At 57.1% G+C, this 57,671-nt stretch carries 49 protein-coding genes, 1 tRNA gene and 1 pseudogene (1 of these 51 running past the window's edge); 34 read left to right on the top strand and 17 right to left on the bottom strand.

Going from position 1 to position 57,671, the window contains the following annotated elements:
• From WMO20_RS09650 to WMO20_RS09635, 4 genes are all read left to right on the top strand, one after another.
• Positions 1-238, top strand: partial view of a TrkH family potassium uptake protein gene (locus tag WMO20_RS09650; RefSeq protein ID WP_349186698.1) — the 3' end only. Its footprint begins 1,100 nt before the window's first position; the window shows 238 of its 1,338 coding nt (coding positions 1,101-1,338); its start codon lies beyond the left edge, outside the window; it ends in the stop codon at positions 236-238.
• Positions 239-249: 11 nt separating this feature from the next.
• Positions 250-897: a potassium channel family protein gene (locus WMO20_RS09645; protein ID WP_055184871.1), complete on the top strand. Its 648-nt coding sequence runs from the start codon at positions 250-252 to the stop codon at positions 895-897.
• Positions 898-1,086: 189 nt separating this feature from the next.
• Positions 1,087-3,060, top strand: a complete 1,974-nt coding sequence (locus WMO20_RS09640; protein ID WP_349186696.1) for an ATP-binding protein — start codon at positions 1,087-1,089, stop codon at positions 3,058-3,060.
• A complete protein-coding gene (locus WMO20_RS09635; RefSeq protein ID WP_097779998.1) occupies positions 3,053-3,763 on the top strand; it encodes a response regulator in 711 nt (236 codons plus the stop codon). Before WMO20_RS09640 ends, WMO20_RS09635 begins: the two co-directional genes overlap by 8 nt.
• A gap of 130 nt (positions 3,764-3,893) precedes the next feature.
• On the opposite strand, the gene WMO20_RS14555 is transcribed toward WMO20_RS09635, so the two are convergent.
• Positions 3,894-4,277 (bottom strand): hypothetical protein, encoded by a 384-nt coding sequence (locus WMO20_RS14555; RefSeq protein WP_435387763.1) that lies wholly within the window; start codon positions 4,275-4,277, stop codon positions 3,894-3,896.
• A 26-nt stretch (positions 4,278-4,303) separates the two neighbouring features.
• Between WMO20_RS14555 and WMO20_RS09625 the strand changes: the two genes are divergently transcribed.
• From WMO20_RS09625 to WMO20_RS09600, 6 genes are all read left to right on the top strand, one after another.
• Complete coding sequence (locus WMO20_RS09625; RefSeq protein ID WP_349186694.1) at positions 4,304-4,486, top strand: hypothetical protein; 183 nt, start codon at positions 4,304-4,306, stop codon at positions 4,484-4,486.
• Positions 4,487-5,101, top strand: coding sequence for an extracellular solute-binding protein (locus tag WMO20_RS09620; RefSeq protein ID WP_349186692.1), 615 nt, complete (start codon positions 4,487-4,489; stop codon positions 5,099-5,101).
• Positions 5,102-5,133: 32 nt separating this feature from the next.
• A complete protein-coding gene (locus WMO20_RS09615; protein ID WP_349186691.1) occupies positions 5,134-6,675 on the top strand; it encodes a helix-turn-helix transcriptional regulator in 1,542 nt (513 codons plus the stop codon).
• Between the two features lie 47 nt (positions 6,676-6,722).
• Complete coding sequence (locus WMO20_RS09610; RefSeq protein ID WP_242983234.1) at positions 6,723-6,860, top strand: hypothetical protein; 138 nt, start codon at positions 6,723-6,725, stop codon at positions 6,858-6,860.
• Positions 6,861-6,994: 134 nt separating this feature from the next.
• Positions 6,995-7,282 (top strand): DUF6110 family protein, encoded by a 288-nt coding sequence (locus WMO20_RS09605; protein WP_316540857.1) that lies wholly within the window; start codon positions 6,995-6,997, stop codon positions 7,280-7,282.
• A 61-nt stretch (positions 7,283-7,343) separates the two neighbouring features.
• On the top strand, positions 7,344-9,434 hold the full coding sequence (locus WMO20_RS09600) for a heavy metal translocating P-type ATPase (protein WP_349186687.1): 2,091 nt from the start codon (positions 7,344-7,346) through the stop codon (positions 9,432-9,434).
• 312 nt (positions 9,435-9,746) lie between these two features.
• On the opposite strand, the gene WMO20_RS09595 is transcribed toward WMO20_RS09600, so the two are convergent.
• The 4 genes from WMO20_RS09595 to WMO20_RS09580 all read right to left on the bottom strand — a co-directional run bounded on the left by WMO20_RS09595 (position 9,747) and on the right by WMO20_RS09580 (position 13,604).
• The gene (locus WMO20_RS09595; RefSeq protein WP_349186686.1) at positions 9,747-10,646 is read right to left on the bottom strand and encodes a 4Fe-4S binding protein; all 900 of its coding nucleotides are present in this window, start codon (positions 10,644-10,646) and stop codon (positions 9,747-9,749) included.
• Positions 10,643-11,107, bottom strand: coding sequence for an FMN-binding protein (locus WMO20_RS09590; RefSeq protein ID WP_349186684.1), 465 nt, complete (start codon positions 11,105-11,107; stop codon positions 10,643-10,645). The genes WMO20_RS09595 and WMO20_RS09590 overlap by 4 nt, the downstream gene beginning before the upstream one ends.
• Positions 11,104-12,207 (bottom strand): FMN-binding protein, encoded by a 1,104-nt coding sequence (locus WMO20_RS09585; RefSeq protein ID WP_349186682.1) that lies wholly within the window; start codon positions 12,205-12,207, stop codon positions 11,104-11,106. The genes WMO20_RS09590 and WMO20_RS09585 overlap by 4 nt, the downstream gene beginning before the upstream one ends.
• A gap of 80 nt (positions 12,208-12,287) precedes the next feature.
• On the bottom strand, positions 12,288-13,604 hold the full coding sequence (locus WMO20_RS09580) for a penicillin-binding Tp47 domain A-containing protein (protein ID WP_112091262.1): 1,317 nt from the start codon (positions 13,602-13,604) through the stop codon (positions 12,288-12,290).
• A gap of 306 nt (positions 13,605-13,910) precedes the next feature.
• Here WMO20_RS09580 and WMO20_RS09575 point away from each other — a divergent pair, with 306 nt between their 5' ends.
• Together WMO20_RS09575 and WMO20_RS09570 are read left to right on the top strand one after the other, a co-directional pair.
• Positions 13,911-14,693, top strand: a complete 783-nt coding sequence (locus WMO20_RS09575; protein ID WP_097770701.1) for a ZIP family metal transporter — start codon at positions 13,911-13,913, stop codon at positions 14,691-14,693.
• Positions 14,694-14,889: 196 nt separating this feature from the next.
• Complete coding sequence (locus WMO20_RS09570) at positions 14,890-15,357, top strand: hypothetical protein (protein ID WP_349186681.1); 468 nt, start codon at positions 14,890-14,892, stop codon at positions 15,355-15,357.
• Between the two features lie 98 nt (positions 15,358-15,455).
• Here WMO20_RS09570 and WMO20_RS09565 read toward each other — a convergent pair whose 3' ends face one another.
• The 4 genes from WMO20_RS09565 to WMO20_RS09550 form a co-directional block, all read right to left on the bottom strand.
• Positions 15,456-16,364 carry a sugar ABC transporter permease gene (locus WMO20_RS09565; protein ID WP_349186680.1) on the bottom strand — a complete coding sequence of 303 codons (909 nt, stop codon included), beginning with the start codon at positions 16,362-16,364 and terminating at the stop codon, positions 15,456-15,458.
• Positions 16,361-16,819, bottom strand: a complete 459-nt coding sequence (locus tag WMO20_RS09560) for a hypothetical protein (protein WP_349186679.1) — start codon at positions 16,817-16,819, stop codon at positions 16,361-16,363. The genes WMO20_RS09565 and WMO20_RS09560 overlap by 4 nt, the downstream gene beginning before the upstream one ends.
• A 117-nt stretch (positions 16,820-16,936) precedes the next feature.
• Complete coding sequence (locus WMO20_RS09555) at positions 16,937-17,380, bottom strand: type 2 periplasmic-binding domain-containing protein (protein WP_349186676.1); 444 nt, start codon at positions 17,378-17,380, stop codon at positions 16,937-16,939.
• Positions 17,381-17,726: 346 nt separating this feature from the next.
• Complete coding sequence (locus tag WMO20_RS09550; RefSeq protein ID WP_349186674.1) at positions 17,727-18,428, bottom strand: GntR family transcriptional regulator; 702 nt, start codon at positions 18,426-18,428, stop codon at positions 17,727-17,729.
• Between the two features lie 495 nt (positions 18,429-18,923).
• Between WMO20_RS09550 and WMO20_RS09545 the strand changes: the two genes are divergently transcribed.
• The 4 genes from WMO20_RS09545 to WMO20_RS09530 all read left to right on the top strand — a co-directional run bounded on the left by WMO20_RS09545 (position 18,924) and on the right by WMO20_RS09530 (position 26,244).
• Positions 18,924-19,730 (top strand): AAC(3) family N-acetyltransferase, encoded by an 807-nt coding sequence (locus tag WMO20_RS09545; protein ID WP_349186672.1) that lies wholly within the window; start codon positions 18,924-18,926, stop codon positions 19,728-19,730.
• A gap of 315 nt (positions 19,731-20,045) precedes the next feature.
• A complete protein-coding gene (locus WMO20_RS09540; RefSeq protein ID WP_349186669.1) occupies positions 20,046-21,914 on the top strand; it encodes an extracellular solute-binding protein in 1,869 nt (622 codons plus the stop codon).
• A gap of 5 nt (positions 21,915-21,919) precedes the next feature.
• Entirely contained in the window at positions 21,920-24,868 is a 2,949-nt protein-coding gene (locus tag WMO20_RS09535; protein WP_349186668.1) for a response regulator, read from the top strand.
• Positions 24,869-25,218: 350 nt separating this feature from the next.
• Positions 25,219-26,244, top strand: coding sequence for a hypothetical protein (locus tag WMO20_RS09530; protein WP_316540871.1), 1,026 nt, complete (start codon positions 25,219-25,221; stop codon positions 26,242-26,244).
• A 118-nt stretch (positions 26,245-26,362) separates the two neighbouring features.
• Here the strand turns inward: WMO20_RS09530 and spoIID are convergent, their stop codons facing one another.
• A complete protein-coding gene (gene spoIID / locus WMO20_RS09525; RefSeq protein WP_349186667.1) occupies positions 26,363-27,376 on the bottom strand; it encodes a stage II sporulation protein D in 1,014 nt (337 codons plus the stop codon).
• A gap of 232 nt (positions 27,377-27,608) precedes the next feature.
• On the opposite strand from spoIID, the gene WMO20_RS09520 reads away from it, so the two are divergent.
• From WMO20_RS09520 to glmM, 4 genes are all read left to right on the top strand, one after another.
• Positions 27,609-28,979, top strand: a complete 1,371-nt coding sequence (locus WMO20_RS09520; RefSeq protein ID WP_112091272.1) for a citrate synthase — start codon at positions 27,609-27,611, stop codon at positions 28,977-28,979.
• Positions 28,979-29,764 (top strand): hypothetical protein, encoded by a 786-nt coding sequence (locus WMO20_RS09515; protein ID WP_349186665.1) that lies wholly within the window; start codon positions 28,979-28,981, stop codon positions 29,762-29,764. The genes WMO20_RS09520 and WMO20_RS09515 overlap by 1 nt, the downstream gene beginning before the upstream one ends.
• 197 nt (positions 29,765-29,961) lie before the next feature.
• Positions 29,962-30,993, top strand: a complete 1,032-nt coding sequence (gap, locus tag WMO20_RS09510; RefSeq protein WP_112091274.1) for a type I glyceraldehyde-3-phosphate dehydrogenase — start codon at positions 29,962-29,964, stop codon at positions 30,991-30,993.
• 343 nt (positions 30,994-31,336) lie between these two features.
• A complete protein-coding gene (gene glmM, locus WMO20_RS09505; protein ID WP_349186663.1) occupies positions 31,337-32,722 on the top strand; it encodes a phosphoglucosamine mutase in 1,386 nt (461 codons plus the stop codon).
• A gap of 157 nt (positions 32,723-32,879) precedes the next feature.
• On the opposite strand, the gene WMO20_RS09500 is transcribed toward glmM, so the two are convergent.
• The gene (locus WMO20_RS09500; protein WP_349186662.1) at positions 32,880-34,199 is read right to left on the bottom strand and encodes a GHKL domain-containing protein; all 1,320 of its coding nucleotides are present in this window, start codon (positions 34,197-34,199) and stop codon (positions 32,880-32,882) included.
• A complete protein-coding gene (locus tag WMO20_RS09495; RefSeq protein WP_349186661.1) occupies positions 34,196-34,936 on the bottom strand; it encodes a LytR/AlgR family response regulator transcription factor in 741 nt (246 codons plus the stop codon). The genes WMO20_RS09500 and WMO20_RS09495 overlap by 4 nt, the downstream gene beginning before the upstream one ends.
• Positions 34,937-35,145: 209 nt before the next feature.
• On the opposite strand from WMO20_RS09495, the gene WMO20_RS09490 reads away from it, so the two are divergent.
• The 10 genes from WMO20_RS09490 (at position 35,146) to WMO20_RS09445 (ending at position 47,609) form a co-directional block, all read left to right on the top strand.
• Positions 35,146-35,553: a response regulator gene (locus tag WMO20_RS09490; RefSeq protein WP_349186660.1), complete on the top strand. Its 408-nt coding sequence runs from the start codon at positions 35,146-35,148 to the stop codon at positions 35,551-35,553.
• Complete coding sequence (locus WMO20_RS09485) at positions 35,550-37,652, top strand: hypothetical protein (RefSeq protein WP_349186659.1); 2,103 nt, start codon at positions 35,550-35,552, stop codon at positions 37,650-37,652. Before WMO20_RS09490 ends, WMO20_RS09485 begins: the two co-directional genes overlap by 4 nt.
• Positions 37,653-38,084: 432 nt before the next feature.
• Positions 38,085-39,122: a DmpA family aminopeptidase gene (locus WMO20_RS09480; RefSeq protein ID WP_349186707.1), complete on the top strand. Its 1,038-nt coding sequence runs from the start codon at positions 38,085-38,087 to the stop codon at positions 39,120-39,122.
• A gap of 214 nt (positions 39,123-39,336) precedes the next feature.
• Complete coding sequence (locus tag WMO20_RS09475) at positions 39,337-39,594, top strand: heavy-metal-associated domain-containing protein (RefSeq protein ID WP_112091306.1); 258 nt, start codon at positions 39,337-39,339, stop codon at positions 39,592-39,594.
• Positions 39,595-39,915: 321 nt separating this feature from the next.
• Complete coding sequence (locus WMO20_RS09470) at positions 39,916-41,244, top strand: dicarboxylate/amino acid:cation symporter (RefSeq protein WP_349186658.1); 1,329 nt, start codon at positions 39,916-39,918, stop codon at positions 41,242-41,244.
• A 443-nt stretch (positions 41,245-41,687) separates the two neighbouring features.
• Positions 41,688-43,391, top strand: coding sequence for an ABC transporter substrate-binding protein (locus WMO20_RS09465; protein ID WP_349186656.1), 1,704 nt, complete (start codon positions 41,688-41,690; stop codon positions 43,389-43,391).
• 134 nt (positions 43,392-43,525) lie between these two features.
• Entirely contained in the window at positions 43,526-44,461 is a 936-nt protein-coding gene (locus tag WMO20_RS09460; RefSeq protein WP_349186655.1) for an ABC transporter permease, read from the top strand.
• Positions 44,462-45,565, top strand: coding sequence for an ABC transporter permease (locus WMO20_RS09455; RefSeq protein WP_349186654.1), 1,104 nt, complete (start codon positions 44,462-44,464; stop codon positions 45,563-45,565).
• Positions 45,566-45,578: 13 nt separating this feature from the next.
• The gene (locus tag WMO20_RS09450; protein WP_316544853.1) at positions 45,579-46,676 is read left to right on the top strand and encodes an ABC transporter ATP-binding protein; all 1,098 of its coding nucleotides are present in this window, start codon (positions 45,579-45,581) and stop codon (positions 46,674-46,676) included.
• Positions 46,677-47,609, top strand: a complete 933-nt coding sequence (locus WMO20_RS09445) for an ABC transporter ATP-binding protein (RefSeq protein WP_349186653.1) — start codon at positions 46,677-46,679, stop codon at positions 47,607-47,609.
• Positions 47,610-47,705: 96 nt separating this feature from the next.
• On the opposite strand, the pseudogene WMO20_RS09440 reads toward WMO20_RS09445, so the two are convergent.
• Positions 47,706-47,885, bottom strand: a pseudogene (locus WMO20_RS09440) (thiamine pyrophosphate-dependent enzyme); the annotation flags it as partial.
• Between the two features lie 72 nt (positions 47,886-47,957).
• Positions 47,958-48,947, bottom strand: coding sequence for an RluA family pseudouridine synthase (locus WMO20_RS09435; RefSeq protein ID WP_112091312.1), 990 nt, complete (start codon positions 48,945-48,947; stop codon positions 47,958-47,960).
• 170 nt (positions 48,948-49,117) lie between these two features.
• On the opposite strand from WMO20_RS09435, the gene WMO20_RS09430 reads away from it, so the two are divergent.
• The 4 genes from WMO20_RS09430 to WMO20_RS09415 all read left to right on the top strand — a co-directional run bounded on the left by WMO20_RS09430 (position 49,118) and on the right by WMO20_RS09415 (position 55,075).
• Positions 49,118-49,837 carry a JAB domain-containing protein gene (locus tag WMO20_RS09430; RefSeq protein ID WP_308564462.1) on the top strand — a complete coding sequence of 240 codons (720 nt, stop codon included), beginning with the start codon at positions 49,118-49,120 and terminating at the stop codon, positions 49,835-49,837.
• A gap of 94 nt (positions 49,838-49,931) precedes the next feature.
• Positions 49,932-51,989: an excinuclease ABC subunit UvrB gene (gene uvrB / locus WMO20_RS09425; RefSeq protein ID WP_349151448.1), complete on the top strand. Its 2,058-nt coding sequence runs from the start codon at positions 49,932-49,934 to the stop codon at positions 51,987-51,989.
• A complete protein-coding gene (gene uvrA / locus WMO20_RS09420; RefSeq protein WP_349186652.1) occupies positions 51,976-54,843 on the top strand; it encodes an excinuclease ABC subunit UvrA in 2,868 nt (955 codons plus the stop codon). Before uvrB ends, uvrA begins: the two co-directional genes overlap by 14 nt.
• A 154-nt stretch (positions 54,844-54,997) precedes the next feature.
• Positions 54,998-55,075, top strand: a tRNA-Pro gene (locus tag WMO20_RS09415).
• A 134-nt stretch (positions 55,076-55,209) separates the two neighbouring features.
• Here the strand turns inward: WMO20_RS09415 and WMO20_RS09410 are convergent.
• The 3 genes from WMO20_RS09410 to WMO20_RS09400 form a co-directional block, all read right to left on the bottom strand.
• Positions 55,210-56,307: a tyrosine-type recombinase/integrase gene (locus tag WMO20_RS09410; RefSeq protein ID WP_223382200.1), complete on the bottom strand. Its 1,098-nt coding sequence runs from the start codon at positions 56,305-56,307 to the stop codon at positions 55,210-55,212.
• A 75-nt stretch (positions 56,308-56,382) separates the two neighbouring features.
• Positions 56,383-56,583, bottom strand: coding sequence for a helix-turn-helix domain-containing protein (locus WMO20_RS09405; protein WP_005927005.1), 201 nt, complete (start codon positions 56,581-56,583; stop codon positions 56,383-56,385).
• A 132-nt stretch (positions 56,584-56,715) separates the two neighbouring features.
• Positions 56,716-57,528: a DUF6551 family protein gene (locus tag WMO20_RS09400; RefSeq protein ID WP_349186650.1), complete on the bottom strand. Its 813-nt coding sequence runs from the start codon at positions 57,526-57,528 to the stop codon at positions 56,716-56,718.
• Between the last annotated feature and the right edge of the window lie 143 nt (positions 57,529-57,671).

Genomic DNA, 57,671 nt, shown 5'->3' with positions numbered 1-57,671 from the left:
TGTCATTGCTACGGCTGAGCAGCTGCCGATGTCGGTCTGTTTGTATGAGACTGCTTCGGCTGTGGCAACGGTGGGTCTGACATTGGGCATCACGCCGCAGTTGGGCATCCTTTCGCAGGGGGTGCTGATCGCACTGATGTTTTTGGGACGTGTTGGCGGATTGACGTTGATCTATGCGGCATTTGGCAGCAGCCCTGCCCACTCTCGTCTGCCACAGGAGAAAATCGCAATCGGATAAAGGAGATAAGCATGAAATCGATTCTTTTGATTGGACTTGGCCGTTTTGGCCGCCATATTGCGCAGGAACTGAATGAGCTGGGTCATCAGGTCATGGCCATCGACAGCAACGAGGACCGTGTGAACGCCGTGCTTTCCTATGTGACGAATGCACAGATCGGTGACAGCACCAGCGAATACTTTCTGCGTTCCCTTGGCGTCGGTAATTTTGATGTGTGTATCGTAACCATCGGCGGCAATTTTCAGAGTTCGTTGGAAACAACATCACTGCTCAAGGAGCTGGGCGCAAAGCTTGTGGTCTCGCGTGCAGAGCGGGATGTACAAGCCAAGTTTCTGCTGCGCAACGGTGCGGATGAAGTGGTCTACCCGGAAAAGCAGCTGGCAAAGTGGGCAGCAATCCGATATAGCTCCGAACACATTCTGGATTATATCGAGCTGCAGGACGACCACGCCATCATGGAAGTGACGATTCCGCCGGAATGGACGAATCGCACGATCGGCGAGATCAATATTCGAAAAAAGTATAACATCAACATTCTTGCACTGAAAAAAGACGGAAAGCTCGATATGAGCATCACGCCGGATACGCAGCTGTGCCGGGATGAAAGTATGCTGGTTTTGGGGAAATACGCATCGATCCAGAAGTGTTTCCGGCTCTGAAAAGATAGGACGGATCGTATGGATGTCGCTTTGTTATTGATGGTTCTTGGAGTCATGCTGAGTGGTTTCCGGGCAGCAGATGCGCTGGATCACATACGACGGGAGATCCTTCGACAGGAAGGAAAAAGACGCGGCTGGTGGTCGTGACCATCAAATTGTGCTATACTGTGGGCAAGGCAGGTGATCTTTATGAATCAGAACGACCCACCCACTGAACATATTCTGGCATGTCTGTCGTCCTCTCCCTCCAATGCAAAGATCGTGCGGACGGCGGCAACGATGGCAAAGGCGTTCGGCGGGACCTTTACAGCTCTGTATGTCCGGACGCCTGATTCGGATCAGATGGGAAAAGAAGATCGTCGGCGTTTGCAGCAGCACATTCGTATGGCAGAGCAGGCAGGTGCCGACATTTCTACGATCTACGGAGATGACATTCCACAGCAGATCGCAGAGTTTGCCCGCATCTCCGGCATTACAAAAATCGTACTGGGGCGCTCCAGCGTACATCGCCGCCATTTCTGGAGTGGAGCATCACTGACTGAAAAATTGACGCTGACTGCGCCTAATCTGGATATTTATATCATCCCGGATGCTTCTGCAGAGAACGGCTACGGTTCAGGACGGAAGCTGTTCACCCGTCCGCTTCTGCCGTCTGTCCGTGATCTGCTGATCACCGCAGGCATCCTGAGCTGCATCACGCTCATCGGCTTCTTTTTCTTGCAACTGGACTTTGCACGCTATAATATTATTATGCTCTATATGCTGGGGGTGCTGTTCACCGCATTGTGTACCAGCGGCTATACCTGCGGTGTGCTGGGCTCTGTTGCCGGTGTTGCGCTGTACAATTTTTTTCTGACGGAACCGCGCTTGACATTCCATGCGTATGATCCCGGTTATCAGGTTACATTTGCCCTGATGCTGACCTCTGCAATCATTACCTGTGCGTTGACAACACGGCTGAAAGACCATGCAAAAATGTCTGCGCAGGCAGCATTCCGGACAAAGGTACTGTTTGATACGAATCAGCTTTTACAGAGAGCAAAAAACGAGGAAGAAATCCTCTCTCAGACAGCGTCCCAGTTGATGAAGCTGCTGAACCGGAGCCTGATCGTTTACCCGGAACAAAACGGAGATCTTGGGTCAGAACAGGTTTTTGAGATTGATGGGGAAGTGCCGCGCAACATCTTTTCTGCACCGGAAGAACGGGATGCAGCAAACTGGACGTTTGCCAACAAAAAGCGTTCCGGCGCAGGCACGGATAGCTACCCGGATGCAAAGGGGCTTTATCTTGCGCTTCGGACCGGAGGCGGCGTGTTTGGAGTGATCGGGATCGATCTGTCCGAAAAACCGCTGGATGCCTTTGAAAACAGTGTGCTGCTTTCCATTCTGGGCGAAGGTGCGCTGGCCATCGAAAACCGCAGAAACGCGCTGGAAAAAGAGCAAGCTGCATTGCAGGCAAGGAATGAAGAGCTGCGGGCAAACCTGCTGCGCACGATCTCCCATGACCTGCGCACCCCGCTGACCTCCATTTCCGGCAATGCCAGCAATCTGCTTTCCAACGGAGAAACGCTGGATACAGAGACCCGGAACAAGATCTGCACCGATATTTTTGACGATGCGCAATGGCTGATCGGTCTGGTGGAAAATCTGCTTTCCATCACCCGCATTGAAGATGGGCGGATGAATCTGCAGATCTCGCCGCAGCTGATGGACGAAATGATCGAAGAAGCACTGCATCATGTCAACCGGAAAAGCTGCGAACACACCATCACAACACAGTATGGGGACGAGATCCTCTTGGTCAATGTGGATGCACGGCTGATCATGCAGGTCGTTGTCAATCTGGTGGATAACGCCATCAAATACACCCCCGTGGGCTCGGTCATTCAGATCTCGGCTTACCGGAAAGACCATCAGGTCGTAGTGGAGGTTGCAGATAACGGTCCCGGCATTCCGGATCGCGCAAAAGCACAGGTGTTCGAGATGTTTTATACCGGGCAGAGCCGCATCGCAGACAGCCACCGCAGCCTTGGACTGGGCTTGCCCCTCTGCCGTGCGATCCTGACGGCTCACGGCGGAACATTGACCCTGCGTGACAACATTCCCAATGGCAGTGTCTTTTCTTTTGCATTGCCGCAAAGCGAGGTGAACATTCATGAATAAGCCGTCCATTCTGGTCGTAGAGGATGATGTTCCTGTACGGTGTCTGATCACAACGACCCTGAAAGCCCACGGCTATAAATATCTGACTGCTTCCAATGGGGAAACGGCAATCATGATGACTACCAGCCACAATCCGGACATCATGCTGCTGGATCTTGGACTGCCCGATATAGACGGCATCGAGGTCATCCGCAGCGTCCGCACATGGTCGAACCTGCCCATCATCGTCCTGAGTGCCCGGAGCGAAGATTCTGATAAGATCGAGGCACTGGACAACGGCGCAGACGATTATCTGACAAAGCCGTTTTCCGTGGATGAGCTGCTGGCAAGACTGCGTGTAACGCAGCGCCGATTGAATCTGCTGGCTTCTGATGGTATAAACAGCCCGGTTTTTGTCAATGGTCCTTTGAAGATCGACTTCTCGGCAGGCTGCGTCTGGCTGAGCGAGAATGAATTGCATTTGACCCCCATCGAGTACAAACTGCTGTGTGTGCTGGCGCATAATGTGGGCAAAGTGCTGACGCATACCTCCCTCACGCAGAAAGTATGGGGCAGTACGCAGGAAAATGACATTGCTTCCTTGCGAGTTTACATGGCATCTCTGCGCAAAAAATTGGAACGATACCCGGATGCGCCGCATCTGATCCAGACCCATGTTGGTGTCGGATACCGGATGCTGCGCGCAGAAAATGATGAAGCATAGTAAAAAAACAGGGTGCGTCCACCCGGACGCACCCTGCCATCGCAATTCACGATTTGATTCGTTGGCAACAACCGTGAATTGCATATCGCAAACAGGTTGTTGAGATTTGCTCTGCTTGTAAAACTTGCGATTAAAGCCACAGACGATAGCGATATGTACAGCAGGGAGTTCCCCAACGGGAACTTCCTGTTTTTCGTTGTTTGCATGATGAGCCTGCTCCGCCTGCCATAGGAAAACTCGGTATGTGAATCAGTACAAAACTCATCTTCTGTCTGCGGTAAATCCTTCTGCTGCCAGCAGCAACAGGATTCACCGAGAGTTTATAGCCCCGCTCCTCGCTGACCACCACCCGGAACGGGATGGGGGTAGCAGTACCGTACAGGATCTCGCCCAGCTCCTTGGTGTTGATGTAGTACACACGCTGATCCTTGCCGGTGTCGCCGCCGTAGGTAAAGCGCTTAGTCACGGTCTGGAAGGTAGCCGCCAGACTGTCGCCGAAGTTTCCGGTAAACACGCTGGGCTCGGTGGATCCTGCTCAACGTGACCAACATGACCAACAGCGCCGCCATCGGCGGCCAGCTGCAGGATGCCAAGGCCGGCAAGCCCGGCGCGCTGGACTATCCGCTGCGTCTGGTGGAGCTGAACGCGCTGGAGCAGGGCAGCGGCGCGCTGTACAAGGACAGCTGGTACGACCTGACCAACGAGGCCTTCCGCGCTTCGTAGATGGAATTTGCCCGGGCACTGGTGCAGGGCGATATTCTGGTTTCGGATCTGTACTCCAACACGCAGGTGATGACCGGCGAAACGCTGGCGGGTCTTGGCAGCTCTGCAGCCATCCTTTACTACAACGATGTCGTGACCTACCCGGACAACACCACCGAGCCCACCGATCTGCTGCTGGCACCCCTGCCGCACGCCGCCGGTACCGCCACGCCTTTGATGCCGCAGGCCGGTGTGGGTCTGTGCGCCTTTAAGACCACCGACCAGAAGGCCGAGGCCGCCGCTGTGTTCCTGCGCTGGCTCACCGAGCAGCAGCGCAATCTGGAATTTGCCGCCGATACCGGGTATATGCCGGTGTCCAGCGCCGCCTTTGACGCCATTGCGGACTATCCGTTCGAGCAGCAGAGCTATCAGCGGCTGTACGACGTTTACAACGCGATGCGCATCCAGAACACCCCGGTGTCCGAGCCGGGCATCGTGGGGTACCATGCCAAGACCAAAACCTTCTATGACAGCCTGCGCCAGCGCCAGAAGGACTATCCGCAGCGCCTTGCCGGCGGCGAAACGCTGGAGGCCCTGACCGCAGAGACATGGCAGCTGCTGTGCGACAATGCCTGAACCCGCAGCGCAGCCGGAAAAGGGGGACTTTGATGCACTTTTTTGCCAGACACCGTGAGAATATCCGCCAGAGCGCTATGAGCGCCCGGCTGCTGTGGCCCTGCCTGCTGCTGCTGGTGCTGACCTTTGGTGCGGCGTTGTTCCTGTTTGCCAGTCTGCACAACACCAAAAAGGATACGACCCGCAGCCTGGAGATCCAATTCTCGGTGTTTCAGAACGATGTGGAGCGCTATTTTGATCAGCTGGCGGTCATGGGGGTGAACCTTTCTGCGGATATGAGCGCCCTTGTAGACCAGCGGCTTGCGGAACGGAAGATGGCTTTTGACCGGCTGAACGACTCGCCCGAGGTGCTGAACGCGCTGGAGGAAGAGATGATCGAGCCGCTGTGCCGCAGCCTGCGTCAGACCAGCTGCTCCGGTGCCTTTGTGCTGCTGGACGCCACTGTCAACACCCGCATGGAGGGGGCAGAGCATTCCCGCGCCGGGCTGTATGTGCAGAAAAGTGGTGCCGACACCCCCACCGTGCCCCTGCTGCTGTACCGGGGCAATGCGGAGGTGGGCAAGACCCACAGCGTAATGCCCCACCGCAAATGGCGCATGGAGTTCCAGACCGACCAGTTCCCGGACTATGACCGCTGGATGACCCCCGGCAGCGCCCCGCTGTACCAGTGTTATACGCTGACCGAGCGGTTCAGCATTCCCGGCACCTCAGAGGAAGTGCAGCTGTTTTTGCTGCCCCTGCGGGGACAGGACGGCACGATGTACGGGCTGTGCGGCTTTGAGATCAGCGAAAGCTACTTCAAGCAGAACTTTGCCCAGCCCACCGGGTTTGACCGCCTGATCTGCCTGCTTGCTCCGGCGGGCGATGGATTGAACGCCGGAGCAGCCCTTAGCAGCGGCACTACCGATGGCTACTACCACGCCCCCCGGGACGCGCTGGCGCTGCGCAGCATGGGCGGCAGACTGACCCAATTGATCGGTGCCGGCAGCGCCTATGCGGGCATTACGGAGCTTTGCCGTCTGAACGAGAACCAGGCCTACCGGCTGGCCGTCTGCATCCCCATGGCAGACTACCAGCGGCTGGTGTTTTCCGGCAACCTGCAAATGCTGCTGATCGGCCTGTTCATCGCCTTTTTCGTGGTGTTCTGCTGTATATACTTCCACCGGCACATCCTTTCGCCTGCGTTCCGGCAGTTCGAGGAGGACAAGCGGGAGTCCCGGCGGCGGATGGACGAGCTGCAGATGGAGCGCCAGCAGATGCAAACAGAGCTTTCCCGGCTGGCAGACGTGTGCCGCAATGAATCGGTGCCCGATGCATTCCAGACCTTTCTGGCGGGCATTCCCACCCTGACCAAGACCGAGCGCCGCATCTTTGACGGCTATGTGGCCGGGCTGCGCTCCCGGGAGATCGTGGAGCAACTGGACATCAAGGACAGTACCCTGCGCTTCCACAACAAGAACATCTACGAAAAACTGGGTGTAAGCTCCCTCAAGCAGTTGCAGCAGTTCGCGGCGATCCTGAATTCCGGTGGCAACAGCGTCCCGGACGACGGCACCCCCGGGAAGGGCTGCTGAACCGGCTGCTCCACCGTTCAATGATGTATAAATAGGAGGTGCCTGCCATGACCGACCTTCGGGATTGGTTAAAGGCGTACAACATCAAAAATTCTATGGGCGGGGAGATGGCATATAACACGATTCAGCGGATGCTGAGCAGCCGCTGGCTTTTCATCTTGCCGGGGCTTGAACATAGCCGCTAACAATGTTAATGCGTCCTAACATCGTCGAAAAATATTGAAAAAACCCGAAAGCGTGCTAATATATAAAGATAAAGAGCCCGCCCTGCTCAAGGGTACGGGCGCTCAGATAGGAAAAACAGAAACGAGGGGTAAATATGTTTGATGCAAAAAAGCTTGCACTGTTTTTGGGCGGTGTGGTGTTCGGCTCTGCCGGTTTCAAGGTGCTGTCCAGCAAGGACGCAAAAAAGGTCTACACCCAGACCACCGCTGCGGTGCTGCGGATGAAGGACTGCACCATGCAGACCGTGAATAAGGTGCAGGAGGAAGCAGGGGACATTCTTGCCGATGCAAAGGCCATCAACGAGAGCCGCGCCGCCGAGGCTGCACAGGAGGTCATCGAGGATACGGCTGCAGAACAGGCCGAAGAGCAGACCGCACAGTGATATAGCGCAGCAGAGCCGCCGCTTTGGGCGGCTCTTTTTGCACAGAGGGGTAAGAAAAGCAATGAAATGTACGATCCTACATGAAGGGAAGGGGCGGATGCGGGTGCACGTCTGCGCTGTGCGCATGACCCTGCACCGGGCAGACGTGCTGGAAGCCTACCTGAACGGGCAGGACAACATCCAGAAAGCCACCGTCTACGAGCGCACCGGAGATGTGGTGCTGACCTACCGGGGCAGTCGGAAGGACGCCGCCGCCCTGCTGGCGGCCTACCGCTTTGACAACGAGGAATTGGAGGTGCTGGTCACCTCCCACGATAGCCGAAAGATCAATCAGGAATATCAGGAAAAGATGGTCAGCCTTGTGGCAGGCCGGGTGTTCCGCAATGTGTTCCTGCCTGCGCCCATCGCGGCGGCGTATACGGTGTGGCGCTCCATCGCCTTTGTCTGGAAGGGCGTCCGCTGCCTGCTGCACCGCAAGCTGGAAGTAGAGGTGCTGGATGCGCTCAGCATCACCGCCTCCCTCCTGCGGGGGGATTACAGCACCGCAGGGTCGGTGATGTTCCTGCTGACGGTGGGCAGCTTGCTGGAAGAGTGGACAAGGAAAAAGAGCTTGGACGACCTTGCCCGCAGCATGGCGCTGAACGTGGATAAGGTCTGGGTGCGCACCCCGCAGGGCGAGGTGCTGGTGCCGTTGACCCGCGTCCACGCCGGGGACGAAGTGGTGGTGCGCTCCGGCAACATGATCCCGTTGGACGGCATGGTGCTGGAAGGCGAAGCTATGGTGAACCAAGCTGCCCTCACCGGCGAGTCCATGCCGGTGCGCAAGACCATCGGCGCTACCGTCTACGCCGGCACGGTGGTGGAAGAGGGCGAGTGCGTCCTTGTAGCCAAGGCAGAGGGCGGCGCCAACCGCTACGATAAGATCGTGGCGATGATCGAGGAATCGGAAAAGCTCAAGTCCGGCACCGAGAACCGGGCTTTGCAGCTGGCCGACCGTCTGGTGCCGTGGTGCCTTGCCGGTACGGTGGCTACCTACGCCTTTACCCGCAACGTCACCCGCGCCATCTCCATTTTGATGGTGGACTTTTCCTGTGCGCTGAAGCTTTCCATGCCGCTGGCGGTGCTCTCTGCCATGCGGGAGTGCGGGGAATACCACATCACCGTAAAGGGCGGCAAGTATCTGGAAGCGCTGGCAAAGGCGGACACCATCGTGTTCGATAAGACCGGCACCCTCACCCGCGCCACCCCGCAGGTGGTGCAGGTAGTGCCTTTCTCCGGCTGTGAGGAGCAGGAGGTATTGCAGCTTGCCGCCTGTCTGGAAGAGCATTTCCCCCATTCCATGGCAAACGCCGTTGTCCGTGCTGCCAGAGAGCGGGGTATCTCCCACGAGGAGATGCACTCCGAGGTGGAGTACATCGTGGCGCACGGCATTGCCAGCCGGGTGGGCGGCACGCGGGTGGTCATCGGCAGTGCCCACTTCATTTTTGAGGACGAGGGCTGCACCATCCCGGCGGGGGAACAGGCAAAGTTCGATGCACTGGACCCGCAGTACTCCCACCTGTATCTGGCGGCTTCCGGGGTTCTGGCGGGGGTCATCTGCATCGCAGACCCCCTGCGCCCGGAGGCGGCACAGGTGCTGCATAAGCTCCGGAAGCTGGGCATTGCCCAGACGGTCATGATGACCGGCGACAGCGACCGCACTGCCCGCGCCATTGCGGCGCAGGTGGGGGTGGACCGCTGCTTTGCGGAGGTGCTGCCGGAGGATAAAGCCGCCTTTGTCCGTGACGCCAAGGCCGAAGGGCACACCGTTGTGATGATCGGTGACGGCATCAACGATTCGCCCGCCTTGTCGGCGGCAGATATCGGCATCGCCATCCATTCCGGTGCCGCCATCGCCCGGGAAATTGCCGATGTGACCATCCGTGCAGACAGTCTGGAAGAACTGGTGACTTTAAAAGCCATTGCCAACGCCCTGCAAAAGCGGGTGGGCAGCAATTACCGCTTTGTCCTCAGCTTCAACTCCGCGCTCATCCTTTTGGGTGCTCTGGGCATTCTGCCCCCTGCCACCAGCGCGATGCTGCATAACCTTTCCACCCTTGGCATCAGCCTGCGCAGCATGACAGACCTGCTGGAGCAGAAGAACGAAGGATAAAAAACCGAAAATCTCGCATAAAACAGGAAAGCATCTGCAACATTCGCTTCTGAATTTCAGAACACAGCGAATTCGTTGCAGATGCTTTTACTTTTAGAGGGCGAGCCCGGTAAAGTGTGCAAATACAGTTTCCGGCCGCGCCCCTTCCCGTGAAAATGGTACGCCGGAGCGTCCGCAGACGCTCCGGCGTACCGAAATTATAAATAGTTTTTCCGCTGAAAATGCCCAGAGCATAGCGGAGGGCATTCAAAATCGTCCTAGTCAAAAAAGGAGACTGATGCACAAATACTGCGCAGCGGCTTCCTTTTTGTTTCAGATAAACCGGCAGAAGCCCAGCCAGCAGCCCAGCAGGAAAAAGAGCAGCGCCTTACCCAGCACCGGCAGCCACTGGTGCTTACACAAGGCGGTATCCCACCGGTGGATGTTCTGTTTGGGGCAGGTGCCCACGCAGGCTTCACAGGCAATGCACTCCCCGCTGCGCAGGCTGGTTTCCTCCAGCTTCAGGTACACCGGGCACTGCTGTTTGCAGGCATTGCAGCCCGGGATGCAGCCCTCGCTCTGCCGGTGCAGCCGCGCAAAGGGAAGCACCGGCAGCAGGGCGAACACCGCCCCCATGGGGCAGAGGAACTGACAGAAGAACCGGGGCTGCACTGCCATGCCCAGCAAAATAAGCACAAGCAGCGCAATGCCCACGCCGAAGCCCTCCGGCGGCAGACGCAGAGCCGTCAGGCGGGAAAATACCTCCCACGGGCTTGCGCCGGTCAACAGCTTTTCCTGCCGGGTCACATACAGCGCTACCAGCCCTGCCAGCAGCAGATATTTGACCTTCTGTCCCAAAAGTACCGCCCGCTCCGGCAGACGGAGCTGCTTTTTGCGGTGAAACAGCTTTTTCTGGAGTAGCCCGGACAGCGCCCAGACGGCATCGCCCAAGCTGCCAAAGGCGCAGGCGTACCCGCAGAAAAACCGGTCGAACAGCAACGTGAAGCCGCACAGCCCCAGCAGGGAAAGCGTAAAGCTGTCCGCCGAGAGCACCTCGCCCGCACCGATGTGCAGAAAGATCTGTTTTACCCCGGAAAAACCGGCCACGAACGCGCCCGGCATGGTCACAAAGAAGAACAGCTGCACCCCGGCACGCAGCCATGTACGGCGTTTTTTGTCCCGCTGACGCTGCTGCGCCGCCGTTAAAGGCTTTGCCTGTGTTTTTTCCATCATCCTGCCGCCTTTCCCAGTGCATCTTCTACTGCACCGATGAGCCCTTCTGCCGTGAGGGTAGCGCCGGAAACGGTATCCACCTCGGCAGACTGCACCGCCAGCATCTCGTCCAGCAAAGGCAGCGCCTGCTTATAGTAGGGCTTATCCTCACCGGAAGCATCCAGCACCGATATATCGGTCATTTTTCCGTTCTGAATGGTTACCGACACCCGGATGACATCGCCAAAACCAAAGGCGCTGCCCTCGTAGGTGCCGTCCCGGTAGCCGCTCTGGCTCTGCTCCGCCTGCGCTGCGCTCTGCGCCTGCAAAACGGAAGTGTTGTAGGCTTCCACCTCGGCAATTTCCTGCTTGCGCTGGCTTACCGCCGCCGCCCGGACCAGCGCCACCTGCTGGTATTGCCACAGGATGCCAAGGATCAGCAGCAGGTTCACCGCCCGGAGGAGAAAATTCTTGTATTTCATTCCGCTGCTCCTTCCGTTTCAGGTTCGGTTTCGGTCTCTTCCGGCGGCAGTGCCGTCTCGGATGTCGGCAGCACTTCCTCAGAAGATGCCGGTTCAGAATCGTCCGGTGTTTCTGCCGGGAAAAGCTGCTGCCACACTTCCTTGAGCCACACGGGAACGGCGCTCTTTTCCTCCGGCTGCACCACCTCCACGGTGGGCGCGGTGACCGGCGTTTCCTCGGGCTCTGCTGCTTCGGACGGTGCGACTTCTTCCACCACTTCTTCCGATGCAGCCTGCTCCGGGTCGGTTTCCTCTGCCGGGGCGACCGCTGCTTTTGCCAGCGCCAGCTTGACCGCGTTCAGGATACCGGTGGAGGAGTAAGTCGCACCGGAAACGGCATCCACATTGGGGTTTTGTCCTTCCAGAATGGCGGGAATGACCCGCTTTGCCCGGGAAAGATATTCCTCCTCGTCCTCGGCGCTCAGAACCGTGATATCGGTGATCTTATCCTCTGCCACCGTGATCTGCACTGTAATTTTGCCCTCAAAGCCTATGGCTTCGGCGGTGTAGATGCCGTCAAGGTAAGTGGAGGGCGCTGTAAATTCCTCCACCACCAGCGGTGCGGCGGGCTTGGGCTGCGGCGGCAGGGGATTGTTGACCACCTCGCCGGTCAGGGCGTTCTGCACCGCGCCCAGAATGCCCCGGCTGGTGTAGGTGGCTTCGGAAACGGCATCCACCTCCCAGCTCTGGGCATCCACTACAGTAGTCAAAAGCCGCTTTGCGCGCCGCAGAAACTGCTTGGTCTCGTGGGAAGCATCCAGAATTTCAACCTCCGTGATGCTGCCGTTTTCCATGGTCACCTGCACCCGGACGGTACCGCCGTAGCCCCGGGAAGAGCCGACGTAAACGCCGTCAGCATAGGGCAGCTTGGGCAGCGCTTCTTCCTCCGCTTCGGAGGAAGCGGCTTCCACCGGCTGCTCCACCACGGCTGTCAGCCTTTCCGGCACGGCAGCCAGCACCGGCACAGTGCGCGGCAGGGCAAAAAGCACAGCCGCCGCTGCCGCCAACGCCGGGAGCAGCTGCACCAGCGGCAGCAGCGTGTTGCTTCGTTTTTTGTTCATTCCAAGTCCTCCTGACACGGAAAAGCAAGGCCGCCTGCATAGAGCGACCTTGCTTTTTGGGTATTCTGTTTTTTGCCGGATCAGGCAGCTTTCAGGTTCTGCACGGCATCGGTCAGGTGGGTCACCTGCTCCAGTGCAGCGGCCTTATACAAGGTCTCGCGGCTCAGCAGCTCCACGCTTTCGGCCAGTTCAGTCTCCAGATTGGCGTAGCTGTCGGCGGTGTAAGCGGCCTTTGCCTTGCCCTGTGCTTCGGCAACTACAGCCTGCAGGGCGGCGCGGTCGGCATCGCTTGCCAGTTCGTGCTTGGCAAGGTTTTCGGCAGTGGTCTGGAACTTGACCACCGTGTCGGCATAGCCCAGTGCGCGGATGGTGATGGTCCAGTAGCCGGTGCCGTCCGTGCCTTCCGGCAGCTGGCAGCGGGCGGAATCGCTCAGACCCAGCTGGATGCCCATGGACTTGTGCATCCAGTTGTCGGCTGCAAACTTGGTGCCGTAGGAGGCCTTGGCGTGGGTGTAGGTGCTGTCATTGCCGTAGTAGGTCCACACCACGGACTGCATCCGGGAGCCAAGCTCGCCGTAGTTGCCGTTCAGGTCCACGCGGATGAACTCGCCAAAGCTGCCCACATCGCTGCCGCTGCGCAGGTTCACGGTAAGACCATCAGCAGCTTTCTGGGCGGCTTCTGCCACGCCGGAACCGGTGCCGGTGTGTGCGGCGGAGAAGGTGTAGCCATCGCCGCTCTTGGTTGCATACTTCAGGCCGTTGGTGTTCTTGTCCACCGCAGCCGTCAGGGTGTAGGCGGTCAGGTTCTTTTCAGAGTAGCCGCCCACCAGCTGGCCGCCGTTTTCCACAACGGTGTACTTGGAGCAGAAATCTGCAAGGTCGCTGGTAGCCACGCGCACCGGCACATACTTGGTGCCCAGCACCTCGTAATGGTCCATCTGCACGGTAGAGCCATCGGCCTTAGTGATGGTGCCGCGGTTCCAGCCTACGGTAGTGCCATCGGCCAGATAGATGGTCTTGCCATCGTCCGACCAGTGGGAAACGGTGTAGGTGCTGCCGTCCTTGGCGTAGATGACAGCAGTGCTCTGGAAGCTGCCGCGGTGCAGACCATGGTTGGCGGTAGCGCGGGAAACGGCGTCAAATGCGCCAAGGTCGTGCTCCTCGTGGCTGTCCAGCTGCGCAGAAGCGGCAGTGCTGCCGGCAGCATAGACCTTCTCGTTTGCCCAATACTCGTCCCAAGTCAGGGCAGCGTAAAGGTAGGTGTACTTTTTGCCCAGCAGAAAATCGAAAAAGCCGTTTTCCTCCTCGGCGGGGGCTGCTGCAAAGGCGGTAGCGGTCAGCAGGCTAAGCGCCATAGCCGCCGACAGCAGCAGGGAAAGAAATTTCTTTGTTCTCATGAAAAAATGCTCCTTTCATCACACTGGCAGGGGATAGGAATCATGTGGTTAGCATCACCTAACATTGCGCGCAAAGAAAAACCCGCGGGGCAAAGCCCCTCAGATGGTTAGGATAAGCTAATTGACGAGACCTAAAATAGCACGCCTGCAAAGCGTTGTCAAGAAAAAACGGGGATGTTTACAGAGGTTAATTTGCGGGCAAAAGGTGCCGTTTACGCTCTTTATGCTGCAAGCCCTTGACCTTTTTGCCGGAGCGCAGTATACTTTTCATGTGGTTAGTTATAAATAACCGCAAGGAGGTACTACATGATACAAGACGCATTCTGGGGGATCTTGATCCCGTTTCTGGGCACAAGCCTTGGAGCAGGCTGTGTATTCTTTTTAAAAAACTCTTTGCGTGACGGCATCCAGCGCGCCCTCACCGGCTTTGCCGCCGGGGTCATGGTGGCGGCATCGGTATGGAGCTTGCTGATCCCGGCCATGGAGCAGGCCGCAGATCTGGGCAGACTGGCGTTTTTCCCGGCGGCGGTGGGCTTCTGGCTGGGCATCCTGTTTTTGCTGCTGCTGGATCATCTCATCCCGCATCTGCACCAGAACAGTTTGCAGGCCGAAGGGCCAAAAAGCCAGCTCCAGCGCACCACCATGATGGTTCTGGCGGTAACACTGCACAACATCCCGGAGGGCATGGCGGTGGGCGTGGTCTATGCCGGATATCTTGCCGGAACTGCTCAGATCACCGCCGCCGGGGCGCTGGCGCTTTCCCTTGGTATTGCCATCCAGAACTTCCCGGAGGGTGCCATCATCTCCATGCCGCTGCGGGCGGAAGGAATGAAGAAAGGCCGGGCGTTCTGGGGCGGCGTGCTGTCCGGCATCGTAGAGCCCATCGGGGCAGTGCTGACGATTCTGGCAGCAGGCATCGTGGTGCCCGCTTTGCCCTATCTGCTCAGCTTTGCCGCCGGAGCCATGCTGTATGTGGTGGTGGAGGAACTGATCCCGGAAATGTCGCAGGGACAGCACTCCAACGTTGGCACGGTGTTTTTTGCGGTAGGCTTCAGCGTGATGATGGTGCTGGATGTGGCACTGGGGTGACGGTTTGAGGGCTCCCGAAAGCGAAATCTTTTTCAAAATTTGACAAATAATTCTCAATTTTAGCATCAAGCAGTACGTTTCCCGCGCCGACTGGGAGGGCACTCTGCCCACCACCCGCACCGATGGCAAGACTGCAAGCGCAGAGACCGTTGCCGCCAAGGAGAACACCCCCTACTGGCTCATTCTGCTGGCCATCGTGGACAGCATCCTGCTTATTGCCATCGCGCTGCTGATCCTCAAGCGCATCCCCGCCGGTAAAAAGCTGGGCAAGGGCGCAAAGGCCGGTATCTGCGTGGGCATCGCTGCCGTGGTGGCACTGGTGTTCTGGGCCATGTTCTTCCGCAGCGGCAGCGCACCGGCAGCGGCAGCTTCCTCTGAGAGCGCAGCCGCTTCCGAGACTGCCGAAAGCACCGCAGCTTCGGAAGAAGCAAAGGACGGCCTGTTTATGGAACTGTCCCAGACCGACGCAGGCGGCTGGCTGGGCTGCCACATCTACCTGATGGAGGACGGCACCTTCTCGGTGGCTTATGACTACACCGCCGACAATGCCGGGATCGAAGCTGCCAAGGGCACCTATGTGGACAACGGGGACGGCACCCTGACCCTGACCGCAGCGGATGGCACGGTGCACACCGCCGCCGCTGCTGCCAACAAGGCAAACTGATCTTTCATCAGCACAAATAGGATAAAAGCAGCGCCCCACAGGCACATTCGGCTTGTGGGGCGCTGCTTTTTATGATGAAGGAGAAAGAAGATATCGTTTTAACCCTTGTCCGCGCCGGTGGTGATGCCCTCGACGTAGAACTTCTGCATGATGACGAACAGGATGGAGATGGGGATGGACACCAGCACGCCGCCTGCACAGAAGAGCGCAAAGTAGTTGTTGATCAGCGTTTTCTGCAGCATATTGTACAGACCAATGGCCACCGTCCAGTCGGCAGAAAGGCCGGAGTTCAGGATCATCTTGGCCATCACGAAGTCCGTCCACGGTACCATGAAGGAGCTGATGATGGTGTACACCAGAATGGGTCTGGACATGGGCAGAACGACTTGGAAGAATACCCGGGCATCCGATGCGCCGTCCAGCTTTGCGGCCTCCCGCAGGGAGACGGGGATGGTATCAAAGAAGCCCTTGCAGATCAGATAGCCAAGACCGGACGAACCGGCGTAGACCATGATAAGACCCGCGTAGGAGTTGGTCAGGTTGAGGTACTTCAGCACAAAGTAGACCGCGATCATGGCCAATACGCCCGGGAACAGGTTGACGATGACCGAGAGGTTCTGCAGCAGCTTGCGCCCCTTGAACCGGCAGCAGCTCAGTGTGTAGGCCACCATCAGCACAAAGCAGGTGGAGATGACGCAGTTGAAGCAGGCCACCACAAGGGTGTTAGTGAACCAGCGCGGGAACTGCGCCACAGAATCCGGGTGGAACAGGATGTTGACGTAGTTGCTTATGGTGTAGCTTGCCGGGAAGAACCGCCGCACATTGATGCCCCGGTCGGTGGAAAAGGAGGTGACCAGCAGCCGCAGAATAGGCACCAGCCAGATGCCTGCCAGCAAGGCCAGCAGCAGATGCCGCAGAATGCTGCGGACTTCCCGGAGGATGCGCCCGCGGCGCAGCTGCGCCGCAGTTTCCGTCCGGCGTGCCGGAGAAACAGTTGCCTGTGTCAAGAGAATGTCGCCTCCTTTTTATTAAGGAACCGGAAGCAGACCAGCGTGAACACAGCACAGATGATGAACACCATAATGCCGATGACAGCGGCCATCTTGTAGTTGTACTGCTCCTGCGTCAGGCGGAACAGCCAGGTGACCAGCAGATCCACCTCTTTGGCGCTGGAGGATGCCAGCGCCTGATTCTTTGTGATGTAAACGTCCTGCGTAAGCAGATAGATGACGCTGAAGTTGTTGACGTTCTTGACGAAATCCGTGACCAGTGCAGGTCCCTGCACCAGCGTTACCAGCAGCGCCTTGATGAGCTGGCCGTGGCCGATGTAGCCCAGACCCCAGACAACGAGGGACAGCTTTGTAAAAATATCTCCGTGAACGAATGCGTGACCGAACTTCTGAAGGAAATTCGGCTCCCGGCCATCCGCCCGCAAGGGCGGCGTAAGGACCATTTCTGCCACAGAAGTCAACTCCTTTCTTGTTGCAGAGGGCTTTACAGCAAACAGGATACTGCTTTTTCTTGCGATAAAAGGCGGGCACACCGCATTCTGCCGCGTGCCCGCCGGAAAAACCAAAGCTTACTGTGCCACAGGTGCGGTGATACCGGCCACGGCGTCATCCACCAGCTTGTAGCCGGAGAAGGAGCCCATCTGGGTCTGTGCGCCGTTCAGGGTGTAGGTGGGCAGCTTGGTGGCGGCGTAGCCTTCGCCCCATGTCTCCTCGGCGGTGCTGGCGTTCCAAGTGCCGGAGATGGCGGCGCAGCAGCTGCCGTCCTTGATGGCGGAAACAATGTCGGCATCCGCGCCGGACTTGAAGCCGGGGTTTGCGGTGATGTCCAGAATGGCCTGCGTTACATCTGCACCGGGAGCCTCGTTCCAGTTGCAGACAGTGTTGATGCCGTCCTCTGCCAGTGTTGCCACCAGACCGGCACCGGCGTAGAAGCTGTAAATGTACCATGCATCATTCACGCTCATCATAAATTTCTTCCCGGCGGCAGCAGCCTTTTCCAGCATGGTGTCCATGGTCTGCGCAACTTTAGCGCAACCTCCGCCGCACAAAGAGCAAAAATGCCTGCTCCGAAAGAAGGAGCAGGCACAGAAAACGCGTTATTTGATGCTGCGGGAGCGTTCCATCCACTTGGTAGAATCCCGCAGGATGACCTGATAGCCTTCCAGCTGCCGCATGACCGTTTCCTTAAATTTTATAGCAGTTTGCATTTTTAATGCACAAGCAACATCCGCAAACTGCATATCGCAAATATGCTGTTTTGATAGACACTATTTCTGAAAATTGCGATAAAATAATATTCCTTTAAATAGGCCCAGAGCGCAAGCGGAGGACATTGAAAACCGTTTTGTGCAGCTGCCTTTATTTATTGCTTTCCGGCAGCTTGAAGTAGACGCGGTATTCGTCCGAGTAGATCTTGCTGCCCATGCGGCTTACGCCGCCGTACAAGTGGGTGCGCATCAGCGGCTCAATGGCGTCCAGATCTTTCTCCCGCAGAATACGCAGCATCTCGGCGTGCTCGCTGACAACGCTGGACACGTTGCGTGCGCCCACGATGTCCAGACGGATAAAGCGGGAATAGTCTGCCTGCGGGCGGGTCATCTGCTCCCAAAGGTACTCCTTGCTGGTTTTGCGGAACCAGTACGCGTGCATGGCAAGGTCACAGCTGAGGAAGTGGTTGAAATCAAAATTTTCCGGGTCACTGCGCCCCGCAGCGGCCTCCAGCAGCATATTATAAAGGTGCTCCAAAGCAAGGATCTCCATGGGCGAGCAGCTCTGCACAAAATCCCGGAACACCATGCCCTCCACCGCAACACGCTGGAAGATGAGCTGATCCACCACGCCGATGTCGATGGTGGTAACGATGGTGCCCTTGCAAGGGATGATCTGCACAAAGCGGTTCTGCTCCAGCCGCTGCAAAACGCTGCGGATGGGGGTGCGCGAAACACCGAACCGCTTGCACAGCTGGTTTTCGCTCAGCGCTTCCCCGGGCAGGATCTTCAGGGCACAGATCTCGTCCTCGAGAATATGATAAAGCTCATCCGTGTGCTGTAATGTAGCCATAGTCGTTCTCCATTTATCCGGTAAATTAAGCTTAATATCATTGTACCGTCCCGGCAAACGAATGTCAATGCTGGAACGGAACTTTATTTGACAGCTTGTATACAAGCTTTTGCGCTTGCGTACGGAACTGCTTATGAAACGGGAAAATTGATATACCACTTCATAATGCGGGAAAAGTGCTGATGGAATGCCGTGATAAAGCGGATGCTGTACGGGATGTACAAAGAAAACAGAAAATAACTGTCAAATGCTATAATTGCAAAGCGCTGCGGTTTTATGGCGGCAGCACGGCGGGATAAAATGCTGTATACAAGGTTTTGCTAAAAAGGCTGAAAGGGGCCAAATACCCTGCATACACCGGAGCGTTACCGGAAAATACAGCAGGAAATGTGCTTTTTTGTGTATTGCGGGGATACTGTGCTGCTGCGGGCTTGCCTTGCTGCGCAAAAGGCGGTAAACTGAGGGCAGGCAAAACGCCCGAAAAGGAGAGACGACATGGCATATACAAAGGCTGACCTCAAGCACGACCTTGCAGCAATGGGACTGACAGGAAACGAGACCATACTGATCCATTCTTCCATGAAGTCCATCGGCACGGTGGAGGGCGGTGCGGACACAGTTCTGGACGCGCTGATGGAGTTTTTTGCGGAGGGCTTGCTGCTGCTGCCCACCCACACATGGCGGTTTATCAATGAGGAGAACCGGATGTTCGATGTGTGCCGCAGTCCGTGTTGTGTGGGTATTCTGCCGGAGCTGTTCCGGCAGCGCCCCGGGGTGGTGCGCTCGCTGCACCCCACCCACAGCATGGCGGCTTACGGCAAGGACGCGGCTGCTTACATAGAAGGGGAGCTGGACGCCAACACCCCCTGCACCCCCGGCGGCTGCTACGACCGGTTGCGGGCAGCTCACGGCAAGGTGCTGCTGCTGGGGGTGACCCACGCCCGCAACACCTTTATCCACAGCGTGGAGGAGGTGCTGAACGTCCCGAACCGCCTGACCGACAAGCCCCTGCTGCTGACCGTGGCGGACGAAGCCGGGGCGCAGCACACCGTCTATATGCGCCGCCACTACAACGCGCAGCAGCCGCACATCTCGGAGGATTTCGTCAAGCTGGAGCAGGCGTATCTGGACTGCGGCGCAGCCCGGAACACGAAATTCGGCGATGCAGCCTGCATTTTGTGCGATGCTGAGGGGCTTTTCCGGGTCACCCGCCATGTTCTTGCCCCAAATCCCGAAGCCTTTGTCACAGAGCCTGTCATCCCGGCGGAGCGCTGGCAGGCGCTTTGCACCGGCAAAACCTAAAACCCTCCCGGTCATTGCAGCACGATGCCGGAGCTGCCGCAAAGAAATCGGATACGCGTGGTTTTTATGGATAAATATGTGAAAATTTGTTGAAAAAATTTCCTGATAATGGTAAAATAATTGTATGTCTCTATTGCGCTGTGCCTTTTCGCGGGAAAGGAAAAGTGCAAAACAGGAAGCACACAAAAAATTGCGGCATCATTTCCGTGGGCGGGTTTTAAAGCGCACACTCTTGCGGGCGGTGATGTACGATTGGTGAGCATAGCAGCTTTGCCGCAAAGCGGCAGCTGCCCAAGAGTTGTGAGGAGAATGAATTTGACGAACAAAAGAACATTGCGCCGCCTTATTTCCGTGCTTGCGGTACTGGCGCTGGGGCTGTCCCTGCTGACCGGCTGCGGCACAAAAAGCCCGGAACAGGTACAGGAGCAGGAGGATGCCCAGACCATTCAGGTGTATCTGTGGAGCAATAGCCTGTACGAAAGCTATGCTCCCTATGTCCAAGCGCAGCTGCCGGACGTGAATATTGAGTTCATCGTGGGCAACAACGATCTGGATTTTTACAAGTTTTTGCAGCAGAACGGCGGTCTGCCGGATATCATCACCTGCTGCCGGTTCTCGCTGCACGATGCTGCCCCGCTGAAAGACAGTCTGATGAACCTTGCCCTGACCAACGAGGCGGGCGCTGTGTACAACACCTACCTCAACAGCTTTAAAAACGAGGACGGCAGTGTGAACTGGCTGCCGGTGTGTGCGGATGCCCACGGCTTTGTGGTCAACCGCAGCCTTTTTGAGCAGTACGATATCCCGCTGCCTACCGATTACGCAAGCTTTGTGGCGGCCTGTCAGGCGTTTGAAGCGGTAGGCATCCGGGGTTTTACCGCTGACTATGCCTACGATTACAACTGTATGGAAACGCTGCAGGGGCTTTCCGCCGCCGAGCTTACCACTACGGAAGGGCGCAAGTGGCGCACCGCTTACAGCGACCCCGCCAGCACCGTGCGGGTGGGTCTGGACGATGCCGTGTGGCCGGGGGCCTTTGAGCGGATGGAGCAGTTCATTCAGGATACCCACCTTACGGCGGACGACCTTGCCCTGACCTACGACGACGTGACCGGGATGTTCCGCAACGGGGAAGTTGCTATGTACTTTGGCAGCTCTGCCGGCGTGAAGATGTTTCAGGATGAGGGCATCGACACCATTTTTATGCCCTTCTTCTGCCAGAACGGCGAAAAGTGGATCATGACCACCCCGTATTTCCAAGTTGCCCTGAACCGAGATCTCGAGCAGGACACCGCGCGCCGCGAAAAAGCCATGAAGGTGCTGAACGTCATGCTCTCGGAGGATGCGCAGAACCGCATCGTTGCCGACGGACAGGACGTGCTGAGCTACAGCCAGAACGTCCCCCTGCGCCTGACCGATTACATGAAGGACGTGCGCGATGTGGTGGAAGAAAACCATATGTATATCCGCATTGCTTCCAACGATTTCTTTGCCATCTCCAAGGATGTGGTCTCCAAAATGATCGCGGGCGAGTACACGGCAAAACAGGCTTACCGGGCGTTCAATGCGCAGCTTCTTGCCGAAGAGGAGCCCGCTGCGGACGAGACCGTGCTGACCAGCGAGAAGAGCTATTCCAACGTGTTCCACGCAAACGGCGGCAACGCTGCTTTCTCCGTTATGGCAAACACGCTGCGCGGCGTTTACGGCACGGATGTGCTGCTTGCCACCGCAAACAGCTTTACCGGCAGTGTGCTGAAGGCAGATTATAACCAGAAAATGGCGGATTCCATGATCATGCCCAACAGCCTGATGTCCCGCCAGCGCACCATGACCGGCGCTGAGCTGAAGGAAACTGTCCGCGCTTATGTGGAAGGCTGCGAGGGCGGCTTTGTGCCCTTCAATCGTGGCTCTCTGCCGATAGTCAGCGGTATTGCCGTGGAGGTAAAGGAGAATAACGGCAGCTATACCCTGACCGGTATCACCCGCAACGGGCAGCCGCTGCGGGATGACGACACCATTACTGTGACCTGTCTGGCAACGTCAAAACAGATGGAAGCGCTGCTTGCGAGCAAGAGCGGCACGTCTGAGGACGGAGACGCGTGGGTGAAAAACACATGGCACGATCACGTCTCCGGCGGCAGTGCAGCGCTTGCAGAGCCTGAAAACTACATGACACTGAGGTGAGCGGAATGGCAGACGAAAAGCGTAAACCAAAACGGAGCTGCCATCCCCGGCAAAAGTGGCTCCCTGCTGCTGCCGCTATCCTTCTGCTGGTCTTGCTGGCAGTCGGGCTCAGCGTGCGGTACATCTCGTTTGTGTCGCAGACCATCTATCAGGAAAGCACCTCGCATCTGGAAGAAGTGCTGCATAAATCCAACAATATGCTAAAAGAGATGGTGCGCAAAAATGTGACCTATCTGCATTTGTACAACGGCTTTTTGGAAAATACCTCGGACGAGGACGAAATTCAGGCGTATATCGAGCAAGCACAGAAGAATACCGGATTTGCCAACTTTTACTTTCTTACCTACGACGGCAACTACATCACCGTGACCGGGGAAACCGGCTATCTTGGCTTGCAGACCAATCTGGACGAAAAGCTTGCCCACGATGAGGATGTCGTTGTGAACACGGCGCTGCCCGGCAAGCCCCAGATGCTTGCGTTCATCTGTCCCGAAACGCAGGGCAGCTACCGGGGCTTTGCCTACGATGCCATTGCCATCTCTTATTATAATGATGCGGTGCTTAGGTTGCTGGACAACTCTGCCTTTGAGGGCAATGCCAGCAACTATGTCATCTACCCGGACGGGCGGGTGGTCATCGACAACTCCGTAAACCGCAAGGAGACCATTTACAATTTCATTGCGATGCTGCGCGACCATTCCGACCTTTCCGAGGAACAGATCACGGAGCTGTCCAATGCCTTTGCGCAGGGCAGCAGCGGAAACCTGAGGGTCAAACTGAGCGACACCAGCTATTATCTGGTCTACGAGGGCACTGCTGTCCAGAACTGGACGATGGTGGGGCTTGTGCCGACCAAGATCGTCAATGCCAGTCTGGACGAACTGTGGTTCCATACGGTGCAGATCGTGGCGGGCATCGTTGCAGGTCTTGCGCTGCTGGTCATTCTGCTCATCGTGCGCAGAAGCCATACAACCCTGCGCCGGAAGAATACCGAGATCTTGTACCGGGATGAGCTGTTCCAGAAGCTTTCGCGTAACGTGGATGATGTTTTCCTGATGCTGGACGCCGAGACCTCCAAGGTGGATTACGTCAGCCCGAACATCGAGCGGCTGCTGGGCATCCCGTGGAGAGAAGTCCGGCAGGATGCCCGTGTTCTGGCAGCGCTGCACCCGAATGGTTTCCCGGAGCGCGACAAAAACTATCTGAAAGGGCTGCTCAGCGGGCAGCAGCGCGAATGGGATTTCGAGTTTGAGCATCGGGAGACCAAGGAGCGCCGCTGGTTCCACGTCATCGCCATAGGCAGCGAGGTGGAGGGCAGAGCTAAGTATATCCTTGTCTTGTCCGACCGCACCGCCGATAAGCAGGTGAATCAGGCGCTTTCCGATGCCGTTGCTGCTGCCGAGACCGCCAACCGCGCCAAGAGCACCTTCCTTTCCAATATGTCCCACGATATCCGCACCCCCATGAACGCCATCATCGGCTTTACTACGCTGGCGCTCAGCAATATCGATGATACAGAGCGGGTGAAGGATTATCTTGGCAAGACCCTTGCATCCAGCAACCATCTGCTCTCCCTCATCAATGATGTGCTGGATATGAGCCGCATTGAAAGCGGAAAGATCCATCTGGAAGAGGTGGAGGTCAACCTTTCGGATGTGCTGCACGATTTGAAAACCATCGTCAGCGGGCAAATTTATGCAAAGCAGCTGGAGCTTTACATGGACGTCATGGACGTGACCGACGAGGACGTCTACTGCGACAAGACCCGACTGAACCAGATTTTGCTGAACCTGCTGTCCAACGCCATCAAGTTTACCCCGGCGGGCGGCACGGTCTCGGTGCGGGTGCGGCAGCTTGCCGGTAAGGTGCATGGCTGCGGGCAGTACGAGTTCCGCATCAAGGATAACGGCATCGGCATGAGCCAGGAGTTTGCCAAAAAGATCTTTGAGCCCTTCGAGCGGGAGCGCACCTCCACGGTAAGCCGAATTCAAGGCACCGGCCTTGGCATGGCCATTACCAAAAACATCGTGGATATGATGGGCGGAACCATCGAGGTGCAGACAGCGCAGGGCAAGGGTACCGAGTTTACCGTCTGCGTGCCCATGCGCGCACAGACCGAGCAGCGCCCGGTGGAAAAGATCACCGAGCTGGAGGGTTTGAAAGCACTGGTGGTGGACGACGACTTCAACACCTGCGACAGCGTGACAAAGATGCTGGTCAAGGTGGGTATGCGCGCCGAGTGGACCCTTTCCGGCAAGGAAGCGGTATTGCGCGCACGGCAGTCCATCGAGATGAGCGATGCCTACCACGCCTATATCATCGACTGGCGCCTGCCGGATATGAACGGCATCGAGGTCACCCGCCGCATCCGCAGTCTGAACGATGATACGCCCATTATCATCCTGACCGCCTACGACTGGTCTGACATTGAGGTGGAAGCAAAGGCTGCCGGTGTGACCGCCTTCTGCTCCAAGCCCATGTTTATGTCCGACCTGCGCGAGACCCTGATGAGCGCCCTTGGTCAGAAGCAGACGGATGCGGCGCAGGGGCTTCTACCGGAAAAGAACGCCGACTTCAAGGGCAAACAGATCCTGCTGGTAGAGGACAATGAGCTGAACCGTGAGATCGCACAGGAGATCCTGCGGGAGTACGGCTTCCTTGTCGATACGGCTGAAAACGGTGCTGTGGCGGTGGAAAAGGTAAGCACCGCAGCGCCGGGCAGCTATGATCTGGTGCTGATGGATGTGCAGATGCCGATCATGGACGGCTATACCGCCACCCGGAAGATCCGCGCGCTGGACGACCCTGCCCGGGCAACGCTCCCGATCATTGCCATGACCGCCAACGCCTTTGACGAGGATCGCCGCAACGCGCTGGAAAGCGGCATGAACGGCTTTTTGTCCAAGCCCATCGTGATCGGCGACCTTGTGCAGGAGCTGCATAAAATTTTGTGACCCGAACGCCTGTCAGAAGCATAAATAATAAAGCACCCGCAGCAGTTTCCCGTTTTTTGCAATGAAATGCAGGGAGAATGCTGTGGGTGTTTTTTGCAGTTTGGCACCCGAAAAACGGGCGAAAAAAGAAATATCTTTTCATATTTGTGCGGTGGGTAGGACGAAATTTTGTCAGATGCGTGGAAAATTGCAGAAAAATTTGTGAAAAGCAGCCAACGGATATCCCCAAAACGTGTTGATATTGAGAAAATAGACGGAAGATTGTTTACAAAAGGATTACAGGCTGGTATACTTTTTAGCGGTAGATCCCTATGAGATCCGCAAAGAAACAAGAAAGGAAATACCGAACCGTGAATACCACCGCACCGCACACCCTGAGAAAACGATTGCTGACCCTGATACTGAGCTTTGCCTTTCTGCTTACCTGTCTGCCCGCTGCACTGGCAGTGGATCTGAACGTGGACGCAGGCTTCTACTTCAAGCAAAGCCGGGGCGGCACCTGCACGCTGGCTTCTGCAGCCATGATGCTGCGCCGCCGTGCCTACTTTGACGGGCTGACCGATTGGACGAACGTGACCGAGAACAGTGTGCGCTCCACAGCATGGGCCAACGGCCTTGCGCACAGCTTTACATATAAGGAAATGCAGGTGGGCTACGCCACCCTGCCCTCCAGCCTGCAAAGCAAAACGGCGGTGCTGATCTCTCTGCTGGAGCAGCACCCGGAGGGCATCGTTCTTTACGACCGTACCCAGCCCCATGCGGTGCTGCTGACCGACTACACCAACGGTATTTTCTATTGCTCCGACCCGGCGGGGAACATCGGCTACGGCCGCATCCCTATTACAAGCTCCAGCGTGTCCATTGCAAGATCTTCCTGCTACTGGTACGTCACCGCAGATCATAACAGCGTGGCGGCACAGGCCGACGGCCTGCGGCTGGAAGGGGTGCGTTACCCGGTAAATCTTCGCACCGGCAGCGGCATGACGCTGACCGGTACAGCCAACAGCGCCACCGGTACTACCCTGACCAGTGTGCAGGTGGCGGTTCTGGACGCAGCTGACCAGACTGTGCAGAGCGCGGCGGCACAGGTGAATGCCGCCGCTTTCTCTCTGAACACGCTGGACAGCCAGATCCGCTTCGGGGAGCTGCCGGAGGGCAGCTACACCTATATGGTGCTGGTGACGGACTCTGCGGGCGAGAGCCTGTGCTTTGCATCGGACTTCACGGTGTCCGGCAGTGCAAGCAGCACCCAGACCTACTGGTCGCTCAAGGACGCCGAGGGCACCAAGCTGCAGCAGACGGTCCAGCAGGTGGAGACCACGGTAGAGACCGCCGCCGAGACCACCGTAAGCTGGTTTGCACAGCTGTTCGGCTGATAAAAATCTGAACATAATTCGGGGCTGCTGCACAAAGCGATGTGCAGCAGCTCCATTTGCGTAATTGCGTAATTCAGGACTTTATTTAAAATAAATTTTCCGCTTTGTTCTGTTGCTATTACCCCCGCAGTTCCGTGCCGGGGTAGTAGTGCGCCAGAATGGCGCGGTAGTCTGCACCCTGCTCTGCCAGCGCCTTTGCGCCCCACTGGCTCATGCCTACGCCGTGGCCGTAGCCCCTTGTGGTAAAGGAGAAGGTGCCGCTTTGCCAGACCACCGTAAAGCAGGTGCTGCGCAGCCCCAGCGCCTTGCGCAGGGCGGTACCCTGCACCGTCTGCCCGCAGACCGGCAGGCTGTCTACATAGCCGGAGGGGGTGAGCATCGGCGTGCCGAACCACTGCGCTTGCTGCGAAAGATCAGCGGTAATACCCAGCCGTTCGGCCAGCAGCTGCTGTAATTGGGCGGCAGAAAGGTTCAGGGTGTATTCATAGTTGTCGGCGGCGGTGTCGGTGCTGCTGTCCACCGGTACAAGATAGGGCAGGGCAGTGCCCCAGACGTTCTCGCTGGCTTCGGTACGGCCATTGGACATGGCAAAGTAGCTTGTCCCGGCGGGGGCGTCCCCATAATACAGCACCTGCGTCTGTACCGCATCCACCAGCGCGGAAAGCCGGGCGTAGTTGGCTGCGTAGGCGGTGCCCCAGTAGCTGTGCAGCACCGCATCGGTCAGGCAGCCCTGCCGCCGGGCGGGGTCTGCGGTGAACCATGCGCCGTTTTCCTCCGTGCTGTGATCCCGGCGGTAAAGGGCATAGCTGTGCGCCGCCACCGCCTGTGCCTTCAGTGCTTCATCCGGCCAGCTGACCGGCATTTCGGCGGCAACCGCCCCGATGAGATACTCCCGCAGCGGCAGCTCCACCGCCTGCCCGGTGCTCTGATCCGTAAAGCAGACGGTATCGGCTGTGTCAGCAGGGGAGGTGGCCTGACCGCTGCCTTCTTCCGAAGCGGCAGAGGATGCTTCTGCTGCGGACGGAGCGGTGCTCTGCGCAAGGGTCATGCGGGCAAGGCGGTAGGCAGCACACGGCAGGGCGCAGCCCAGCACCAGCAGAACGGCGCACAGCAGCAAAAAGGAACGTTTCATACTAGACCTCCTCCTGGAACGCAGGTTTTGGGAACATCATACGCCCGGCGGCGTGCAAACCGGCGGGAAATGCGCAGAGAAAAACCTGCATTTTTGCGCTTTGCGGTGAGAAGTGCGCACTTAGCGCTTGAATTTACTGCACAAAAGCGATATTATAAAAGTATGTCCATCAGAGCGTAGGATGGACGGGATCGGAAAGTATAAAAAGTAAGAGACGGAAAGGAGCACTCCTATGAACTTTGCACACGCAGAAGTGGCAACGCTGGACCCGACGACCATGCGTACCCTGTGCGAGGAGTACATCGCAAACAACTACATCGACCCGGAGACCAGCGAGCGGCTGGGGGTCAAGCGCGGCCTGCGCAACCCGGATGGCACCGGCGTGCTGGCCGGCCTGACCAACGTCTGTGACGTTGTGGGCTACAAAAAGGATCAGGAAGGTCATGTGATCCCCACCCCCGGCAAGCTGATCTACCGGGGCGTCAACATCAACGAAATCGTGGACGAGGCTTACCGCAACGACCGCTTCGTGTTTGAGGAAGTGATCTGGCTGCTGTTGTTCGGCAGCCTGCCCACCCGGGAGCAGCTGGACGATTTCTGCGAGATCTTGGCAGAATCCCGCGCCCTGCCGGACGGCTTCATGGACACTATGAACGCCCCCTCGCCCAATATCATGAACAAGTTGCAGCGCTGCGTGCTGGGCCTGTACTCCTACGACGACCGCGCTGAGGATCTGAGCCTTGAGAACATCCTGAATCAGAGCATCAACCTGATCGCCAGTATGCCCACCATGATGGTGAACGCTTACCAGATGAAGCGCCGTTACTACGATAAACAGAGTATGTTCTTCCACCTGCCCAAGCCCGGCCAGAGCACGGCAGAGCACATCCTCAGCACCTACCGCCCGGATCAGAAGTTTACCCACGAGGAGGCAAAGCTGCTGGATATGTGCCTGCTGGTGCACGCAGACCACGGCGGCGGCAACTGCTCCACCTTTACCACCCGCGTACTGTCCTCCTCCGGCACGGACACCTACTCGGCTATCTCTGCGGCCATCGGTGCCCTGAAGGGCCCCAAGCACGGCGGCGCGAACCTGATGGTCAACCGCCAGCTGCAGGATATCCTCAAGCACGTTGAGAACCCGGAGGATGACGACGAGGTGCGCGAGTATCTGCGCCGCATCCTGCGCAAGCAGGTGGGTGACGGCTCCGGCCTGATCTATGGCATGGGTCATGCGGTGTACACCATCAGCGACCCCCGTGAGGTCATCCTGAAGCAGCGCGCAAAGCATCTGGCCTACGAAAAGGGCTTTGAGGAAGAGTACAATATGCTGTGCAGCATCGAGCGGCTGGCACCTGGCATCTTTGCCGAGGAAAAGGGCAGCTCCAAGCCGGTGTGCGCCAACGTGGACCTGTTCAGCGGCCTGATCTACAATATGCTGGGCATCTCGGAGGATCTGTACACCCCGCTGTTTGCCATCGCCCGTGTGCCGGGCTGGTGCGCACACCGGGTGGAAGAGGTGATCTTCGCCAACCGTATCATCCGCCCGGCCTACAAGTATCTGGGCGTGCGCCAGAAATATAAGCCCATCGAGGAGCGTTAATGAAACCGTTAGAGTTCGTTGTTATCCTGCTCTGCGTGCTGCTTGGCCTTGGCCGCGGCGCAGACCTTGCCTTTGCTACGGACGCCGCCACCGGTCTGTGCACCGCAGGCGCGGTGTGGTGGCGGTATCTTGCCTTGGGCGCTGTGGTGCTGGCCGCAGTGCTGGCTGGCCGCAGCCGCCCGCTGCCCCCGGAGCCGCTGCGCAGCCGCCGCCCGGCGGCAGGCGTGCTGGCGTTTGCGGGGGCAGTGTGTATGCTGGCTGCCGGCGCGGCGCAGTTCGTGTTCGCTGCCGGTACGGTAAGCACCTTTGTACGCATTCTGCTGGAGGTGATCTGTGCCGTGTGGCTGAGCAATCTCGGGCGCAGCTGGCTGCGCGGGGATGGCTGGAAAACGCCTGCCGGCGGTCTGCCACTGGCCATAGCGGGCAGTGCGCTGTTTTACTGGAACGTGCTGATGCGCTTTATGGAGAACAGCTCCAGCTGGCACAGGGTGCAGCCCACAGCAGCGGTCTGGCAGGAGCTGGCGGCGCTGTTGTTTCTGGCGGCGCTGGCGCGCACGCTGTACCTGCCCCAGCCGGAAAACGGCCGCACCCTGCACGCTGCGGCGCTTGCAGCCTTCTGCCTGTGCCTGTGCTGGGAACTGCCCCGGGTGCTTCTGCTGTTGGCAGCGGGTCTTGGCAGCGGCGCTGCGGCGGTGTTGCCGGAACTGCTTTCCGGCCTTGCACTGTGTTGCATCGGCGGTATGGGGCTTGCCTGCATTGGAAAGGAAAAAGCTGGAAATAACTGACAAAACGGCTGTGCACCCTTGGTGTAATTGAACAAAAGCTTTGTGGAAGGGTGCATAAAATCGTACAAAAGCCAAAAAAGATGAAATTGTGTTGTTAATTTTTTAGCAGACACTTGAAAGTTTGCCGGTTTTGGTCTACAATAAAGATACCGTGATTTATCCGATTATGGGTAAAATAATTAGGAGGTACTATTACAATGGCTGTTAGAGTTGCTATCAATGGTTTCGGTCGTATTGGCCGTCTGGCTTTCCGTCAGATGTTTGATGCTGAGGGTTACGAGGTCGTCGCAATCAACGACCTGACCAGCCCCAAGATGCTGGCTCACCTGCTGAAGTACGATACTGCTCAGGGCTCTTTCTGCGGCAAGATCGGCGAGGGCAAGCACACTGTCGAGTCCACCGAGGATTCCATCATCGTCGACGGCAAGGAGATCAAGATCTACGCTGTTAAGGACGCAAAGGATGCTCCTTGGGGCGAGCTGAACGTTGACGTCGTTCTGGAGTGCACCGGCTTCTACACCAGCAAGGAGAAGAGCATGGCTCACATCCAGGCTGGCGCAAAGAAGGTCGTTATCTCTGCTCCCGCAGGCAACGATCTGAAGACCATCGTCTACTCCGTCAACGAGAAGACCCTGACCGCTGAGGATCAGGTCATCTCCGCTGCTTCCTGCACCACCAACTGCCTGGCTCCCATGGCTAACGCTCTGAACAAGACCTTCCCCATCGTTTCCGGTATCATGACCACCGTTCATGCTTACACCGGCGACCAGATGATCCTGGACGGTCCTCAGCGCAAGGGCGATCTGCGCCGTGCTCGTGCTGGCGCACAGAACATCGTTCCCAACACCACCGGTGCTGCTAAGGCTATCGGCCTGGTCATCCCCGAGCTGAACGGCAAGCTGATCGGCTCTGCTCAGCGCGTGCCCGTTCCCACCGGTTCTACCACCCTGCTGGTTGCCGTTGTCAAGGGCAAGGATGTCACCAAGGAAGCTATCAATGCTGCCATGAAGGCTGCTGCTTCTGAGTCCTTCGGCTACAACGAGGATCAGATCGTTTCTTCCGATGTCATCGGTATGCGTTACGGCTCTCTGTTCGACGCTACCCAGACCATGGTCGCTAAGATCGACGACGACACCTATCAGGTTCAGGTCGTGTCTTGGTACGACAACGAGAACTCCTACACCTCTCAGATGGTCCGTACCATTAAGTACTTCGCTGAGAACTGCTAATCACAGCTCTACGCTCAAAAGTGCTTGAGGTGCCGTGCTGAATAACGGCTGATACCGGCTTTGCTGGTGTGAATATGCTGTGATCGGTATGACAACAGGATAATGAGTTCAACACCCTTCCTTTTGCGGGTTTCCGTGAGAGGAAGGGTGTTTTTGTGTGTCTGCAGGGAGAAAATCTGCAGAAAGGGTGATTTGCTTCAAGAATTGTGCTATACTAGATTCACAGTGTCCCTGATTCGATGCACTATGCGGATGACAATGCTTTTTTGCAGGTAGCATCATGCGACGGGGAAAAGCATATACACTATTAAAAGTTCACTTTTGGGAACGAGGTAATCAAGAAATGGGAAAGTACTTTGGAACTGATGGCTTCCGTGGTGAAGCTGGTATTGATCTGACTGCCGACCACGCCTACAAGGTTGGCCGCTTCCTTGGCTGGTATTATAATATGCTCCGCAAGCGCAATGGCAACAGCGAGCCTGCCCGTATTGTTATCGGCAAGGACACTCGCCGCTCAAGCTATATGTTCGAGTACAGCTTGGTTGCTGGCCTGACCGCTTCCGGCGCAGACGCCTACCTGCTGCACGTCACTACTACGCCGTCTGTGGCTTACATTGCCCGCGTGGACGATTTCGATTGCGGCATCATGATTTCTGCCAGCCACAACCCCTACTACGATAACGGTATCAAGCTGATCGACTGCTACGGCGAGAAAATGCCCGAAGAGACTCTGCTGCTGGTGGAGGACTACATCGACGGCAAGCTCCATGTGTTTGATAAGGACTGGCCGGAGCTGCCCTTTGCCCATCGCGAGCACATCGGCTGTACGGTGGACTATGTGGCAGGCCGCAACCGTTATATGGGTTATCTGATCTCGCTGGGCATCTATTCCTTCAAAGGGGTCAAGGTCGGTCTGGACTGCGCCAACGGTGCAAGCTGGAATATCGCTAAGAGCGTTTTCGATGCTCTGGGTGCAGATACCTATGTTATCAACAACAAGCCGAATGGTCTGAACATCAACAACAACGCTGGCTCTACTCATATTGAGGGTCTGCAGAAGTTCGTGGTGGAGAATGGTCTGGATGTCGGTTTTGCCTTCGATGGCGATGCCGACCGCTGCTTGTGCGTGGACGAGAAGGGCAATGTTGTCACCGGCGACCACATTCTGTACATCTACGGCTGCTACATGAAGGAGCACGGCGAGCTGATGAACAACACCGTGGTCACGACTGTTATGTCCAACTTTGGCCTCTACAAGGCGTTCGATGAGCAGGGCATTGGCTACGCTAAGACTGCTGTGGGCGACAAGTACGTCTACGAGTACATGGCGAAGAACGGCTGCCGTATCGGCGGCGAGCAGAGCGGTCATATCATCTTCTCTAAGTACGCCAGCACCGGTGACGGCATCCTGACCAGTCTCAAGATGATGGAAGTTATGCTGGCCAAGAAGCTGCCTATGAGCAAGCTGGCTGAGCCCCTGAAGATTTACCCGCAGGTTCTGGAGAATGTCCGTGTGACTGACAAGAAAGCCGCACAGAACGACCCGGCGGTGCAGGAGGCTGTCAAGGCCGTTGCAGAAGCACTGGGCGATACCGGCCGTATTCTGGTGCGTGAGTCTGGCACGGAGCCGCTTGTGCGTGTGATGGTGGAAGCTCCCGACCACGACACCTGCCAGAAATATGTCTCTCAGGTCGTGGAGGTCATCAAGAATAAGGGGTACGCTGTTTAAGACTTATGCCTGTGCGTAAAAATGCACAATGCTATAAAATAAACCTATAAAAGATCAAACCGCGAGGAAGCGCTTTTATGAACGCATCCTCGCGGTTTTTTAATGGCGAAGCGTTTTGCGTCAGACGGGATGCCTGCCCCTGCACGATGGGACGCCATTACCCGCAGAGCATGACCTTGGCGGAGAAAACGCCATCCTGATAGGTGAACGTACTTGCGCCGCCGGTCTTTTCTGCAATATGCTGGACAGACTGGATGCCGATTCCGTTTTCCTTTCGCTTGGACGAGCGGAAAACTCCGCTTTTTTCGTTGACTTCACCGTCAAATGCGTTTTCCACCTCGACCAGAAGCAGCCGCTCGGCATGGACATACGCGGTAATCCTGATCTGCCGCCGGGCAGGTGCGGTGCGCAGGCTGGCTTCGAATGCATTCTCCAGAAGATTGGACAGCACCAGACACGTATCGATCTCGTCCACAGGAAGCGCCTGCGGCAAGTCGAGCTTGGCACGGAAGGGGATACCCTCGCGCTTTGCAAGGGTGCAGTAATAGCCAACGACGCTGTCTGCCGCACGGTTCTCGCAGAAACTCATATCCAGATTCGGGATCCGGGAGACGGTTTTTGCAAGGTAAGCTTTCAGGCCATCCAGATCGCCTGCTTCGGCCAGCGCAGAGATCTGATTCAGCTGGTGGCGCATATCGTGCCGCGCCTGCCGGACTTCTTCAATAGCGGCTTTCAGGCTTTCATAGCGCTGCTGCTGCATGGATAGAAACTGGTTCTCCTGCTGCAATCTCGCGTTCCGGTTAAGGCTGTTTGCCATCAGCAGAAAGATCGCGTTGAACAGGAACATCAGGAACAAAAGGGCAATGCTCATAACAATGTAGACCTGCAGCACCCGCCCTGTCCGAAGCGTTATCTGGTAGCGCGGGATCATAAAAAGATTCAGCAGGATGAACACCAGCGGCAGCACCCAGAACACGTACCACGTCTGCGCAAAGTTTTCATCCTCGACCATGGTGCGCACTGTGTGGGTGGCGGGATAATACGCTGCTGCTGCGGTCAGCCAGCAGACCATATTATAAAAAATGCAGGCACTAAAGCAGAACCACGGCTTGTCCGACGGCAGCTGCAGCCGGATCGTGATCGCCGCGCCGACGGCACGGGACAGACTGTTCAGGCACGCAAACACCGCACAGACCGCCAGCGCGATCGTCCCGGATTTCCAGAGAGAGACCCGCAGCGTTTTGAGATACAGAAAAATTGCCGCAAGCGTGATGAGCAGCAGGGGGAACGCGGTGGAGAGACAGAAATGATAGCAGAGCAGTCCGCCGCCAAGGCAAAGCCCGAGCAGCAGCGGCACCGCCCATGCGGCAAGCCTTGCGGGAGACTGCTTCAGATAGGAGCGCACCGGAAAATACGCGAGCAGCAGGCCGGGAAACACAACAGTAAGCTCCAGGAGCGGGCGCAGAATGTCCTTCAACCCACACGCCCCCTTTGCAGCAGAAATTCCATAAACGCCTGCCGGGCTGCTTTCAAAAGCTCCTGACTGACATAGACACGGCTGCCGTCCGTCATGCAGAAGGCGGCATCCTGAAAATCGGCAGCATTCTCCATATTGATGATCGCGCCGCGGCCGCAGACGAAAAAGCGCGGGTCTTTTTTGAGCGGCTCTGTGAATGCCTTGAAGCTTTGGCGTGTGGCAAGCGTTTTGCCGGCAGTGGTGCGGATGTTGATCATGTGGGCGAAATGCTCGGCAGATATGATGTCCCGATAGCGCAAACGGATGTCGCTGCCATCCACCTTCACCGTCAGGATCGGCTCCGGGCGCGGGAGCTTTGAGAGCATTTCATCCAGCAGACCGGAAAGCTCGGTTTCGGAAAATGGCTTGACCAGATAATGAAATGCCCGCACCTGAAAGCCCTCAAGCGCATGGTCTGTCGAGGTGGTGGTAAAAACCAGAAGGCAGTCCGTATCTGTTTTCCGAAGCTCCCTTGCCGCGTCCATGCCGCTTAAGCCTTCCATGTAAATATCCAGAAATGCGGCGGTAAAGCGCCGCTCTTTTTCTGCCGCCAGAAAAGCTTCGCCGCTGTCAAATTCTAAAAGCTCTGCTTCTGTGCCGCGCTGGCGCAGCTGCCGCGCTAAGCGCTCCTTCAGCAGCGTGCGCTCGGTATCAAGGTCGTCAACGATCGCAAATCTCATGCTGTACCAAGAAGCCATTGTTATAGCTTCCAACCTCCTTTATAAACTCTTTCATCCTGATTATAGCACAGTTGCACGGTTCTGTCGCAGCAGAAAACGGGATTTCGTGACGGAAACAGTGCTTTCGTGCCAGATACCTTGAAAAGACCGCGCCTGTCCGTATACTGGAGACAGAAGCCCCCAATAAGGGAAGAAGAGAAAGGAGGAAAGCTGTGTACCGAATCGCCGTGCTGACAAACAGCAGGGCGCAGGAAGCTTTTCTGACAGAGCAGATCTTGCAGTTCTGCGCCGAGCATTGTTTGTTTCCCCAAATGGACTGTTACCACGATCAGGAAAGTTTTTTTGAAACCGCACGCAGCGAGCCGCTGACAAACGCCGTGATCGCCCTGCCGGGTGTCGACGGCTTGAATGCAGTAGAGCATCTGCGCGCGCTTTGTCCCCAAACACGTGTTATCTGGTGCAGCGATCTGGATTTTTCGCTCCATGCCTTCCGGCTGCGTGCAGACTACTTTCTGCTGGAGCCGGTGACCAAAGCCGCCTTGCGGCAGGGTTTTTGCATCTGGCTGGATCAAAAAAAACCGGCAGAGCAGCGCCGGCCTGACCGCAACGAATACAACAAGGAGAACGGTTTATGAAAAAGAAAAGGATCATCCATTCTGCGCTAAGCTTGTCGCTGACCGCAGCATTGTGCCTGTCCATGGCCGCCTGCGGCGGTACGCAGACGCCCGCAGACAGCGGCGCAGCTTCGCAGCCCGCTGCACCGTCCGCTGCGGTGCAGCCCTCTTCTGCACAGACGACCTCTGCGACGCTGCCGGTAAAGGCATTGAACCCCAAGCAGGTGGAGGAAAACCCCTATATGGCCAAGAGCGATGCAAACATTCATCACGATGGCTATAACACCGACTCGACGGATGAGATCCTGCCGCTGGGCATTTATCCCGAGATCAACGTTTCCTACGAGACAACGAATGCAAATGCTTCTCCCGCCATCTATTTTGACAGCTACGGTCATGCTGTTGTGCCGCTGCTGGGCGGCATTGCCATCCGCGACCTGAACGCCGAGGAGACAAAGACGCTCGGCTATTTCTCCCCGAAGAAGCATGACGGCGGCGGGTACGTCATCCAAAGCTCCTATACCTTCATGGACGCGTCCAACCGCATCGTCTGCCCCACGAGCAACAACCATGTGCTGATGCTCCGCGCAACGGACGAAAACGGCAATGTGCTGCCGGAATTTGAAAAGGTGCTGGACATTGATATCAAGGCGGCTGCCGAGGCTGCACTTGGAAAAGAACTGACGCAGAATCTTCTGTCCGTGGTCTTTGACTATGACGGAAACCTCTGGTTTGCAACGGGCGGCTTCCGCATTTGCCCGCAGCGCCAGCAGCAGGGCGTCATCGGCTATATTGCCCGTTCTGCCATTGATGCCATCCTGAACGGTGAGCAGGCAGACCTTTCAAAGGCTGTCTTTGTCCACGAGCTGACCCCCGGCGAGGGTGCCGAGAACGGCATCGCCGCCTCCAAGGACGGCGCGGTGATCCTGACCAACCAGAACTGCTATCTTCTGCGCGCAGAAGAAGGCGTAGACGTTGTGTGGTGCACGCCCTATGAGAGTGCAGGCGCAAAGGTGAGCGGCGAAGGCGATAAGACCACCGGCGGCGGTCTTGCATGGGGCGGCGGCTGCTCTCCCACACTGACACCGAACCTTGTGCTGTTCACCGACAATCAGGATATCGTAAACCTTCTTGCACTCGATATGAAGACCGGCGAGGTCGTGGCAAGCGCCCCGGTGCTGGATGACCTGCCCGAGGGCTATCAGGTAGCCGTTGAGAACTCTGCCATCGTCTATGATGACGGCAATGGAACCGTCAGCACCATCGTCTGCAACTGGTTTGGCGCGGGCAATGCAGGTCTGGCGGACCCCAACAACGACTCCTCCATCCAGAGCTACGCCAATATTTACGACCAGAACTGGCTCATGAAGGGCAACGTCATGATCGCCCCGGGCATTGAGCGCATGGACACCGTAAAGACCGCAAACGGCTACGAGATGAAGAGCATCTGGAGCCGGAACGACCTGAGCGATACTTCCATCATGAAGCTTTCCACCGCAACGGGCTATATCTACGGCTATGTGCAGGATGTGACCACCGGGATGTGGCAGTACATCATTCTGGACTTTGAAACCGGCGAGACTGTTTTCACGATGGATGTTTCCAACAAGTACGGCTACAACAACATGGCCATTGGAATGTATGCCGGCAACAGCGGCAACGCGCTCTACTGCCCGACAGGCTATCTGGAGCTGCTTCGTCTGCAGGACCGTTTCGTTTATCTGCCCGAAATGCCCTACCGCAAGGTCGATCTTGATCAGGCTGCAAGAAATGTCCTCTCGCAGGGGCAGTTTGCGCAGGACGGCGGCGAAGGCACCGTTGCAAGCTGGCGCAACACGGCGACAGTCCGCAACGTACATCCCAACACCACCGTGGCTTTCCGTATGAACAACCTGTCCGGCAGCACCTCCGGTCTGATTCTCTACGCCTATGGCGCGGACGGCAGGCTGGCAAAGGTCGATTCTGCACTGTGGTCGATCACAGACGAGGACGGCAATGCTGTGACGGAGCTTACCGCCGGTACGCTTTATGAGCTGCGTGTGACTGTTGCCGACGGCGGCGCTCTTGACCTGAGCGAGACGGAAAAGGAGATCAAACTCTCCGTTGTGCTTGGAAAATAAATCCGCTTTGGGCGGCTGAAAAGCATTACACAAACCCCGGAACCTTTTTCGGAGCCGTTATGGCTCAAAAAGGGCTCCGGGGTCCTGTTTTTGCGCGGGAGTGTCTCGTTAAATGATCTACTAGCGGAAAAAAACTTGTATCTTTGATACGGCAGTGGGCGTGATCGTGGCGCTGTTGGTCAATTATTTCCTGCCGCGGGAGCGGGTGGTGGCCTGCTGGGAAAAGGTCAAGGGACTCTTCCGCCCGCTTGAGAACTCCTGATGGAACACCCCGCGCTGCGGCGGTGTTTTTACAAAATAGCAAAAGGCTGCTGTACAGTGAGATCCTGTGCGGCAGCCTTTTTTCAGGCTGCTTCCGGTCTGTTACAGCGGTTTACTTTTGGCAGGAGAAATGCTATGATACATCTTAGAAAAAAGCAAGGAGGAACTACGATGGGCATCGCGGGAAATGAATGGGGTTTTCAGGTGGGCAAGCTGCCCAAAGGTGCGCTGGATAAGATCAGCGATGTGCCGGGCGTGACGGTGGGGCACTGCACGCTGGCAGACGGTGTGGTGCAGACCGGCGTAACGGCGCTGCTGCCGCACCCGGGAGATATTTTCCACGAAAAGGTGCTGGCGGCCAGCCATGTTATCAACGGCTTTGGCAAGACCACCGGCCTTGTGCAGATCGACGAGCTTGGCACGCTGGAAACGCCTATTCTGTTTACCAACACCCTCAGTGTGGGCACGGCGCAGACCGCGCTGGTGAAGTATATGCTGGAAAAGAACCCCGATATCTGCGAGACCACCGGCAGCGTGAACCCGGTGGTCTGCGAGTGCAACGACTGCGGCCTGAACGACATCCGGGGACTTCATGTCACCGAACAGCACGTCTTTGCTGCGCTGGCGGACTGCAAGGCAGACTTTGCCGAGGGTGCCGTAGGCGCAGGGCGGGGAATGCGCTGTCACGGGCTCAAGGGCGGCATCGGCTCTGCCTCCCGGGTGGTGGAGCTGGACTGCAAGCAGTACACCATCGGTGCACTGGTGCTCTCCAACCACGCGCTGTTTGACGACCTCATCGTGGCGGGCAAGCCCATCCATACGCTGCTGGACGACAGCATCCCGCCCCACGAGGACAAGGGCTCCATCATCACGGTGCTGGCTACGGATATCCCCCTGAGCGAGCGGCAGCTGCGGCGGTTGTGCCACCGGGCGCTGGTGGGGCTTTCCCGCACCGGCTCCTACTGCGGCAACGGCAGCGGCGAGATCGTTATCGCCTTTACCACTGCCAACCGGGTGCCGCACTATTCGGACAAGGCGCTGCTGCCCATGACCCTGCTGCACGATGATGCCATCAACCCCTTGTTCCGGGCGGTGGCAGAGTGCGTGGAGGAAAGCGTTCTCAGCAGTCTGCTCCATGCCGAGACCGTCACCGGCAGCCATGGCAGGACCTTCCGCAGTCTGACGGAGCTGCTGAGACGGGACGTCTGACGCACCGAAATAAAAAAGCTGCTGTCCCAGCAAAAATGCCCCGGATGCCTTGACAGATGCAGCCGCAGGGCGTATTATTTGGGCGGGAAGGCCGCTGGATGGCGGCTTTTCTCAGAAACGAAAGTTAGCTAATCCTAACTATTGCTTCTGCCCTGCACAGAGGATGTGAAGGAAAAACGATGATCGTCATAAGAAACTGAAAGAAGGTACAAAAATGTTCCAGACAACCGTAGAAGTGGACGGCATGGCCTGTTCCATGTGCGAAGCGCATATCAATGACACGATCCGCAGTGAGTTCCCGGTGGAAAAGGTCTCGTCCTCGCATTCTAAGGGCAGGACCGTGATCCTTTCCAAGGAGCCGCTGGACGAAAAGGCACTCCGCGCCGCCATTGAGGGCACCGGATACCAGGTGGGCGAGATCTGCCGTGAGCCCTACGAAAAGAAGGGATTGTTCTCCTTCTTAAAAAAGTGATAGTTTACGCCTGCACCCCTGCGGGGCAAAAGCAACGGTCTGGCTGCCGGTAAAATAAAAATGCAAAGGGAGCTGCTGCACATTATCTGGTGCGGCAGCTTCCTTTTTGTGCGGAGCGCCTATCCCTGACTTTCCCACAAATAAAATAGGAAAATATGAATTTTCTATTGACAATTGCCCGGAAGGAGAGTATACTCCCTTCAAACAACAAAACATACATAACGTGTAGGTTTGTAGAAATAGGAGAGAGTTATGAACAGACGAATGTGTTGTCAGACGAAAACGAGGTAAACCAACAAACAAAAGAAAGGGTAACGTTTTATGTCTGTCGAAATTTTGGATCTGGGCGCGCTGGCGCTCACCGCAGTATTTTTTGCATTGCTGTATTATCTGCACAAGAAAAAGCACGTTGATTTTGGCGTGCGTACCATCCTTGCCGTGGGTCTTGGCCTGATCGTGGGTCTTGCGTTCAAGGGACACCACACTTACGTAGCAGCCGTAGGTACTATTTACGCCCATGTGGTCTCCGCTGTGGTCATTCCGCTGCTGATCTTCAGCATCATTTCCAGCATCACCAATCTGGGCAATTCCGTCCGTCTGAAGCAGATCGGTCTCAAGACCGTGTTCTTTCTGGTGCTGAACACCTTCATTGCCAGCCTGATCACCCTGATCGCCGGTGTGGCTACTAACATTGGCAGCGGGGTGCAGTATGAACTGGCCACCGATTACACCGCCAAGGAAGTGCCCACCTTTGTGGATACGGTCATCAGCCTGTTCCCGCAGAATCTGGCTGCGCACTGGTCCAACGGCGAGGTGGTGCCCATTGTGGTGTTCTGCATTCTGGTGGCTGTCAGCTATAACAAGATCGCAGCCAAGAAGCCCGAAGAGGTGGCACCCTTTAAAAAGTTCATTGATGCCGGCGACCTTGTGATGGGCCGCGTGGTCAGCTATGTGATCTCCTTTACCCCGTATGCAGTCCTTTCCCTGATCGCCCGTGCGGTCAGCCGTTCTTCTCCTGCGGATCTTATTCCGCTGCTCAGCGTTCTGGTGCTGGCGTATGTGCTGTGCGGCATTCAGGTCTTTGTTGTGGAAAGCGCCCTGATCAAGTTTGTGGGCAAGCTGAGCCCCGTCCGCTTCTTCAAGGGCATCTGGCCCGCGGCTACCGTTGCCTTTACTTCCCAGAGCAGTGTGGGTACTATCCCGGTCACGGTCAACCAGCTGACCCGGAAGCTGGGTGTGAATGAGGACGTTGCCGCCTTTGGCGCAAGTCTGGGTGCAAACCTTGGTATGCCGGGCTGCGCGGGCATCTGGCCCACTCTGCTGGCAGTGTTTACCATCCATCTGCTGGGCATCGAGTACACGCCTGTGCAGTACGCCTTCCTCGTAGTGCTGGCTGTGGTCGTTTCCATTGGTACGGTCGGTGTGCCCGGCACGGCGACCATTACCGCAACGGCGCTGTTTGCCGCTGCCGGTCTGCCGGTGGAAGCCATCATCCTGCTTTCTCCCATCTCCAGCATCGTGGATATGGCGCGTACCGCTACGAACGTTGTGGGTGCGGCTACCGCCACCACCCTTGTGGCCGCTACCGAAGAGCAGCTGGACACTGCCGTTTATAATGACACGGTGGAGACGCTCGCGGCAGAAGCCTGAGAGTGACATCAAAAAAACTGTTTGCCACAAAAATACAATTTAAAAAGAGAAATCAAGAAAAGCACTGGTTTGCACATGAAAAAGCGAATCGGTGCTTTTTCTTAATAAAAGAAAGAAATAAGATGAAAATATACAGCCAAAATTGAATTAAAAAGGATTTTCAATTGAAACGCTCTTTAAGTGAAATGTACTCAAGAGTGAAAACTATACAAAAACCAAGAAAAACTTCCGGCAAAATGTTGGATAAACCGCAGAAATGTGCATTTGACGAGGACAAATTTTCAAAAAACTCTTTTCTTTCGGAAAACACGGATGTATAATGCATCCATAGCACAAGGGCGTGCAAAGTTCCAGAAGGAGGAACGGACATCCCTTGTGTATTTTTAGAACGCAACGCTTTAGCAGAGTATAAAGCTAAAGCGGTGAAGAGAGGGGAAACATCTATGAGATTTGATCGTCGTATTTCGCGCCGCAGCTTCCTGGCAGCTGCCGGTGTTACCTCCGCAGCACTGGCTCTGACAGCCTGCGGCGGCTCTTCCAGCTCCGTGGCGGCTTCTTCCGCTTCCGGCACTGCTTCCTCTGCAGCTGGCACTGCACAGGGCGGCACCCTGAACATTATGCTGGAGACCGAGGTTCAGTCGCTGGACCCGCAGATCGCCACCGACGGCACCTCCTTTGAGGTCATCGCCGATTACACCGACGGCCTGATGCAGATGGATGCCGACGGCGCAGCAGTTCCCGCCATTGCAGAGACTTATGAGATCAGCGAGGACGGCAAGACCTATACCTTCCACCTGCGGGATGTCAAGTGGTCCAACGGCGATGCCGTTACCGCTGCCGATTTCGTGTTTGGCTGGCAGCGTGCCGTAGACCCCGCCAACGCTTCCGAGTATTCCTATATGCTTTCTGATATCGGTCAGGTGGTCAACGCTGCCGAGATCATTGCCGGCGAAAAGCCTGTCACCGATCTGGGCGTCACCGCAGTGGACGACAAGACGCTGGAGGTCCAGCTGAATGTTCCTGTCAGCTACTTTTTGAGCCTGATGTATTTCCCCACCTTCTATCCGGTCAACGAGGCTTTCTTCAACACCTGCAAGGACACCTTCGGCACCAGCCCCGACACGGTGCTGTCCAACGGCGCTTTCAAGCTGACGGATTACCAGCCGGCTGCTACTGCCTTTACACTGGAAAAGAACCCCGATTACTACGATGCTGCTAAGGTCGCACTGGACGGTCTGGCCTATCAGGTCATCAAGGACAGCCAGCAGGCACTGATGAGCTACCAGACCGGTGCTCTGGATATGACCCTGCTGAACGGCGAGCAGGTGGATCAGGTCAAGGATGACCCCGAATTTACCAGCGTGGGCGCCGGTTACCTGTGGTACATCAGCCCCAACATCGACGGTGTGCCGGAGCTTGCCAACGAGAACCTGCGCAAGGCCATCACCTTTGCACTGGATCGTGACGCCATTACCGGGGACGTGCTGAAGGATGGCTCTGCACCCTGCTACACCGCGGTTCCGCCGCAGTTTGCCACCGGCCCCGACGGCAGCGATTTCAGCGCCGACCAGACCAAGTTTGCAGAGTTCTGCGCTTATGATGCCGACAAGGCCAAGGAGTACTACGAGCAGGCCAAGAGCGAGCTGGGCAAGGACTCCTTCACCTTCAACATGGTGGTGGATGCCGACGACGCACCCCAGAAGGTGGCACAGGTCGTCAAGGAGCAGCTGGAGACCACGCTGGCAGGCTTTACCCTGAACCTGACCGTGGAGCCCAAGAAGCAGCGCGTGCAGGATATGCAGGACGGCAACTTTGAGATCGGCCTGACCCGCTGGGGCCCCGACTACGCCGACCCCATGACCTATCTGGGTATGTGGGTGACCGGCAATTCCAACAACTACGGTCTGTGGAGCGATGCCGACTACGATGCCATCATTGACGAGTGCACCACCGGCGATCTGTGCACCGACCCCGAGGGCCGCTGGGCTGCTTTGTACGAGGCAGAGCAGATCGTTCTGGAGCAGGCAGTCATCTTCCCGCTGTACGGCCAGTGCAATGCCGAGATGGTCTCCTCTGCCGTTACCGGCGTAGCGTTCCACCCCGTGGCACTGAACCGCGTGTATAAGAACGCCGCTAAGAGCGTGTAAAACAAAAGCATACTGAATAAGGCCGCACAGTGGCCCGCAAAAAGCCACTGTGCGCCTTTTTGCCATTTGACCTGTACGCGGCAGGCGAACGATTGACCGCGAAAAACGCTTTGGACAAAGGGGGTCCACCCGACGTGAAAAAGTACACACTCAAGCGAATCCTGACATCGCTGTTCACGCTGCTGGCAATCCTGCTGGTGCTGTTCATCCTGATGCAGCTGATGCCCGGCTCGCCCTTCAATGATGAAAAGCTGACGCCCGATATGCGGGCAGCCCTATATGCAAAGTACGGCCTTGACCAGCCCATCTATATCCAGTTCTTCCGCTATGTGGGCAATATGCTCCGGGGCGATCTGGGTGTCAGCTACAATATCTCCAAAAATACGCCCATCTCTCAGCTCATCCAGTCCCGTCTGCCCATCTCCATTCAGGTGGGCGGCATGGCGGTCACGCTGGGTGCCATCGTAGGTCTGGTGCTGGGCATCCTCGCCGCCTTAAAGCGGGATACCGTGGTGGACACCATTGCTACCATCATCTCGGTCATCGGCGTATCGGTGCCGTCCTATGTGTTCGCACTGGCGCTGAGCTACACCCTCGGCTTCAAATTCCGCTGGTTCCCCATGCTGTTTTCCGCCAAGGACATCTTTGGCTCCAGCGTGCTGCCCAGCATTTCGCTTTCCATGTTTACCATGGCATCCATTGCCCGCTTTACCCGCAGTGAGATGATCGAGGTGCTGGATTCCGATTATATGCTGCTGGCTGAGAGCAAGGGCATCTCCGGCCCGGCGCTGATCTTCCGCCACGCGTTGCGCAACGCCCTGATCCCCATCATCACGGTGCTGGCACCGCTGATCGTGGATCTGATGACCGGCTCGCTGGTGGTGGAAAAGATCTTTGCCATCCCCGGCGTGGGCAGCCTGCTGGTGACGGCCATCCAGTCCAACGATTACAACGTGGTCATTGGTCTGAGCTTTATTTACAGTGCCATGTACATTGGCATCATGCTGGTCGTTGACCTGCTGTACGGCATTATCGACCCGCGCATTCGTTTGGCAAAGGGGGACGACTAAATGGCAGAAAAAGCGATCCGGCTGGGCGGCGAATCCACCGCCGATGCCATTGTCAGCGCCGTGGATGCAATGTACACGGAGCACACCTTTGCGGAAAAGGATTTTGCCCTCAAGCACAACGAGGACGAGATCAGCGTGGATACCAACTTTGCGGCGCAGAACTTCTGGAAGGAAGCGCTCATCCGCTTTTTCAATAAAAAGAGCGCCGTGCTGGGGCTTGTCCTCATCGTGGTCATCGTGCTGCTGGCCGTATTTGGCCCGGGCATGAACAGCTACACCTACTCCGGGCAGGATCTGAGCCAGAAAAACTTTGCGCCTCGCGTGCCGGGCATTGAGCAGTTCGGCATTCTGGACGGCAGCGAGAAGATGAGCACCACCACCGGCTCCAAGCTGACCAACGCTTATCAGGAAAAAGACAAGCTGGACGTCTACTACTGGTTCGGCAGCGATTTGTACGGCCGCGACATCTGGACCCGCACATGGGAAGGCGCGCGCGTCTCCCTGATCATCGCGGTGGCTGCGGCCATCATTGATATGGTCATCGGCATGAGCTACGGCCTGATCTCGGGCTACTTTGGCGGCAGGGTGGATATGGTGATGCAGCGCTTTCTGGAAGTAGCCAACGGCATCCCCCGGCTGGTCATCGTTACGCTGCTGCTGCTGGTATTGCAGCCCGGCATGGTGACCATCATCTTTGCCCTGATGCTGACCGAGTGGGTGGGCATGAGCCGCATCGCCCGCGCCGAGATGCTCAAGCTGAAGGATCAGGAGTTCGTTCTGGCGTCCCGTACGCTGGGCGCAGGCAGCTTCTTCATTATCTTTAAAGAAGTGCTGCCTAACATCATCGGACCCATCATCACGCAGGTCATGTTCAGCATCCCGACTGCTATCTTCACCGAGGCGTTCCTCTCCTTCGTGGGTCTGGGCATCCCGGTGCCGCAGTGCTCGCTGGGTTCTCTGATCAGCGAGCTGTACAACAGTTTTACCACCCATCCGTATCAGATCATCCCGCCCATTGTAGTCATGAGCCTGTTGATGCTCAGCTTCAACCTTGTGGCGGACGGCCTGCGCGAGGCGCTGGACCCCAAGATGAAGAGTATGTAAGGAGGAACACCCCATGCCTGAAACAAAAAAAGAACAGGTCTTGTCGGTGCGAGACCTTGATATCACCTTTAAGACCACCGCAGGCCCGGTGCACGCCATCCGCGGCGTGAACATCGACCTGTACAAGGGCGAGACGGTCGCGCTGGTGGGCGAGTCCGGTTCCGGCAAGTCTGTCACCATGAAAGCCGCCATGGGCATTCTGGCCAAGAACGCCACCGTGAACAGCGGCAGCATCCAGTTCAGCTACCACCATGCCGACGGCAGCCCGGAGACCGTGGACCTGCTGCAAAAGGATAAAAAGTGGATCCGCCGCCACATCAACGGCAAGCGCATCGCCATGGTGTTCCAGGATCCCATGACCAGCCTTGATCCCACCATGACCATCGGCAAACAGATCATGGAGGGAATGCTCTGGCACTTCAAGATGCCCAAGACGGAAGCCTACAAAAAGGCACTGGAACTGCTGGAAGAGGTGGGCATCACCGATGCGGAAAAGCGGATGAAAAACTACCCGCACCAGCTGTCCGGCGGTATGCGCCAGCGTGTGGTCATTGCCATTGCGCTCTCCTGCGACCCCGACCTGCTCATCTGTGATGAGCCCACCACCGCGCTGGATGTGACCATTCAGGCCAAAATTCTGGAGCTGATCCGCCGCATCCAAAAGGAGCGCGGCATCTCGGTCATCTACATCACCCACGACCTTGGCGTTGTGGCAAAGGTGGCAGACTATGTGGACGTGATGTACGCCGGCAAGATCGTGGAGACCGGCACCATCGACGAGATCTTCTACGACCCCAAGCACCCCTACACATGGGGTCTGCTGTCGGCCATGCCCGACCTTGACACCGCTGATGACCGTCTGTATACCATTCCCGGCTCGCCGCCGAACCTGCTGCACGAGAAGCCCGGCGATGCCTTTGCACCCCGCAACCGCTTTGCGCTGAACATCGACGATGAGATCGACCCGCCCATGTTCAAGATCAGCGATACCCACTATGCGGCGACATGGCTGCTGGACCCCCGTGCCCCCAAGGTGGAGATGCCGCCGGAGCTCAAGGAGCGCATTGCCCGCATGAAAGCAGAAGCAAAAAAGATCGAGGAGGCGGAATAAATGGCAGCACAGAGCACGACCCCGCTGCTGAAGGTCGAGGGACTGAAGCAGTATTTCCGCGTCAACAAGAATTTTACAGTCAAGGCGGTGGATGATGTCAGTTTTGAGATCTACCCCGGCGAGACCTACGGTCTGGTGGGCGAGTCCGGCTCGGGAAAATCCACCATCGGCCGCAGCATCATCCGCCTGTACGACCCCACTGCGGGCAAGATCACCTTTGAGGGGCAGGATATCAGCGGCCGTCTGAGCCATGCGCAGAACAACACCCTACGCACCCAGATGCAGATGATCTTTCAAGACCCCATGGCGTCCCTGAACCCCCGCAAGAAGGTGGAGGACATCATCGGCGAGGGGCTGGATATCCACCATCTATGCAAAACGCAGGCAGAGCGCCGCGAAAAGGTGGAAAAGATCCTTGCCAAGGTCGGCCTTGCCCCGGAGCACGCCGAGCGCTATCCCCACCAGTTCTCCGGCGGTCAGCGCCAGCGCGTGGGCATTGCCCGCGCCCTGATCATGAACCCCAAGCTCATTATTGCGGATGAGTGCATCTCGGCACTGGATGTGTCCATTCAGGCACAGGTGGTCAACCTGATGAAGGATATCCAGCAGGAGACCGGCACGGCTTATCTGTTCATCGCCCACGACCTGTCCATGGTCAAGTACATCTCCGACCGCATCGGTGTGCTGCATCTGGGCCACCTGCTGGAGACCGGCACCACCGAGGAGATCTTCGAGCACCCCATCCACCCCTACACCCGGAGCCTGCTGTCGGCCATTCCGCTGCCGAACCCGGTGGTGGAAAAGCGCCGCGTGGCGGAAACTTACGACTATGCCACCTCCGGCATCGACTATTCCAAGGGCACCAGCCACCATGTGGAGGGCAGCCATTACGTCAAGTGTACGGACGAAGAATTTGCCAAGTGGTGCAAATAAGACCTGACAGGCCGCAGAAAGCCGCCTGATCTCCCTACAAAAAGAACACCCCCGGCAGCTGCAGCTGCCGGGGGTGTTCTGCTATAAGCGCAAAGCTCAGGTCTCGCTTTGCCGGTATACCTCCTTCAGGTGGGCAGAAAGCTTCATGTTTTCGCTGTAATCCACAGGGACTACGATCACGCTGGGCACCGTCTGCCGGAAGGCTTCTTCCAGCGTGGGGATGAGGTCGGCGGCTTTTTCCACCCGGTAGCCCTTGCAGTGCATGGCCTCGGCCAGCAGCTTTTTGCAGACTTCTGCAAGAGCCAATTTACACAAAAAGTGCGGGGCGCAACGGCGTTTCTTGTCTTGTTATGCTTCCTTGCTTTTATCCAGCGCATCGAACTGCTGCAGGATCTGGGGGTCTTTCAGCTTGATGACCTTGCCGGAAAGGTAGTGCAGGGTGTTTTCCTCCGGCACATCCAGAAAGCTGATGCGCACCGCGCACAGCGCCTGCGTTTTGGTGCCGGTGCGCTCGTTCATCTTGCGGTTGCCGTATTTGATATCGCCCAGCACCGGCTTGCCCAGATAGGCCAGATGTGCACGGATCTGATGGGTGCGCCCGGTGACAAGGCCGATCTTGCACAGGGCAAAAGGGCCTGCGGTGCGCAGCACGTCCACGTCCGTGATGATCTGCTTGCGGCGCTCGTCCTGCGATTGATGGGCGTGGATGCTGACCTTGTTGTTCTTCTCGTCGTGCTCCCACCATGCGGTGAACCGCCCGGACTGGGGAATGCCCACCGTGATGGTGTAGTATTCCTTCTTCAGCAGGTCGGTGCGGATGATCTCGTTCATGTCCCGCAGGGCGGCGTAGTTCTTGGCGGCGATCACCAGCCCCTCGGTGCCGCGGTCCAACCGGTTGCAGATGCCGGGCTTGAAGCGGTTCTCGCCGTGGGGATCGTATTCGCCCTTCTGGGTCAGGTATTGGGTAAAGGCGTCCACCAGATTGGCATCGCCGGTGCGGTCGCTGTGGCACAGCAGGTGAGTGGGCTTGTACAGCACCGCAAGGTTTTCGTCCTCATAGATGACCGTCACCTTGGGCTGATTGGGCTGCTTTTTGGGGGCAGCCTTCTGCACCGGCTTTGCGCCCTCGGGCGGGAAAAACTCGTCGTTGATGTACAGCTCGATCAGATCTCCCGCCTGCAAACGGTATTCCGGCGCGGCTTTTTTGCCGTTTACCTTCACCCGCTTGTTGCGGAAACTCTTGTACAGCAGGCTGGTGGGAAAATCGCGGGTCACGCTCTGCACAAAGCGCGAAAGACGCACGCCGTCATCGTTGGCGGTGGCAGTAAATTGTTTCATAAAGCTATCCTCATCGTTTTTGTCAGAATCATGCTTTTATAGTAATACAGGCGGGGCGGGAAGTCAACGCGCATTCCGGTGCAAAATCCGGGTTATTTTTGCAGAACGCTTGTGTTTGCGCCGCAAAATGGGTACTATAAGGAGAGAACATAGAAAAAAGGAGTACCGCCATGGCAGAGAATAAACGGCACAAGGGACATCGCCAGCGGATGCGGGAGAGGGTGCAGAACTATGGGCTGGACAGCTTGGCCGAGCACGAGGCGCTGGAATATGTGCTTTACCTGACCAACGCCCAAAAGGATACCAACGGCATCGCCCACGACCTGATCGACCGGTTTGGGGATTTTGCGGCGGTGCTGGAAGCCAGCGAGGAAGAGCTGTGCACTGTAGAGGGCGTAGGCCCCTCTACTGCCCGGATGCTGCATCTGTTGCCCCAGATCAGCCGGTACTATGGGCGCAGCCGCACCAGCACCACCCGCTGCATCAAGACCACCGAGCAGATGGGCAGCTATCTGATGGCAAAGTTTGCGTGGTCGGACTACGAGCGCGCCATGCTGGTCAGTCTGGACAGCCGCAAGCGGGTGCGCGCCGCCGTCTGGCTGCGGGAGGGCACCTCCGACCGGGTCAGTCTGGATATCAAGAACGTGGTGGCTGCTGCCATCAAGGGCGGCACGGACGCCGTGGTGCTCTGCCACAACCACCCCAACGGGGTGGCGCTGCCCTCGCTGGAGGACATGGACGCTACCGGCAGCATTGCCCGGGCGCTGGGGCTGGTAAATGTGCACCTGCTGGATCACTTTATCCTGACCGACACCGAGTATTTTTCCATGCGGGACGCCAACCGCCTGCCCATCTACGATTTCAAGACCGGTACGCTGTTCTGGCCGTAAAACAAAAAACTGTTTACATTATAAAATATGCGTGCTATAATACAACTTGAAACAACAACAGATTGTGGTTATGTGTGCGGGAGGGAGAAAAACGATGGCAGAGGAAAAATTTGAGCTGGTGTCGAACTATGCCCCCACCGGCGACCAGCCTCAGGCGATCGCGCAGCTGGTGGAGGGGGTGCAGCGGGGCGACCGCTGCCAGACCCTGCTGGGCGTGACCGGCAGCGGCAAGACCTTTACCATGGCCAACGTCATTGCCCAGTGCAACCGCCCCACGCTGGTGCTGGCACACAACAAAACGCTGGCGGCGCAGCTGTGCACCGAGTTCCGCTCGTTTTTCCCCAACAACGCGGTGGAGTACTTCGTCAGCTATTACGACTACTACCAGCCGGAGGCCTACATCCCCAGCACCGATACCTATATTGAAAAGGACAGCGCCATCAATGACGAGATTGACCGCCTGCGCCATTCGGCTACGGCGGCGCTTTCCGAGCGGCGGGACGTCATTATTGTGGCATCGGTGTCCTGCATCTACTCGCTGGGCGACCCCATCGACTACCGCAGCATGGTCATCAGTCTGCGCCCCGGGATGCAGATGGAGCGGGATGAGCTGTGCAAAAAGCTGGTCACCCTGCAATACGAGCGCAACGACGTGAATTTTGTGCGCAATAAGTTCCGGGTGCACGGCGACACGGTGGACATTTATCTGGCTTATATGAGCGAGCTGGCCATCCGGGTGGAGTTTTTCGGGGACGAGATCGACCGCATTACCGAGTTCAACCCCCTGACCGGCTCCAAGCAGAACGTGGTCAAGCACGTTGCCATCTTCCCGGCCAGCCACTATATCGTCAGCGCCGAAAAAAAGGCCGCTGCGCTGGAAAAGATCCGCGCCGAGTGCGACGCACAGGTCAAGCAGTTCACCGCCGAGGGCAAGCTCATCGAAGCGCAGCGCATTGCCCAGCGCACCAACTACGATATCGAGATGCTGAACGAGGTGGGCATCTGCAAGGGCATCGAGAACTACTCGGCGGTGCTGTCCGGCCGCGCGCCGGGCAGTATGCCCACCACGCTGCTGGATTATTTCCCGGAGGATTTTCTGCTCTTTGTGGACGAGAGCCACGTCACCCTGCCGCAGGTGCGCGCCATGTACGGCGGCGACTACGCCCGCAAAAAAACGCTGGTGGAGTATGGCTTCCGTCTGCCGTCTGCCTTCGATAACCGCCCCCTGAAATTTGAGGAGGTGGAGTCCAAGCTCAACCAGATGATCTTTGTCTCCGCCACTCCCGGCGAGTACGAGCGCCGGAACAGCTCACAGGTGGCGCAGCAGGTCATCCGCCCCACGGGTCTGTTGGACCCGGTCATCTCGGTGCGTCCGGTGGAAGGGCAGGTGGTGGATCTTTTGGGCGAGATCAACGCCCGCATCCAGCGGCAGGAGCGGGTGCTGGTGACCACCCTGACCAAAAAAATGGCCGAGGATCTTACCGATTACCTCACCGAGCAGGGGATCAAGGTCAAGTATATGCACCACGAGGTGGATACCTTCGAGCGCATGGAGATCATCAAGGATCTGCGCTTGGGCAGTATCGACGTGGTGGTGGGCATCAACCTGCTGCGCGAGGGTCTGGATCTGCCGGAGGTGAGCCTTGTGGCCATTCTGGATGCCGACAAGGAGGGCTTTCTGCGCAGTGAGACCAGCCTGATCCAGACCATCGGACGTGCCGCCCGCAACGCGGAGGGCATGGTCATCATGTATGCCGATGTGGTGACCGACAGCATGGAGCGCGCCATCACCGAGACCGAGCGCCGTCGTGCCATCCAGATGGCCTATAATGAGGAACACGGCATCGTGCCCAAGACCATCGTAAAAGCCATTGCGGACAGCATCGAGATCAGCGATAAGGCCGAAAACGCCAAGCGCAACACCCGCCGCATGGGCAAGCTGGAGCGGGAAGCTGCCATTGAGCGCCTGACCCGGGAGATGAAGGAAGCCGCGAAGCTGCTGGAATTTGAGCACGCAGCCTTCCTGCGGGATCAGATCGACCGCCTGCGCCGGGGCGAAAACCCCACCGTGGACTCCGCCGCCGAGACCGAGCGCAAACAGAACCATGCACAGACACAACGAAAAGGGAGAAAATACCTTGGCAAACGATAAAATTATTATCAAAGGTGCCCGCGAGCACAACCTGAAAAATATTAACCTGACCCTCCCGCGGGAAAAGCTGATCGTTATGACCGGCCTTTCCGGTTCGGGCAAGTCCAGTCTGGCCTTCGATACCATCTATGCCGACGGTCAGCGCCGCTATGTGGAAAGCCTTTCCAGCTATGCCCGGATGTTTCTGGGCCGGATGGATAAGCCGGACGTGGACGAGATCACCGGTCTTTCGCCGGCCATCTCCATCGACCAAAAGACCACCAGCCACAACCCCCGCTCCACCGTGGGCACCGTGACTGAAATTTACGATTATCTGCGCCTGCTGTACGCCCGCATCGGCGTGCCGCACTGCCCGGTGTGCGGGCGGGTCATCAGCCAGCAGACCGTGGACGAGATGGTGGATGCTGTCCTCAAGCTGGAGGAGGGCACCAAGTTCCAGATTTTAGCCCCCGTGGTACGCCAGCGCAAGGGCACCCAGCAAAAGGAGCTGGATGCCGCCCGCCGCGCCGGTTACGCCCGCGTGAAAATCGACGGCAACCTGTATGATCTGGACGAGGAGATCAGTCTGGAAAAGAACATCAAGCATACGGTGGAGATCGTGGTGGACCGTCTTGCTCTGCGCAAGGGCATCCGCAGCCGTCTGGCGGATTCGCTGGAAACGGCGCTGGCGCTCACCGGCGGCGTAGCCGAGGTGGACGTCATCGGCGGCGAGTGCATGACCTTCAGCCAGAACTTTGCCTGCCCGGAGCACGGCATTTCCATCAGCGACCTGTCGCCCCGGCTGTTCTCCTTCAATAACCCGCTGGGTGCCTGCGAAAAATGCACCGGCCTTGGCACCTTTATGCGGGTGGATGAGGATCGCATCCTGCCTAACCGCAGCCTTTCCATCCGGGAGGGTGCCATCAAGGCCAGCGGCTGGTACTACGCCGAAGGCTCGGTGAGCGAGATGTACTACCTCGGCCTTGGCAAAAAATACGGTTTTACGCTGGATACGCCCATCAAGGAGATGAGCACCGAGGCGGTGAATGCCCTGCTCTACGGCACCAACGGTGAAAAGATCGAGATGCACCGCACCAACGAGTTCGGCAGCGGGGTGTACTACAACACCTTCGAGGGCATCGTGGAAAATCTGGAGCGCCGCTTCCGCGAGACGAGCAGCGAGTGGATGAAGGAAGAGATCGGCAGCTTTATGTCCGGCGTGGAGTGTCCGGACTGCCACGGACAGCGCCTGAAGCCGGTGGTGCTTGCCGTGACCATCGGGGACAAGAACATCAGCCAGTTCTGCGAGATGTCCATCCGGGACGAGCTGGAATTTATCCGGCAAAACGAGCCGAACCTCACCAAAAAGCAGCAGCAGATCGGCGGCCAGATCATGAAGGAGATCAAAAACCGCCTGCAATTTTTGCAAAGCGTGGGTCTGGATTACCTCACGCTGGCCCGGGCGGCGGGTACGCTGTCCGGCGGCGAGAGCCAGCGCATCCGCCTGACCACCCAGATCGGCAGCGCCCTGTCCGGCGTGCTCTATGTGCTGGACGAGCCCTCCATCGGCCTGCACCAGCGGGACAACGATAAGCTCATTGCCACCCTGAAAAACCTGCGGGATCTGGGCAACACGGTCATCGTGGTAGAGCACGACGAGGACACCATGCGCAGCGCGGATTATATCGTGGACGTAGGCCCCGGTGCTGGTGTGCACGGCGGCGAGATCGTGGCCGCAGGCAGCGTAAAGGATATCTGCAAGGCCAAGCGCAGCATTACCGGCGACTACCTCTCCGGCCGCAAGCGCATTGCCGTGCCCCAGACCCGCCGCACCGGCAACGGCCACTGCCTGACCGTAAAGGGCGCACGGGAAAACAACCTGCGCAATATCGATGTCAGCTTCCCGCTGGGGGAGTTCATCTGTGTCACTGGCATTTCCGGCTCGGGCAAGTCCAGCCTTATCAATGAGATCCTTTACAAAACGCTGGCCAGCGAGCTGAACGGTGCCCGCTCCCGTGCCGGCAAGTGCGATGGGGTAGAGGGGCTGGAGTTCGTGGATAAGGTCATCGGCATCGACCAGCAGCCCATCGGCCGCACCCCGCGCTCCAACCCCGCCACCTACACCGGCGTGTTCAATGATATCCGCACCGTGTTCTCCCAGACGCAGGACGCTAAAATGCGGGGCTACGGCCCGGGACGGTTCAGCTTCAATGTCAAGGGCGGTCGCTGCGAAGCCTGCGAGGGTAACGGTATTTTGCAGATCGAAATGCACTTTCTGCCGGACGTCTATGTGCCCTGTGAGGTGTGCAAGGGCGCGCGCTACAACCGCGAAACGCTGGAAGTGAAGTATAAGGAAAAGACCATTGCAGATGTGCTGAACATGACCGTGGAGGAAGCGGTGGTGTTCTTTGCCAACCAGCCCAAGATCGCCCGCAAGCTGCAGACGCTGCTGGACGTTGGCCTTGGCTATGTCACCTTGGGGCAGAGCGCCACCACCCTGTCCGGCGGCGAGGCGCAGCGCGTAAAACTGGCCAACGAGCTTGCCCGCCGCGGCACCGGCAAAACGGTGTATATTCTGGACGAGCCCACCACCGGTCTGCACATTGCAGACGTGCACCGCCTGATCGAGGTGCTGCAAAAGCTGGTGGACGTGGGCAACACGGTCATCGTCATCGAGCATAATCTGGATCTCATCAAGTGCGCCGACCATATCATCGACCTTGGCCCGGAGGGCGGCAGCGCAGGCGGCGAAATCGTAGCCGAGGGCACCCCGGAACAGGTGGCCGCCGTGTCCGGCAGCTTTACCGGCCAGTACCTGCGCCCGCTGCTGGAACGCGACCGCGCGCAGCGCGCCGCAGAAGCGGAAAAACACTGAAAAACAGCAAAAACGAAAAAGCGCGTATCCGTGTAAAAATCAGACTTTTCTCAGAAAAAACCAAAAATAATCAAAAAATCTGTTGACAAAACGGCCTTGCCTGAGTATAATACTTCTTGTCGCCACGCTTCGGTAGGGAAGCGGCGGTCGATATCCGGGTGTAGCGCAGTTTTGGTAGCGCGCTTGAATGGGGTTCAAGAGGCCGTGAGTTCGATTCTCGCCACTCGGACCATAAATCCAACGATTTCACGTTAGAAATCGTTGGATTTTTTTGTTTGTGGGCTGACCTCATTTGGTTTTGACCACAATTTTGACCACAATGCCAAAGATTTTATCTGGTCTAATTAGTGCCGTTCCGTCCAATTTTCAGGCCGAAAATGCCTCGCTGAACAACTGGATCGCACTCTGCCGAATGGATTCCTGAACATGAAGATAATGCTCAGTCATCTCGGTATCGGCGTGGCCTACGATGCTCTGGATGGTCTGGATATCCACGCCCAACGCCTGCATCTGCGACACATAGGTGTGGCGGCAGCTGTGCGGCGTGAGCAAGCGGACATCGCCCGCTTCTTCCAGAGATTTGCGGAATACATCCCGGAAATGGGTGGGATTGCAGGGCAAGCCGGTCTTGGGGCTTTCCCAGATGAACTGATCGGTGGTATCCCGCAGCTTGATGGCACACGGGCGGACATTCAGCGGCACCGGAATATCCCGGATACTGTCTTTGGATTTCGGACTGCCGATGCTGACTGTACCTTTTACGACCTTTACTGCCTGCCGGATGTGAATGACAGAGCCATCTTCTTCAATAAACTGCGGCTCCAAAGCCAGAAGTTCCTGCATTCTCATTCCAGTGCCGAGTAAAAGCCGAATGCTCAAGCCCATGCGGTCATCGGGCAGCACCTTCATCAGGTGTGCGACTTCCGCTGTGGTAAAGGCTTCCTTGCGTTTTGCGGTGCCGGATGCCCGCATCTTTTCAGCAAGCCGGACCGGGTTGCGGCGCACAAGGTCATTGGCTTCTGCCTTTTGAAAGATCTGGTAGAGCATCCCTCGTGCCTTGCTGATGTAAGAATCCGAGCGGCCATCGCGCCGCATCCCTTTCAGGAAATTTTCAATGTCGATGGGGCGTATGACGGTCAAGGGGCGATGATAAAATCCCTCTTTGAGCATTTTCAGGCAGTATTTGTAGCTTTCCTGTGTCGTGGGAGCGATATTATCCTTGTGACCCTCGAACCATGTATCAGCCCAATCTTCAAAGTACAGGATCGTGTCCAACTGGACACCGCTGATAAGCGCATCCTGATACTCTTTCAGTTTGAGCTTGACCTCCTTCTGGGTCTTGCCGTAGAAGGTCTTGAAGCGCGGCGAACCATCTTTCTGGTAGCCGTCCATCATACGTAATTCCCAGCGACCATCGCTGCGGTGGCGAAGCGTACCCTCGCCGTGTGAACGTTTGCTTGGCATATTGCCTCCTTCCTGATGTCAAGTCGTTTCGGGAATAGTATAGAAAAAGAAACCTCTTGAATCAAGGATGTCAGATCAGCCATTTACGCTGTCCGTGATCCACTGAAGAAAACGGTCTTTGGGTACGACCATCCGCTTACCGATGTGGAGCGTGGGAAAGCCGTCCGAACGGAGCAGGATGTAAGCGTTGGCGCGGGAGATGCCCAGCGCAGCAGCGACATGATCGGCTGTCAGCGTGATAGGAAGCTGCTCATACGAAGTGAACTGAGAGCGCATAGAATACCTCTTTTCTCTATATGTTGTATTAAATGAATACAGGAACACTATATATTGCACTTTGATATGTAACAAGGGGCATCTGCGGTTTGCGGATGCCCCTTGTGTATATGGGAGATATGCCTGTGAATATCAGAATTTCATCGGCAGCGCGTCTTTTCTGCACTTGCCGTTGTAGGCGGTGCAGATGGGGAAAACGTATTTTTTCCATCCGCGCAGCTTTGCGGGGTCGTCCTGCCCGATGCGGTAAATATCGACCGGGTGGATGTTGCGCAGCGCACGGAGCAGCCGTTCTTCACTGAACTCGCCGTGGTACAGTTCCACAAAATGCATCATGCCTTTCAGAACAGAGGCCCGGAACGAATCGGGTTTGCCCTCCCATGCTGCCACGATGAGCCGCATCGTTTCACAGTAGAGCGGTTCGCCCATCTGCTTGTAGAGCCGGAAAGCCGTACCAACGCAGCCGATGCGGTAATCGGTCAGCTGCTGGCTGTCATAATTGAGGCTCAATCCCACCCGGTTGGTGGCTGCGAGAAACGCCTTGGAAATGGCATCGCCGCCCACCACCTTGGCACGGAGCTTGATGCCTGCCGTCAGCGGCGCAGAGAAGCCGTTCTGCTCGGCAAAGAGCAGGGCTTCCTGCTCCACGGTCATGCCCGTGTACACCTTGCAGAGGATCGGCAGATCCTTGCCGCCGTTGCGGAGGATGCGCCCCTCGATGGTGTGCTGCCCATCCGTTACGATGAACTGACCGTTACGGAAACTGACCTTCGGCTCGTTTGCCACATATTCGTTGAAGTGGGCGGCGATCAGTTCCACACGCTTGCGCTCCACACCACGCTGATACAGTTCGCGGGGATAGACCAGCTTGCTGCTGTGGATGACCATGAGCTGGTACGGCGGGTTGACATGGATGAAGGGATTGGTGTTGTCTTTCAGGCGCATCGCATTTCCTCCTTGATCCTCCAGATGTACGTTTCGGCTTCTTTCAGGATTTCAGCAACCTGCTGTTTACGCTTCGGGATGGTGAGCAGGCTGGGGTTAAACGTGAAGCTGTATTCCAGCCGCTGGATCATTGCGTGTACCGC

The organism is Faecalibacterium intestinale, from assembly GCF_040096575.1.
GTDB lineage: Bacteria > Bacillota > Clostridia > Oscillospirales > Ruminococcaceae > Faecalibacterium > Faecalibacterium intestinale.
Note: the sequence above shows the minus strand (reverse complement) of the source record. Positions and strands in the feature narration are given on the sequence as shown.

Coding starts and splice junctions, on each gene's coding strand:
- WMO20_RS09550 (WP_349186674.1), bottom strand. CDS start 18,428: ATGGCTACATTACAGCACACGGATGAGCTTTATCATATTCTCGAGGAC.
- WMO20_RS09610 (WP_242983234.1), top strand. CDS start 6,723: ATGACCGACCTTCGGGATTGGTTAAAGGCGTACAACATCAAAAATTCT.
- WMO20_RS09495 (WP_349186661.1), bottom strand. CDS start 34,936: ATGGCTTCTTGGTACAGCATGAGATTTGCGATCGTTGACGACCTTGAT.
- WMO20_RS09410 (WP_223382200.1), bottom strand. CDS start 56,307: ATGCCAAGCAAACGTTCACACGGCGAGGGTACGCTTCGCCACCGCAGC.
- WMO20_RS09470 (WP_349186658.1), top strand. CDS start 39,916: ATGTCTGTCGAAATTTTGGATCTGGGCGCGCTGGCGCTCACCGCAGTA.
- WMO20_RS09545 (WP_349186672.1), top strand. CDS start 18,924: ATGGCATATACAAAGGCTGACCTCAAGCACGACCTTGCAGCAATGGGA.
- gap (WP_112091274.1), top strand. CDS start 29,962: ATGGCTGTTAGAGTTGCTATCAATGGTTTCGGTCGTATTGGCCGTCTG.
- WMO20_RS09515 (WP_349186665.1), top strand. CDS start 28,979: ATGAAACCGTTAGAGTTCGTTGTTATCCTGCTCTGCGTGCTGCTTGGC.
- WMO20_RS09400 (WP_349186650.1), bottom strand. CDS start 57,528: ATGCGCCTGAAAGACAACACCAATCCCTTCATCCATGTCAACCCGCCG.
- WMO20_RS09555 (WP_349186676.1), bottom strand. CDS start 17,380: ATGGACACCATGCTGGAAAAGGCTGCTGCCGCCGGGAAGAAATTTATG.
- WMO20_RS09465 (WP_349186656.1), top strand. CDS start 41,688: ATGAGATTTGATCGTCGTATTTCGCGCCGCAGCTTCCTGGCAGCTGCC.
- WMO20_RS09575 (WP_097770701.1), top strand. CDS start 13,911: ATGATACAAGACGCATTCTGGGGGATCTTGATCCCGTTTCTGGGCACA.
- WMO20_RS09405 (WP_005927005.1), bottom strand. CDS start 56,583: ATGCGCTCTCAGTTCACTTCGTATGAGCAGCTTCCTATCACGCTGACA.
- WMO20_RS09640 (WP_349186696.1), top strand. CDS start 1,087: ATGAATCAGAACGACCCACCCACTGAACATATTCTGGCATGTCTGTCG.
- WMO20_RS09445 (WP_349186653.1), top strand. CDS start 46,677: ATGGCAGCACAGAGCACGACCCCGCTGCTGAAGGTCGAGGGACTGAAG.
- WMO20_RS09430 (WP_308564462.1), top strand. CDS start 49,118: ATGGCAGAGAATAAACGGCACAAGGGACATCGCCAGCGGATGCGGGAG.
- WMO20_RS09455 (WP_349186654.1), top strand. CDS start 44,462: ATGGCAGAAAAAGCGATCCGGCTGGGCGGCGAATCCACCGCCGATGCC.
- WMO20_RS09620 (WP_349186692.1), top strand. CDS start 4,487: ATGGAATTTGCCCGGGCACTGGTGCAGGGCGATATTCTGGTTTCGGAT.
- WMO20_RS09485 (WP_349186659.1), top strand. CDS start 35,550: ATGAAAAAGAAAAGGATCATCCATTCTGCGCTAAGCTTGTCGCTGACC.
- WMO20_RS09595 (WP_349186686.1), bottom strand. CDS start 10,646: ATGATGGAAAAAACACAGGCAAAGCCTTTAACGGCGGCGCAGCAGCGT.
- WMO20_RS09480 (WP_349186707.1), top strand. CDS start 38,085: ATGGGCATCGCGGGAAATGAATGGGGTTTTCAGGTGGGCAAGCTGCCC.
- uvrB (WP_349151448.1), top strand. CDS start 49,932: ATGGCAGAGGAAAAATTTGAGCTGGTGTCGAACTATGCCCCCACCGGC.
- WMO20_RS09435 (WP_112091312.1), bottom strand. CDS start 48,947: ATGAAACAATTTACTGCCACCGCCAACGATGACGGCGTGCGTCTTTCG.
- WMO20_RS09645 (WP_055184871.1), top strand. CDS start 250: ATGAAATCGATTCTTTTGATTGGACTTGGCCGTTTTGGCCGCCATATT.
- WMO20_RS09615 (WP_349186691.1), top strand. CDS start 5,134: ATGCACTTTTTTGCCAGACACCGTGAGAATATCCGCCAGAGCGCTATG.
- spoIID (WP_349186667.1), bottom strand. CDS start 27,376: ATGAAACGTTCCTTTTTGCTGCTGTGCGCCGTTCTGCTGGTGCTGGGC.
- WMO20_RS09605 (WP_316540857.1), top strand. CDS start 6,995: ATGTTTGATGCAAAAAAGCTTGCACTGTTTTTGGGCGGTGTGGTGTTC.
- WMO20_RS09600 (WP_349186687.1), top strand. CDS start 7,344: ATGAAATGTACGATCCTACATGAAGGGAAGGGGCGGATGCGGGTGCAC.
- WMO20_RS09535 (WP_349186668.1), top strand. CDS start 21,920: ATGGCAGACGAAAAGCGTAAACCAAAACGGAGCTGCCATCCCCGGCAA.
- WMO20_RS09580 (WP_112091262.1), bottom strand. CDS start 13,604: ATGAGAACAAAGAAATTTCTTTCCCTGCTGCTGTCGGCGGCTATGGCG.
- WMO20_RS09585 (WP_349186682.1), bottom strand. CDS start 12,207: ATGAACAAAAAACGAAGCAACACGCTGCTGCCGCTGGTGCAGCTGCTC.
- WMO20_RS09635 (WP_097779998.1), top strand. CDS start 3,053: ATGAATAAGCCGTCCATTCTGGTCGTAGAGGATGATGTTCCTGTACGG.
- WMO20_RS09520 (WP_112091272.1), top strand. CDS start 27,609: ATGAACTTTGCACACGCAGAAGTGGCAACGCTGGACCCGACGACCATG.
- WMO20_RS09450 (WP_316544853.1), top strand. CDS start 45,579: ATGCCTGAAACAAAAAAAGAACAGGTCTTGTCGGTGCGAGACCTTGAT.
- WMO20_RS09590 (WP_349186684.1), bottom strand. CDS start 11,107: ATGAAATACAAGAATTTTCTCCTCCGGGCGGTGAACCTGCTGCTGATC.
- WMO20_RS09475 (WP_112091306.1), top strand. CDS start 39,337: ATGTTCCAGACAACCGTAGAAGTGGACGGCATGGCCTGTTCCATGTGC.
- glmM (WP_349186663.1), top strand. CDS start 31,337: ATGGGAAAGTACTTTGGAACTGATGGCTTCCGTGGTGAAGCTGGTATT.